Below are 56,820 nucleotides of genomic sequence, written 5' to 3' on the forward strand. Positions count from 1 at the left end.
CCCGCGGCCAGGCGGGTCAGGCGGGTCAGGCGGTGTTGTCCGGCGTCCGGACCAGGGGTCGGGCCTCCGAGGTCACGCGCCCTTGCAGCTCGTCCCACACCAGGTCGATCTTGCCGCAGAGCCATCGGGCCACCCGGCCCGCGACGCCGGTATGGGGCAGGTGTGGGTGCGGGCGGGTCTGCGAGGACCCGACCGTGCTGGTGAAGCGATGACGCAGGCGGGCCTCGGTCTCGCTGTCCAGGTGCTCACCGAGCGTCGCCACGAGCCGTCGTTCGGCCCGGGCCGTCTGCGCCAGCTGGTCGCCCACCGTGGACCACACGGAACTCCACGGTTCCGACGTGCACTGGGCCTGGCCGTACAACTTGGCGTGGGCCGTCACCAGGGTCCGCTCGAGCCGCTTGCATCGACGCGCGAAGTCACGGACCTCACCGCCGCCGCCGGCCAGGTGGTCCTTCACGGCAGGGAGCAGCACCCCGGTGCTGGCGGCGAGGTGCCGGCTGGTCGCTGCCAGGAACCGGTCCGCGTTGACCCGCATCTCTCCGGGCTGATCCGCGCCGGAGTCGCGGTTCGCTGCGCGCTCGAGGAGGCCCAGCAGGGCTGTCTGGCGGGCCTCGACTTCGTGCAAGAGGGTCGGCATCGGTGCACCTTTCGAAGGCGAGAGCAAGGTGCTCCGAGTGTTGGACCCCCTTCACAAGCGCACAAGGATGAAATCCGCCTCACCCGCCCACTCACCCGCCCGGGCAGGGCGGTGCACTCACCCTGGTGGGTGGGGCCACGGGTGAGATTCCCCTGGGACGGCGGGATGTCGTGATGACCCGCACTACCGTTGGCCGCATGCCGGTCCCGCCCAAGCGCCCCCTGCGTCTCGTCCCGGTGGACGACCACGAGATGGTGCTGCACGGGCTGGACGCGATGCTCGGACACTTTCCCGACGAGGTGCAGATCGTCGGGCAGGCGACGACGGCCGCTGCCGCGCTGACGCTGGTGGCCGAGGAGTCCCCTGACGTGGTCCTGTGCGACGTCCGGATCGGGAAGGAGAGCGGCCTCGACCTCTGCAAGCAGATCACGACGCAGTACCCGGACACCAAGGTCGTTCTACTCACGGTGTACGACGACGAGCACTACCTCTTCCAGGGACTTCGTGTCGGGGCCTCCGGCTACATCCTCAAGCGCATCGACGGGCAGGAGCTCGTCGGACACCTGCGTCGCGTCCGCGAGGGTGAGACGGTCGTCGACCATGCGCTGGCCGGACGCGTGGCCCTCTCGGCGGCGCGGCTCAGCTCCGGTGAGTTCTGGCCGGGAGCGCACCTGGGCCTCACCCAGCGCGAGTCGGAGGTGCTGGAGCTGCTGGTGTCGGGCCACTCGAACAAGGGCGTCGCGAGCAAGCTGGTCGTCAGCGAAGACACCGTCAAGACACACATCCGCGGCCTGTACCGCAAGCTCGGGGTCTCCGACCGCAGCGGCGCGATCTCGGTGGCGCTGCGTGAGGGACTCTTCCGTTGAGCCCCGCAGCCGGGGCGGCCCTCGGCGCCGAGGACCTCGCGCGGCTCCTCGACGCCGAGGGCGTGCTGCTCTTCGCCAGCGACGGCCAGGACCTCACGATCGCGGACATGTGGCCGACGCATCCGTCCGCCGGGTCGCTGAGGCTGCCGGTCGGCTTCGGGGTCACCGGCTTGGTTGCGCGCAACGGCTCACCCGTCCTGCTCGTGGAGGACTCCCCGCGCAACGCCCTGCACCGGCAGCTGCTCCGGCTCGAGCCGCACCAGACCGTTGCCCGGATGTGTGTGCCGCTTCGGGGGCTCGAGGAGTGCGTCGTCGGCGTCCTGGCCGCACACCGGAGCACCGAGCGCCCCTTCGTCGAGGACGACGTGGCTCGAGTGGAGCCGTACGCGTCGGTGATCGGCCTGCGGCTGCACGCGGAGAGGCTGTGGCGGGCCGTCAACCAGCACCGCACGGAACGCGACCGGCTGATCAAGCAGGCGATCTCGGCACAGGAGGCGGAGCGTCGCCGCATCGCGTTCGATCTCCACGACGGCGTGACCACCGCCTTGGCCTCGATGTCGTTCCACCTCTCCGCGGCCGACCTCACGGTGTCCGAGCTGGCAGCGGCCTCGGACATGACGACACCCGTGCTGGAGCGCGCCCGTGCCGAGCTCGTGAGCGCCCGCGAGCTGGCCGACCTGGCGTACAACCAGACGCGCGCCGCCATCTCCGGTCTGCACAGCCTCGTGCTCGACGACCTCGGTCTCGTCGCCGCGTTGGAGTCGCTCGTCCAGACCGCGACGGCTGGGCAGGACGGGTCCGCCATCGAGCTGCTCGTGGATCCGGCAGCTGCGCTCGACGGCATCCCCGACCACGCCGCCGCGGCGCTGTACCGCATCGCCCAGGAGGCCCTGGCCAACGCGGTCAAGCATGCGGAGGCGGACCGGGTCGTGCTCTCGGTGCGCCGGGTCGGAGACTCGATCGTGCTCGGCTGTGCCGACGACGGGAAGGGCTTCGACCCGGCGGATCGCCGTACCGCCCGGGCCCTGGACGCCGACGGGACGCAACACTTCGGGCTGAGTTCGATCGCCGAGCGGTGCGCGCTCATCGAGGCCTCGCTGAGGATCGAGTCCGTCCCGGGTCGGGGCACGACCCTTCTTGTCGAGCTGCCGCTCTGAGGAGCGGCCAGGCTCGGTCGGACCGATCTCAGGCCCGCTGGAGGCCGGTGACCTTCCCGCCCGGCGAGAACGCCACCACCATCATCACCTCGGGATCGCTCGCCGTCCGGGCGCAGAAGCGGTACGTCGAGCCGAGTCGCTCGTAGGGCTGCCCGACCGCCTCCATCACCTGCTTCGTGGTCATCCCGCGGTGCAGCAGCGCGCCGATCCGCGAGACCGGCTTGCGGAGCTCGGGGTTGCGGCACGAGTCGGGCGCGATGCCCTCGGCCCGCTCCCACATCTGGAGGTAGGCCTCGGCGCCCCGCGCCATGTCGTCGGCGATCTTCGCGCCGTCGCCGGCGTGCTCGGCGTCGGCGACCTTCGTGAGGTCCTGGATCCAGTCCGGGTAGAGGCCGTACTGGGCGACGCCGTCGACGTTGATGTCGTAGACGCGCTCGCCCGCGTGCTGCTGGCCGATCGTCACGCCGCCGAGGCCCTGGAACGGGTAGGTCACCGGGTTGGGCACGTCGGCGCCGCGCGGGTCGCCCTGCGCGCCGAGGCCGTTCATGTCCGCGCCGTACCCGATGCCCCAGTAGTAGCGCGGGTCCGCCCAGCCGACGTGCGTCCGCCACTTCTCCACGAAGCCGGTCGAGTCGCCGGCGTACGGCGTGATGAAGCCGCCGTCGGCGTAGATCCGCGGGTAGGCGTCCGGCGTCGACCACGAGTGGCTGGAGACGATGCCGTGGTAGCCCATCTCGTCGACCTGGTCGAGCGCGGCCGTCCGCGCCTTCACGCTCATGTGGTCGGGGTCGAAGATCATGTGCTCCTGCGCGAGCTTGCGGATCGTGTACTCGCCCAGGGTCGTCAGGCCGCGCTCGTTGCAGTGGTCCGGCGGCGGGTAGACCGGCGCGGCCGGCAGGTTCAGCGGGCCGAACAGCTCGGCGACCGCGCCGAACAGCGCGTCCTGCTGGCCGGCGCTGATGTCCGGCGCCGCGAGCTGGTTGTGGTCGTGCGCGCCGGGAACGTCGGGGTCGCAGTGCCGCATGTCCCAGTAGGTGCCGGTCTCGAGGAAGTTCGCGGAGTTCACCGCGACGCCGACCTCGCCCTCGTCGCCGGCGATGCCGGACAGCGCGTTGTCGAACTTGTTGACGAGCTCCATCTGCCGGACGCCCATCCTCTTGACCTGCTCGACCTGGCGCGCGATGTCGTCGACGTCACAGGCGGGCTGGTCGCCGCCGGGCATCGCCTTGAACGTGCAGCCGAACGGCACGCTGGTCTCGATGCCCATGATCACGGCCATCTTCCCGGCGTTGATCACCTTCCGGGCCTGCCACGGGTTGACGACGATCCGGTAGAAGCCTTTGCCCGGCCCCCCGAACTGGGCGTCGATGTAGTCCTGCATCGCGTACATGTCCTTCGCCTGGAGGCGGATGGAGTCCATGTCGTCGCAGGAGTTGTGCTTGATCGGGTAGATCTGGCACAGCTGGTTGTTCTCGACCAGCAGGTTCACGAAGATCCGCTGGCCGCCGCGCCAGGACCGCTCCAGCCAGCGGTAGTAGGTGCCCTCGTGGGTGAGCGAGTCCGGCGCCGGCCAGTCCTTGAACGTCGGCCAGCCGACCGGGTCGTGGTGCGGCTTCCCGGACAGCACCGACTCGAGCACCCCGCCGTACCCGCCGGTGGTGGTGTGGTCGGGGCAGTCGACCAGCGCGTACGGCGCGCCGAACCGGTCCCAGGGCTTGCCGCAGTGGGCGTCGCCGCCGAGGAACTCGAAGGCCATGCCGTGGGTGTGCGCGTCGACGTACCCGCGGACCTCCTGGAACGGCGTGACGCCCGCGTGCGGCCGGCCGCGCACGCCGATCTGCGACTCCGGGTACGCCGTGCAGCCGGTGGTGCGGGTCGGGCGGAAGCTGGTGGCGCCGTCGACCTCGAGGGCGGCGCCGCCGTTGCGGAAGGAGTAGCGGCCCGGGCCGGAGCGGACGATCCGCCAGACCGTCGCGTCGCCCGGCTGGTCCGGCCGGTCGCCGCCGGCGACCACGAAGCGCCGGTCGGCGTCGTAGAGGAGGTAGCTGCCGAGGTCGGTCGGCTTGAAGAACAGCGGCTCGCCGCCGGGCGTCAGCTGGTAGCAGCCGTTGGCGAGCGCGTAGCGGTTCTGCGGGTGCAGGCGGTGCTTCGCCAGCACCGGCGCGGTGGTCAGCGGCGGGTCCGGGAGCGCGCGCTCCCGCTCGACGTACGCCGCGGCCGCCCGCTTGTCTGCTGCCGTGGTCGGGTCCCGGGTGAGGTCGCCGAACTCGCCGGCCCGCGAGATCGCGTTCTTGTCGGCCTTGACCTGGCCGAGCGCGTTCTGCGCGTAGGCGTAGCGCTGGTTCAGCCCGCCGGGCCGCAGGCCGCTGGCGCCGCCGAGCGAGATCGCTACGGCCACCGCGGTCGTGCCGGCCAGGACGGCCCAGACCAGGCGGCGGGAGGTGGGTCGGTCGGTCACCGGCGGACTCCTTCGCGGACGAGTGCCGGTCCAACGACCGGACCGTGACCCGGTGATGGTTCCCGGCGCACGAGCCGCGCGAACGGAGGTCTAGCCCGGCGGGACGACCGGCTTCCGGCCGAGCCCCGCGACCGCGGCCAGGATCAGCACCCCGCCGAGGATGCCGGCGGCGCCGAGCCGCTCGCCGAGGACGGCAGCGGCGAGGACCGCGGCGGTCAGCGGCTCGAGGAGCGTGGCGATGACCGCGGAGCTGCCCGGCGCCGTCCGCAGCCCCGCGTAGAAGAGCAGGTACGCGATCGCCATCGTCAGCACGCCGAGGTAGACCAGCGTGCCGCTCACCACCGGATCGGCGAGTGCGGACCCGCCGACGCCGGTCACGAGCGTGAGCGGCGCCAGCGCGACCGCCCCGACGGCGGTGCTCGCCGTGGCCAGGCTCAACGGCTGCGTCGAGCCCACGAGCCGCTGGCCGACCAGCGTCGTCAGGGCGTACGCCGTCCCGGACCCGACCGAGGCGAGCACGCCGAGGACGGGGTGCGGTCCCCCCGCCGACCCGGCCGCGACGCTCACCAGGACCAGGCCGGCCAGGGCGGCGGCCAGGACGAGCAGGTGGCCGGCGTCCGGGGACCGGCGCCGGCGCACGCTCTCGACCACGGTGACGATCACCGGCGCGAGCCCCAGGCTGACGACCGTCGAGACGGTCACCCCGACCGCCACCACGCCGGCGAAGTACAGCGCCTGGTACGCCGCCGTCGCGACACCGACCGCTGCGACGCGCGCCGGCTGGTGGCGCAGCAGGTCGCGCAGTGTCCCGGCCTGCCGGGCGAGCGCGACGACGGCCAGCAGGAACACCGCGCCGATCAGCATCCGCCAGGCGCTGATCGTCACGATCGAGAGCGGCTCGGCGTCCCGGAGCACGCGGACCGCCAGCCCGCCGGTGCCCCACAGGACACCCGCCAGGCAGATCTGGGCCAGGCCGAGGCGCGCGCTCACCGGGTGCCGCTGATCCGGCGGGTGAGCTGGGCGGCGGTGTCCGCGACCGCGTCCGGCAGGTCCGTGGCGTCGTCGGCGTCGTCGGGGTAGGTGACCGCCACGGCGGCCACCGGGTGCCGGTTGTGGTCCAGCACGGCCACCGCGACGCTGGCCAGGCCGGGCGTGACCTCGCCGTCCTCGACGGCGTACCCGCGCTGCCGGGTGTCGGACAGCAGCGTGCGCAGGGCGCTCGGCGTGGCCGGGCCCCGGCCGTGCCGGTCGACGAAGTGCGCGGCCGACGGGTACAGCGCCCGCACCTGCCCGGCCGGCAGTCGGGCCAGGATCGCGCGGCCGCTGGCGGTGAGGTGCGCGGGCAGCCGCACGCCGACGTCGGTCACCAGCGGCGGCCGCCCGGGCGCGCGCTCCTCGATCACGTACAGGACCTCGCGGCCGTGCAGGATCGCCAGGTGCGCCGACTGCGCGGTGCGGTCGACGAGGTCGGCGAGCGGGCGGCGGGCGATGCGCTGCAGCGGCTCCTGCCGCGCGTACCCGCTGCCGAGCTCGAACGCCGCCGGCCCGAGCCCGAACCGGTGCTCGTCGGCGAGGTGCACCACGAAGCCCTCCGCCTCCATCGCGTGGAGCAGGTGGTACGTCGTGCTGCGCGGCAGCTCGCACGCGCGCATGATCCGGTCGAGCGGGACCGGATCCGGCTGGCCGGCCAGGAACCTCAGCACCCGCAGCGCTCTGGTCGCGGCGGGCACCTGACTCATGGCGCAAACACTAGGGCGCCCGGTGCCTGCCCTGCGGGTCGATCTCGTCGGCCGCGCGCAGGGCGTCCTCCTGGCGGGCCTCCTCGTGCAGCATGCCCTGGCGGGCCTCGGCGGCCTGCTGCTCGGCGCGCTCCGCCTCCGCCCGGGCGACCTCCGCGCGGGCCTCGGCCGCGGCGGCCTCGTCGCGTGCCGCATCGATCTCGGGCTCGCGGGCGGCGGCCTGCGTCCGCAGCTGCTGGGCCTGCGCCTGCTGGCGGCGCCGCTCGTCGCGCCGCTTGGTCCGCATCGTCGCGGCGGCGGCGATCACGATCGCCAGCACCACGAGCACGGCCAGCACGATGAGCAGCAGGGAGAGTTCCATACGCCGGGCGTACCCGCCCTCAGGCGAGTTCACGCTCCTCGCGGACCGGCACGAGCGGCACGGCCACCAGGGGGAAGAGCGCGGCGAGCGCGAACGTCGCGGCGTACCCGGCGTGGGTGACCGCCAGGCCGGCGACCGGCGGTACGGCGGACGCCGCGAGGAACTGCGCGGTGTTCTGGACGCCGAGGGCACGTCCCGACCAGAACGGCCCGGCCCGCTCGGCGACCGCGGTGAACGCGAGGCCGTTGTCCGCGACCGTCACCAGGGTCGCGACCACCACGAGCAGGACGGCGATCGCGAGGTCCGCGGCCGCGGCCAGGCCGAGGAGCGCCATCGTGATCGCGGCGGCGACCGACACCCAGCGCAGCGGGCGCATCCGCCCGCCGACGACGTCGGAGAGGTGCCCGACCGCGATCCGGCCGAGCGCCCCGGCCACCTGCGCGACGGCGACGACCGCGCCGGCCGCGGCAGGTGACCAGTCGCGCTCCTGCACCAGCCAGACGAGCGCGAACGTCCAGACGAGGAACTGCGGCACGACCAGGAGCACGGAGACGCCGTGGATGCGGGCGAGGTAGGAGTCCCGCCGGTAGGGGTTCGCGGTCGCCGCCGGATCCGTCCGCGCCGGCCGCGGCGGGTCGACGACCACCAGGGCGACGACGACGGCCGCCAGCGCGCAGGCGATCGTCGGCACCCAGATCGCCGCGTGCGGGCCGGACCGGTCGGCGACCACGGCGATGGAGATCGCCGCGATCCCGACGCCGGCGGGCTGCGCCATCTGCCGGATGCCCATCGCCAGGCCGCGCCGGCCGGCCGGGAACCAGCCCACCACGACGCGACCGCCCGCGGCGTTGGTGCTGGCGGCGGCCGCGCCGGCGAGGAAGAGGGTGACCGCGAGCAGCGCGGTGCCGTCGGAGAGCGCCGCGCCGAGCCCGGCGGCCGCGGTGGCGGCCAGCCCGGTGAGCAGCGCGAACCGCTCACCGCGCCGGTCCGCGACCGCACCCCAGGCGACCAGCGTGAGCATCACGCCGACGGTCGGCGCGGCGGCCACCAGGCCGGCCTCGGCGAGGCTCAGGCCGGTCGCGTGCAGCGCCGGGATGAGGAACGCGGGCCCGTGGATCATCACCGCGGTCGCGGCCTGGGCCAGCGTGCTCGCGGCGAGCATCGCCCAACGACGAGCGGCGCCGACGTCGTACGCGGGAGCGAGGGCCTGGGTCACCCGACCCAGTCAACTCGCCCCGGTACGACGCGCGGCGCCGCGTCTCGTGGAGTGGTGTGTGAGAAAGCCGTCAGCGGATCCGGGCCTGGGCGACGCCCAGGTCGATGACCGCGGCCCGGCCGTCGAGCAGGGTGATCCGCAGCGAGATCACCGAGATGCCGAACTTGGTCTTGTCGACGATGTTGCGCTCGAGCTTGGCGACGCCCGGGATCTCGATCACGTCCGAGTCGGGGAACGACTGGGGCTCGCCGTTGGCGGTGATGGTGCCGAGCGTGGTGCCCTTGATGTCCGAGGTGACGCCGCCGGAGCCGCTGCGCGTGACGTTGGCCTGGCCGATGATGCCGTCGACGACGAGCTGGCCGTCCCCGAGGTTGATGCTGGCGACGGTGCCGCGCTCCATGGCGACGCTCTTGCCCGGGAACTGCGAGGCCTTCTGCTGGCTGCGCAGGCCCTGGACGACGATCTGGTCACCGAGGTTGACGTCGGCGATCGCCTTGGTGCGCAGCTTGCCGTTCGTGCCCTGGCAGGGCAGCAGCGACAGCGGCGTCCGCCCGCTGGTGATGCTGTCGTCGGCGGCCGTGGAGCGGGTGCCGGTGGAGAACCCGTGGAAGGTGCCGTGCTTGATCCCGTCGAGCGCCTGGGCCGCGGAGTGACCGACGGTGAGCCGGGTCGCGGAGGGCAGGAACGTCACGCGGAGCGCGTTGGCCTCCGCGGTCGCCCCGGCGCTGGTGACGGACTTCTTGGACTGCCCGACGGTGATCTTGGCCAGGCCCGGGATCTCGATGGGCTGGCCCGGCGTCGGGATCTCGAAGTGCTGCGGGTCGCCGCTCGGCGGGACGAACTCGATGTCGCCGACGGTGACCTTGGTCTCGGCGTGGAACCCCTGGCCGTCGTGCCACGCGTGGGAGAGCGAGGTGACGGCGGAGATCTGGACCTCGCCGAGCCCGCTCTGCGCGAGGACGATCTTCGCGGTGCGGTTGCGCGAGTACGAGTGGACGCCGCCGTCCTTGCTGCGGACGGTCCACAGGTCGGTGCGGATGGCGCTGGCGGTGCCCGCGCCGCCCGGCAGGGTGGCCTCGGCCTCGTGGTTCTCCCGCTCCATCCCGACCTTGGTGCCGCAGCCGATCGCCATGAAGGCGGTGTCGCGCGAGCCGGCGGGCACCTGGCCGCCGCTGGCGCGGGTTCCGTAGCCGGCCGCCTTGAGGGCGAAGCCGGCGTCGCGGCCGGCCGCGCGCTCGACGCTGCCGGCGCTGCCGGTCGTCGCGGCCTGCGCTGCTCCCAGGCCGGCGATCGAGAGGGCGGATGTCGTGGCAAGTGCTACCACCGTTGTGGTCACGCGTCGCATTGGTTCAGCTCCCTGATGTCCGTTGGCGGCGTCCCCTGGTGATAGGCCCCCGACGCCGAGTCGTCTTAGTGCCTTTTGTTCCCCAACGTCCCCCTCGATACTCGCGTTATGGCGGCGTGACTTATGTCTCGGATGCGAGACACCGGGTCGGTGCGCGGATCTGGTGACCGGCCGGGGCCGCGGTGAGGATGACAGGCATGAGTGAGGACGTGGTCGTCGGCACCGGCCCGGTGTCGTTCGCGGAGCTGGTCGCGGTCGCCCGGGAGGCCGCCCCGGTGGTGCTGGGGGAGGACGCCGTCGCGGCGATCGCGCGGGCCCGGGCGGTCGTCGAGGAGCTCGCCGCGGCCGAGACCCCGGTGTACGGCGTGTCGACGGGCTTCGGCGCGCTCGCGACCCGGCACATCCCCCCGGGGATGCGGGCGCAGCTGCAGCGCTCGCTGGTCCGCTCGCACGCGGCCGGCTCCGGCCCCGAGGTCGAGCGCGAGGTGGTCCGCGCGCTGATGCTGCTGCGGCTGTCGACGCTGGCGACCGGCCACACCGGCGTCCGCCTCGAGACCGCCCGGCTCCTCGCGGGACTGCTCGCGCACGGCATCACGCCGGTGGTGCGCGAGTACGGCTCGCTGGGCTGCTCCGGCGACCTGGCGCCGCTGTCGCACTGCGCGCTCGCGCTGATGGGCGAGGGCGAGGTGCGGGACGCCGCCGGCGCGCTGGTGCCGGCGGCCGAGGCGCTCGCCGCCGCGGGTCTCGCGCCGGTGGAGCTCGCCGCGAAGGAGGGCCTCGCGCTGATCAACGGCACCGACGGCATGCTCGGCATGCTGGTGCTGGCGATCGAGGACCTGCGGATGCTGCTGCGGACCGCCGACGTCGCGGCCGCGATGTCGGTCGAGGCGCAGCTCGGCACCGACCGGGTGTTCGCCCCGGAGCTGCAGGCGATCCGGCCACACCCCGGTCAGGCGCGGTCCGCCGCCAACCTGGTCGCGCTGCTCGCGGACTCGGGCGTCGTCGCCTCGCACCGCGGCACCCCAGGAAGTCCGACAGAGTGCAACCGCGTGCAGGACGCCTACTCGCTGCGCTGCTCCCCGCAGGTGCACGGCGCCGCCCGCGACACCGTCGAGCACGCCGCGGCGGTCGCGGGGCGCGAGCTCGCGTCGGCGATCGACAACCCCGTGGTGCTCGGGGACCGGGTCGAGAGCAACGGCAACTTCCACGGCGCGCCCGTGGCGTACGTGCTCGACTTCCTCGCGATCGTCGCCGCGGACGTGGCGTCGATCAGCGAGCGGCGTACCGACCGCTTCCTCGACAAGGCCCGCAACCACGGGCTCCCGCCGTTCCTCGCCGACGACCCGGGCGTGGACAGCGGCCACATGATCGCCCAGTACACGCAGGCCGCGATCGTCTCCGAGCTCAAGCGGCTCGCGGTGCCGGCGTCGGTCGACTCGATCCCCTCCAGCGCCATGCAGGAGGACCACGTGTCGATGGGCTGGTCGGCCGCCCGCAAGCTGCGGCGCGCCGTCGACGGGCTCACCCGGGTGGTCGCGATCGAGGTCCTCACCGCCGCGCGGGCCCTCGACCTGCGCGCGCCCCTGCAGCCGTCGCCGGCCACCGGTGCGGTGGTCCGGCTGCTCCGCTCCTCCGGCATCGAGGGCCCCGGCCCCGACCGCCACCTCTCGCCCGAGATCGAGACCGCCGTCGGGCTGGTCGCGTCGGGCGCCGTCGTATCCGCCGCCGAGTCCGTGATCGGAGACCTCTCATGACTACTGGTTCCAGGAACGTGCGTGCCCCCCGGGGCACCGAGCTGACCGCCCGGTCGTGGCAGACCGAGGCGCCGCTGCGGATGCTCATGAACAACCTCGACCCCGAGGTCGCCGAGCGCCCGGAGGACCTCGTCGTCTACGGCGGCACCGGCAAGGCCGCCCGCAGCTGGGAGGCGTACGACGCGCTGGTGCGCACCCTCACCACGCTCGGTGACGACGAGACGATGCTGGTGCAGTCCGGCAAGCCGGTCGGCGTGATGAAGACCCACGAGTGGGCGCCCCGCGTGCTGATCGCGAACTCCAACCTGGTCGGCGACTGGGCGAACTGGGAGGAGTTCCGCCGGCTCGAGGAGCTCGGCCTGACCATGTACGGCCAGATGACGGCCGGCTCCTGGATCTACATCGGCACCCAGGGCATCCTGCAGGGCACCTTCGAGACGTTCGCGGCGGTCGCCGACAAGCTCGCGGCCTCTGGCCGGATCAAGGGGAGCGGGGGCACGCTCGCGGGCACGATCACGGTGACCGCCGGGCTCGGCGGCATGGGCGGCGCGCAGCCGCTGGCCGTGACCATGAACGACGGCGTCGCGATCTGCATCGAGTGCGACGACTCGCGGATCCAGCGACGCATCGACCACCGCTACCTCGACGTCCGCGCGTCGTCGCTCGAGGAGGCCGTGGAGATGGCGGTCGCCGCCCGGGACGAGCGCCGGCCGCTGTCGATCGGCGTGCTGGGCAACGCCGCCGAGCTGTTGCCCCGGCTGCTGGAGATGGACGCACCGGTCGACATCGTCACCGACCAGACCTCGGCGCACGACCCGCTGTTCTACCTCCCGGTGGGCGTGCCGTTCGAGGAGTGGGCTGCGCGCCGCGAGGCCGACCCGGAGGGCTTCACCAAGGAGGCGCGGGCCTCGATGGCCGTGCACGTGCGGGCGATGGTCGAGTTCCAGGACAAGGGCGCCGAGGTCTTCGACTACGGCAACTCGATCCGCGACGAGGCGCGCAAGGGCGGCTACGACCGCGCGTTCGAGTTCCCGGGCTTCGTGCCGGCGTACATCCGGCCGCTGTTCTGCGAGGGGAAGGGCCCGTTCCGCTGGGCCGCGCTGTCCGGCGACCCGGCCGACATCGCCGCGACGGACCGCGCGATCCTCGAGCTGTTCCCCGACAACGAGCGGCTGCGGACGTGGATCACGATGGCCGGCGAGCGGGTGCACTTCCAGGGCCTGCCGGCGCGGATCTGCTGGCTCGGGTACGGCGAGCGCCACCTCGCGGGGCTGAAGTTCAACGAGATGGTCGCGTCGGGCGAGCTCAAGGCCCCGATCGTGATCGGCCGCGACCACCTCGACTGCGGTTCGGTCGCCTCGCCGTACCGCGAGACCGAGGGCATGCTCGACGGCTCGGACGCCATCGCCGACTGGGCGATCCTCAACGCGCTGGTGAACACGGCCTCCGGCGCCACCTGGGTGTCCTTCCACCACGGCGGCGGCGTCGGCATGGGCCGCTCGCTGCACGCCGGCCAGGTGACGGTCGCCGACGGCACCGCGCTGGCGGCCGAGAAGATCGAGCGGGTGCTCACCAACGACCCGGGCATGGGCGTGATCCGGCACGTCGACGCCGGCTACGAGCGGGCGGCCGAGGTGGCAAAGGCCCGCGGCGTGCGGGTTCCGACCCTAGAGTGAGCCCGTGACCACCCAGCCGGCTCGGTCCCGCGCCACGCTCACCGACATCAGCTCCCGCGCCTGGGAGCACCCCGCCGACCGCGGCGCCCTGGTGGCGCTGCGCAAGCTCAAGGGCTTCGACACGATCCTCAAGGCGATGTCCGGGCTCTTCAACGAGCGCGCCGTGCGCCTGGTGTTCCTGGGCTCGGCGGTGCGCGCCGACGAGCGGCAGTTCAGCCGCCTGCACCGGATCCTCGGCGAGGTCGGCCGGACGCTGGACGCGCCGGAGCTGCCCGAGCTGTACGTCGTCGCCAACCCGGCGTTCGGCGCCCTGACGATCGGCATGAACAAGCCGTTCATCGTGCTCAACTCCGGCGTCGTCGACCTGCTCGACGAGGAGGAGCTGCGGTTCGTCATCGCGCACGAGCTCGGCCACGCGATGAGCGGGCACGCGGTCTACCAGACCCTGCTGCATCGGATGATCCAGCTCAGCGGCGTGCTCTCCGCGATCCCGGCCGGCGGCCTCGGGCTGCGCGCGATCATGGCGGCGCTGTACGAGTGGTCGCGCAAGGCGGAGCTGTCCGCCGACCGGGCCGGCCTGCTGGCGACCCAGGACCCGGCGACGGCGTTCCGCGTGCACATGCAGCTGGCCAGCGGCGGCCACCTCGACGACCTCGACACGACGTCGTTCTTCGCCCAGGGCGCGGAGTACGACGACGCCGACCTGCGCGACTCGGTGTTGAAGCTGCTGCTGGTCGAGAACCGCTCGCACCCGTTCGCGGTCGTGCGCGCGACCGAGCTGCGCAAGTGGGTCGACTCCGGCGAGTACACGCGGATCCTCGCGGGCGAGTACCCGCGCCGGCAGGACGACGACCAGGCGAAGGTCAGCGAGGCCGCGGCCGAGGCGGCGCGCAGCTACTCCGACGCGTTCCGCCAGAGCCAGGACGCGCTGGGCAGGATGGTGCACGACGTCGCCGGAGTGCTCGGGAGCGTGAAGCTGTGGCTCGACGAGCAGCTCCGGCGAGGTCAGGACTAGCCGGCTAGTAGACCCTCCGCCGGGTGCCGCCCATCGGCACCAGGTTCAGGATCAGGCCGACGATCAGCAGGATCACGCCGATGGTGGTGAGCACCGGAATGTGCGCCACCAGGCCGATGATCAACAGGATCAGACCGAGAATCACCATGGTTTGCTACCTCCCTGTCAGAGTCTCGGGAGGTCCGTACCCCGCCCCATCGACGGGGCAAACCTGCGGTGGTCAGCCCAGCGCGCGGATCGCCTCGTCGATGGCCAGCGTGCGGCGGGCGGACTCGACGTGGAGGTTCTCGACCATCCGGCCCTGGTAGGTGACCACGCCGGCGCCGCGGCCGTCCTCCCACGCCTGGATCAGGCCGCGCGCGTCCTCGACCGCCTGGGCGCTGGGCGCGAACGCCTCGTTGGCGCCCTCGACCTGGCCGGGGTGGATGAGGGTCTTGCCGTCGAAGCCCATCTCCCGGCCCTGGCGGCACTCGGCGAGGAAGCCGTCGGTGTCCTTCACGTCGTTGTAGACGCCGTCGAGGATCGCGATGCCCGCGGCGCGCGCGGCCAGCAGGGCGGTGTGCAGGCTGGGCAGGATCGGGGCGCGGCCGGGCACGTGCTCGGCGTACAGCTCCTTGACCAGGTCGTTGGTGCCCATCACCAGCGTGCTCAGCCGCTCGCTGGCGCGGGCGATGGCGAGCGCGTCGAGGATGGCGACCGGCGTCTCCACCATCGCCCACAGGGTCGTGTGGTCCGGGGCGCCGTACCGCTCGAGGGCGTCGACCAGCTGGCGCACCTCGGCGGCGCTGTTGACCTTCGGGACGACGACCGCGTCCGGGCCGGCCGCCGCCGCGGCCTCGAGGTCGGCGTCGTGCCACTCGGTGCCGATGCCGTTGACGCGGATGGTGACGGTACGCCGGCCGTACTCGCCGCTCGCGGCGGCGGCGCACGCGGCCTCGCGGGCCGCGGGCTTCGCGTCCGGCGCGACGGCGTCCTCGAGGTCGAGGATCAGGCCGTCGCACGCGATGGACTTGGCCTTCTCCAGCGCGCGCTCGTTGGAGCTCGGCATGTAGAGGACGCTGCGGAGGGGGACGAACTCGGTCACGCGGTGATCCCCTCGTAGGCCTGCTTGAGCTCGGGGTCGATCGCCGCCAGCTGCTCGGCGAGCTCCACCATCACCAGGCACTGCTTGAGGGAGGCGTCGTCCTCCATCTTGCCGTCCAGCATCACCGCGCCGGTGCCGTCGCCCATCGCGGCGACCACCCGGCGCGCGTGCGCGACGTCCTCGACGCTGGGGCTGAAGACCTTGTTGGCGATGGCGATCTGCTTGGGGTGCAGGCTCCACGCGCCGACGCAGCCGAGCAGGTAGGCGTTGCGGAACTGGTCCTCGCAGGCAATGACGTCAGCGATGTCGCCGAACGGGCCGTAGTACGGGTAGATGCCGTGCATCGCGCAGGCGTCGACCATCCGGGCGATCGTGTAGTGCCAGAGGTCCTGCTGGAACGTCGCGCGCGTGGCCTCGATGTTCGCGACGCCGTTCTCGCTGGGCGGGTCCTCGCGGACCAGGTAGCCGGGGTGGCCGCCGCCGACGCGGGTGGTCTTCATCCGCCGGTCGGCCGCCAGGTCGGCGGGGCCGAGCGAGACACCCTGCATGCGCGGGCTGGCGCCGCAGATCTCCTCGACGTTCGCCATGCCGCGGGCGGTCTCGAGGATCGCGTGGACCAGGATCGGCCGGTCCAGCCCGGCCTTCGCCTCGAGCTGCGCGAGCAGCCGGTCGACGTAGTGGATGTCCTCGGCGCCCTGCACCTTCGGCACCATCACCACGTCGAGCTTGTCGCCGATCGCGGGGACCAGGGTGGTCAGGTCGTCGAGCGCCCACGGGCTGTCCAGGGCGTTGATGCGGGTCCACAGCTGCGTGGCACCGAACTCTGTCTTCTTCGCGATCTCCACGAGCCCCTCGCGGGCGGCGACCTTGTTGTCGGCCTTGATCGCGTCCTCGAGGTTGCCGAGGAGGACGTCGACGGTGCCGACCATGTCCGGCACCTTCGCGGCCATCTTCGGGTTGCTCGGGTCGAAGAAGTGGATCGCCCGGCTGGGCCGCGCCGGGATCTCGGTGAGAGGCGTGGGCGCCCCCACCGCCAGGGGTCGGAAGAAGTCCTTCGCGCTGCGGGATCCGCTCATGGGGCGGAACGTAACAGCAGATCGCTACCCGTCGGTATGACGGATCTGACAGTCAGGCGTAGGTGTAGAACCCGCGCCCGGTCTTGCGGCCCAGCAGCCCGGCGTCGACCATCCGCTGCAGCAGCGGCGGCGCGGCGTACAGCGGCTCCTTGAATTCCTCGTACAGCGACTCGGCGACGGCCTTGGTGGTGTCCAGGCCGATCAGGTCGGCGAGCGCGAGCGGCCCCTGGGGGTGGGCGGCGCCGAGCACCAGGCCCCGGTCGATGTCCTCGGCGGAGGCGAAGCCGGACTCGAACATGCGGATCGCGGAGAGGATGAACGGGATCAGCAGCGCGTTGACGACGAACCCGGCCCGGTCCTGGCAGTCGATCGCCTGCTTGCCGAGGCCCTGCTCGACCCAGGCCCGGGACCGCTCGGTGGTCTCGCGGGAGGTGAGCAGCGACGGCACCAGCTCGACCAGCTGCAGCACCGGCACCGGGTTGAAGAAGTGGATGCCGACCACCTGCGTGGGCCGCGAGGTCACCACGCCGAGCTTCATGATCGGGATCGACGAGGTGTTCGAGGCCAGGATCGCGTCGGGGTCGGTCACGACGGCGTCCAGCTGGCGGAAGAGCGCGACCTTCGCGGCCTCGTCCTCGACGATCGCCTCGACGACGACCTCGCGGTCGGCGACGGCGTCCAGGTCGGTGACCACCCGGATCCGGTCGAGGACCTCGGCGGCCGATGCGACCTTGCCCTTCGCCTCGGCCCGCTCCAGGGACCGCTCCAGCCGGCCGAGCGCGGCCTTGGCGGCCTCCTCGGACGACTCGACGACCACCACGTCCTGCCCGGCCCGCGCGCTGACCTCGGCGATGCCGGACCCCATCAGCCCGCCACCGACCACACCGACGTTCTTCATGACCCTCCCTCGGGACGACTCCTACGACGATTCCACCAGTGCCGCTTGGGCGGCGGTGCGGCGGGTTCGCGCCGGGGCGTACGCCGGGCGTCGCGCCGCTCCCGCCAGGCGGCGACCGTCGCGTCGACGTCGCGGGGCATCGTGATCAGCGGCGGGCCGGGGTGCAGCGAGTAGCGGGCGCGGATCACCCGCTCGTTGAAGTCCTCGACGTGCGCGCGGACCTCCCGCTCGGAGAACAGCCGGTCGAGCGTCGCGTCGAGCTCGGCGTCCTCCTTGCGCAGCGCGACGCTCGGCGGGAGCACGGTGATCCGCTCCCGCTCGACCAGCTTCTTCAGCCACCAGTCGGGGTCGTGGTGCTCGCCCAGCCCCTCGATCGGCTTGCCGGCGCCGGGCAGGTTGTCGAAGTCGCCGCGGTCCATGGCCTGGCGGATCTGCAGGTCCACCCACGTCTGCTGCTGCTGGATCCGCGCTCGCGCCGCCGCACGGCTGGCATCCCGGTCCTCCTCGGGCCGCTCCTCGCGCTCGGGCACCCTTCGACGATAACCGCCTACCGGAGGACCGGGGTCGGCTCCTCGGCGACGTGCCGGGGGAGCATGAGGAGGGCGAGGCCGGCGAGCAGGGCGGCGGCCGCGCAGACGGCCCAGACGGTGAGGTAGCCGGACAGCGGGGCGTGGCCCTTCTCGGGGTCCGCGATCGAGCCGGTCGCCGACAGCGCGATCGCGAAGATCGCCGAGGCCAGCGCGCCGCCGACGGTCTTGGTCGCGTTGGTCATGCCGGTGGCGAAGCCGGTGCGCTCGGGCGGGGCGGCCGCGGCGGCGGTCGCGGGCAGTGCGGCGACCAGGGCGCCGGAGCCCACCCCGGCGATCGCCATGTTCACCAGCGCCTGCCAGGTGTGGTCGTGGAACGGCAGCCACAACGCGTAGCCGAGCGCGACCAGCAGCGACGACGTCACCAGCGCGCCGCGCGGGCCGAGCCAGCGTGTCGTCAGCGGCAGCGTGAACGCGCCGAGGGCCAGGAAGATCACGTAGACGCCGATCAGCGTCGACACGAACCCGGCGGTCGCGCCGAGCCCGTAGCCGGCGACGGCCGGGTCGGTACGGGCGAACGTCGACAGCGGGATCTGCGCGCCGAGCACCGACATGCCGAACAGGAACGCCGTCAGCTGCACCGGCCACTGGCCGGGCGCGCGCAGCAGCCCGATGTCGACGACCGGCTGCTCCTGGGCCTCCTCGTACCGGACGAACGGAACCAGCACGGCCAGGCCGAGCACGACGAGCGCCCAGGCCAGGACGCTGCCCGGGCCGTCCAGCCGGATCACGATGAGGCCGCCCATCACCAGGCCGAGCGCGGCCGTCAGCAGCGCGAGGCCACCGAGGTCGAGCCCGCCGGTCGACGTACCGGGCAGGTCCTCGATGCCGAACCAGATCACCACCAGCACCGCCGTCACGACGATCGCGGGCAGCATCAGCAGGAAGGTCATCGACGTCGCCTCGACCAGCGCCCCGCTGGTGACCGCGCCGATGATCACCGCGAGCTCGAGCGCGCCGACCAGGACGCCGGCGGCGCGGCGGGTGAGCAGGTTCTGCCGGCCGGTGCCCGCCGTCCGCCGGTGGATGATCGCGACCTCGAGCGGCAGCCACACGACGTACGCGCCCTGGACGGCGAACCCGATGAGGAACGTCGTGAACGACGGCGCGAACGCCAGGATCCACGAGCCGAGCGCCGTCACCGCGGTGGAGAGCAGCAGCACCTTCTTGTGGCCGACCAGGTCGCCGAGCCGGGCGAGCGGCGGCACGACGAGCGCGGACACGATCAGCTGCGCCGCCTCGAACCAGTTGACGTCGGCGTCCTTGACGTCGAGGTGGTCGGCGATGTCGCTGTAGATCGGCGTGTAGAAGCCCTGCAGCACGCCGCTCGCGAGCTCCACGCAGACCAGGAACCCGACGATCGCGGCCAGGCCACGCACCCGCGGGTCGGACGTGACGCTCATCCGGGGATCCTCTCGATCAGGCGGCGGTACCACCGCACGCCGTCGAGGAAGGCCTCGATCCCGAGGTGCTCGTCGTACGAGTGGATCGACTCGCGCTGCGCCTTGGTCATCCGGAACGGGGCGAACCGGTAGACGCGGGAGCAGATCCGGGTGAAGAACCGCGAGTCGGTGGCGGCCATCATGACGTACGGCGTGGGCACCGCGTCGGGGAACACCTCGGCGATCGTGGACTCGATCAGCTCGAAGGCGTCGTCCCTCGGGGAGATCGGCGAGGGCTCGCTCGACTCGACCACGGTGACCTGCACCTCGTCGTCGTCGACGACCTTCCGGACGTGGTCGAGCACGGTCGCGACCGTGTCGCCGACCATGATCCGGATGTTCACGCCGGCCCGCGCGGTGCTGGCGATCACGTTGAGCGCGGGCGACCCGGACAGCGTCGTCACGGCGAACGTCGTCCGCGTCATCGCCGCCGGCTCGGGGCCGGCCGCGACCAGCACCCGGGTGAGCAGCGGCCGGAGCCGGCCGGCGTTGGCCATCAGCGGGCGCAGGGCCGTGGACGCGTGCGGCGCCATCCGGCGCAGCAGCTCGACGGTCGGGTCCGGGACGCTCGCCGCCATCGGGTGGCGGTCGAGCCGGGTGATGGCGCGGGCGAGCCGGGCGGTCGGGCCGTTGCGGGCCGGCGTCGAGGCGTGCCCGCCGCGGCCGTCGACGCGCAGCTCGAGCGAGGTGACGCCCTTCTCGGTCACGCCGACCACGCCGAGCGGCGCGGCCACGCCGGGGAACGCCTCGGCCGCGATCGCACCGCCCTCGTCGACGACGAACCACGGCCGGACCCCCCGCCGTTCCAGCTCGGCGACGGCGAGCGGCGCCGACTCGCCGGAGACCTCCTCGGTGCAGCCGAAGGACAGCCAGACGTCCTGCGCGGGGGTGACGTCCTGCTCGAGCAGCGTCTCGACCGCCTCGCAGATCGCCACCAGTGCACCCTTGTCGTCGAGCGTGCCGCGGCCCCAGACCGCGTCGTCGTGGATCTCGGCGCCGAAGGGCGGGTGCCGCCACGGCGCGTCCTCCTCGACCGGTACGACGTCGAGGTGGGCCATCAGCACGACCGGCCGGTCGGCGCGCCGGCCGGGCCAGCGGAACAGCAGCCCGTGGCTGTCGACGCGGGTCAGCTCGAGCCGCTCGTGGAGCAGCGGGAACTGGCGCGCGAGCTCGGCCACGAACGCGTCGAACGCGGCGGTGTCGACCAGGCCCCGGTCGCGGTGGGACACGGTCGGGATGCGGACCAGGGCCTGCAGCTTCGCGACTGCGCGATCGGTCGTCACGGCGAGAGGCTAGTCGTCCCCGACCGTCTCGGATGCGAGACCCGCGGTGCCGTGCGGTCGTTGACCGCGCGCGGTCGCGCCGCTGGACTGGGGTCGTGTCACCAGGTCCCGCGATGCACCAGCTCGGCCATCGGCGTCCGCGGCCGGCGGGCCGGCGAGCCGGCGGCGCCGGTCGTCTCCGCGGCGTGGCCGAGGGTGACCACGCCGACCGGGTCGTAGTCGGGGTCGATGCCGAACTCCGCGCGTACGGCGTCCTGCCGGTCGGTCGGGACGCCGATGAAGCACGAGCCCAGGCCGTGGTCGGTCGCGGTCTGGAGGATCAGCAGCGCGGCCATCGCGGCGTCCATGTCCCAGAACGGCTTCGGCCAGCGCGCCTCGTCCTGGTCGGTCCAGCCCTTGTCGGGCTCGGCGTAGCGGCGCAGGTACGCCGCCTTGCTCGAGCACGGCAGGATCACGACCGGGGCCTTCATCATCCCGGCCAGCCAGGCGTCGGGGCGCTCGACGTCGTCCGCGGTCGCGGCCCAGTAGCGGCGGGTGTCCTCGGGCGTGTCCAGGACGAGGAACGCCCAGCCCTGGCTGAAGCCGGCGTTCGGAGCCCGGGTCGCGTTGCGCAGCGCCAGGTCGACCACCGCCGGGTCGACCGGCTCCGTGGTGTAGTTGCGGACCATCTTGCGGCGGCGGACGACGTCCTGGAACTCCATGGGAGGCACTGTGCCCGATGACTTCGAGCGGATGTGGAGCGACCTCGCGCCGATCGGCCGGTCCGCGGCGTCCGGGGGCTACTTCCGGCAGCCGTTCACCGCGCCCGAGGAGGAGCTGCGGTCCTGGTTCGTCGAGCAGTGCTCGGCCCGCGGGCTGCGGGTCGAGACGGACGGGTTCGGGAACGTCGCCGCCTGGTGGGACGCCGGAGCCGGCGACGGTGTCCTGACCGGGTCGCACCTGGACTCCGTCCTCGACGGCGGTGCGTACGACGGACCGCTCGGCGTCGTCTCCGCGCTGGCCGCGGCCGACCTGCTGCGGTCCCGGGGGTTCGTGCCCGCCCGCCCGATCGGGGTGTCGGTCTTCGTCGAGGAGGAGGGGTCGCGGTTCGGCCTGGCCTGCCTGGGCTCGCGGCTCGCGACCGGCGCGGTCGCGTGGGAGCGGGCGCGCGAGCTGACCGACCGCGACGGCGTCGCGCTCGGCGATCTGGTGGGCGACGTGGTGGCCGGTGGGACGTCGGCGCTGCTGGACGGCGTGGGCACCTTCGTCGAGCTGCACGTCGAGCAGGGCCGCGACCTGGTCGACCGCGGTGCGGCGGTCGGGGTGGCGAGCGGGATCTGGCCGCACGGGCGGTACCGGTTCGAGTTCGCGGGCGCGGCCAACCACGCCGGCACCACGCGGATGGAGGACCGGGTCGACCCGATGCTCACCTACGCGTTCACGGCCCTGGGGGCGAACAAGCAGGCGCGGCTGGCCGGGCAGCGCGCGACGTTCGGGCGCGTGGAGGTCACGCCGAACGGCACCAACGCCGTCCCGTCCCTGGTCCGGGCCTGGCTGGACGCGCGGTGCGCGACCGAGGCGGGCCTCGACGAGCTGGTCGCCGCGATCGCGGCGCAGTCGTCGGACCGGGCGGCCCGCGACGGGACGACGCTGACCGTGACGGCCGAGTCGGTGTCGCCGGCGGTGGCGTTCGACCCGGCCCTGGCCGCGGCCGTGGCCGCCGACCACGAGGGCGGTGACTGGCCGGTCATCCCGACCCAGGCCGGCCACGACGCCGGCATCCTCTCCGCCGCCGGCATCCCGACCGCGATGCTGTTCGTGCGCAACCCCACCGGCGTCTCGCACTCGCCGGCCGAGCACGCCGAGATCGCCGACTGCCTGGTGGGCGTCTCCGCCCTCGCCGACACCCTCGAACGGCTCGCCCGGTGAGCTCCTGGCTGCTCGAGCGCGCCTGGGTCGACGGCGCCGTCCGCGACGACGTGCTGGTCGAGGTCGCCGACGGGAGGTTCGCGTCGGTGACCGCCGGGGCCTCCGGCGGGACGCCGCTCCCCGGCCTCACGATCCCCGGCCTGGTCAACGACCACAGCCACGCGTTCCACCGGGCGCTGCGCGGGAGGACCCAGCGGGGGCGCGGGACGTTCTGGACCTGGCGCGAGCAGATGTACGCCGTGGCCGAGCGGCTCACCCCGGACGGCTACTTCGTGCTGGCGAGGGCGGCGTACCGCGAGATGCTGGCGGCCGGCTACACGTCGGTGACCGAGTTCCACTACCTCCACGACCCCGAGCCCGCCATGGGCGACGCGCTGCGGTCGGCCGCGGCCGAGGCCGGCATCCGGATCACGCTGCTCGACACCTGCTACGTCAGCAGCGGCTTCGGCTTGCCGCCCGAGGGCGTCCAGGTCCGCTACAGCGACGGCACCGCCGAGCAGTGGGCCGCGCGGGTCGGCGACGGGCCGGCCGCGATCCACTCGGTGCGGGCGGTGCCACGCGACCAGCTGCACGTCTTCCGCGGCCGCGCACCACTCCACGTGCACCTGTCCGAGCAGGTCGCGGAGAACGACGCCTGCGTTGCGGCGTACGGCGTGACGCCGACCCGGCTGCTGCACGACGAGGGCCTGCTCGGCCCGGGCACCACGGTCGTGCACGCGACGCACCTCACCGACGAGGACGTCGCGCTGCTCGGCGGCACGCGCACGAACGTCTGCGTCACGCCGACGACCGAGCGCGACCTCGCCGACGGGATCGGCCCGGCCCGGCGGCTGGCCGAGGCGGGCTGCCGGCTCAGCATCGGCAGCGACAGCCACGCGGTCGTCGACCCGTTCGAGGAGCTGCGCGGCCTGGAGATGGACGAGCGGCTGGCGACGCAGGAGCGCGGCCACTGGTCGGCGGCCGAGCTGCTGACGATCGGGACCGGCGGCGGGCGGATCGCGGTGGGCGAGCCGGCCGACCTGGTCACGATCGACACGAGGAGCCCGCGCACCGCCGGCACCGGCGCCGACGAGAACACCGCCGTGTTCGCGGCCACCGCCGCCGACGTCACCCACGTGGTCGTCGACGGCCGGGTCGTGGACACCGACGGCGTCGGGCGCGAGCTCGACGAGGCGATGGAGGTCCTGTGGCCAGCACGCTGATCACGAACATCGGGGAGCTGGTCACCAACGACCCCGACGCGGCCCGGGACGGCCGGGGCCTGCTCGGCGCGATCGAGGACGCCGCGCTGGTCGTCGAGGGCGCGCACGTCGCCTGGACCGGCCGCGCCGCCGACGCGCCGCCCGCCGACGAGCGGGTCGACGCCGGCGGCCGCGCCGTGCTCCCCGGGTTCGTCGACTCCCACTCGCACCTGGTGTTCGCCGGCGACCGCGCCCAGGAGTTCGCGGCCCGGATGGCCGGGACGCCGTACGCCGCCGGCGGCATCCGCACCACGGTCGCGGCCACCCGCGCCGCCACCGACGAGCAGCTCACCAGCCACGTCGCGCACCTGGTCGAGGAGATGCGGCGGCAGGGCACGACCACCGTCGAGATCAAGAGCGGCTACGGCCTCACGGTCCGCGACGAGGCGCGGTCGCTCGCGATCGCGCGGCAGTTCACCGAGGAGACGACGTTCCTCGGCGCGCACGTCGTGCCCGACGGCGACCCGGCGGCGTACGTCGACCTCGTCACCGGGCCGATGCTCGAGGCGGCCCGGCCGCACGCCCGGTGGATCGACGTCTTCTGCGAGCGCGGCGCGTTCGACGGCGACCAGGCTCGGGCGATCCTGCGCGCGGGCGCGGACGCGGGTCTGCGCGGCCGGTTGCACGCCAACCAGCTCACCTACGGTCCCGGGGTCCGGCTCGCCGCGGAGCTCGGCCTCGCCGCCGTCGACCACTGCACGTTCCTCAGCGACGACGACGTCGCCGCGCTGCGCGACTCCGGCACCATCGCCACCCTGCTGCCCGGCGTCGAGTTCTCGACCCGCCAGCCCTACCCCGACGCGCGCCGGCTGATCGACGCCGGCGTCCGCGTCGCCCTCGCGAGCGACTGCAACCCGGGCTCGTGCTTCACCAGCTCGGTCCCGCTGTGCATCGCGCTCGCCGTCCGCGAGATGGGCATGACGCCCGCCGAGGCGGTCCACGCGGCGACGTACCGCGGCGCCGAGGCGCTCGACCGCGACGACGTGGGCGCGCTCGTGCCCGGCCGGCGGGCAGACTTCATGGTCCTCGACGCGCCGTCCCACGTGCACCTCGCCTACCGCCCCGGGGTCCCGCTGGTGGCGCAGACCTGGATCGGCGGGCGGCCCGCCTAAGGCGCCCCGGGGAGCCGGACGGGAGGAGATAAGGCACCTTCCCGATGTGCGGGCCTACCTCAGCCGACGAACCTCGGGGTCACCACCGAGGAGCTGAGGAGCCCGACATGTACGACAACACCGTCCACCGCGACTACGTGAAGTCCGAGATGGAGTACCGCCTGGACCGCATCCGCGACGAGTTCGCGGGCCGCCGACGCCGCCGGCAGCTGCGCCGGGGAGGCGGGGGCGAGACCGGTTGGACCACGGTGCGCTGACCGGAGCGCGCCGAAATGGCCCAGCACACGTCCACCGGACACGAGACAATCACCGGCGTGGCACACACCAGCCGGACCCTGGTCGGACGAGACGCCGAGCTGGCGGAGGTCGCCTCGCTGCTCGGCGTCCGTCCGTCCGCGCCGTCCGGAGGGCTCGGCGACACGACCGCCGTACTGCTCTCCGGCGACGCCGGCGTCGGCAAGACCCGGCTGCTGACCGAGCTGCGCGACCTCGCGTTCACCGAGGGGTGGCAGGTGTTCGCCGGCCACTGCCTGGACTTCGGCGACTCCGCGCTGCCGTACCTGCCGTTCTCGGAGGTGCTCGGCCGGGTCGCCGCCGACCTCCCCGACGTCGTCGACGAGGTCGCCGCCGCGCACCCGGCGCTGGCGCGCCTGCAGCCCGGCCGCCGGATGATGGGCCGGGAGGAGCGCGACAGCCACGCGCTCGACCGCGGCGACCTGTTCGAGGCCGTGCACGCGCTCCTCGAGACGGCGGCCGCCAAGGCGCCGCTGCTCCTCGTCATCGAGGACACCCACTGGGCCGACCAGTCGACCCGCGACATGCTCAGCTTCCTCTTCTCCCGCCCCTTCGGCGGCCCGGTCGCGCTGGTCGCGTCGTACCGCTCCGACGACCTGCACCGCCGCCACCCGCTGCGCCGCCAGGTGGCCGAGTGGTCCCGCCTGCGGGGCGTGCACCGGGTCGCGCTGTCCCCCCTCTCCGACGACGCCGTGCGCGCCCTCATCGCCGAGCTCGTGCCCGAGGGCCTCGCCGAGAAGGAGCTCGCCGACATCGTCAGCCGCGCCGAGGGCAACGCGTTCTTCGTCGAGGAGCTCACCAGCGCCGCCGCCGGGCCGGGCCGCTGGGTGCCGGCCGACCTCGCCGACGTCCTCCTCGTCCGGCTCGACCGGCTCGACGACACCGCGCGGCAGGTGGTCCGCGCGGCGAGCGTCTCCGGGCGGAAGGTCGCGCACGAGATGCTCGCCGCGGTCTCCGGGCTCGGGGACGGCGACCTCGACGACGGCGTCCGCAAGGCCGTCGAGATGAACATCCTGGTCGCCAGCGAGGGCCGCTACTCCTTCCGGCACGCCCTGCTGGGCGAGGCGGTGTACGACGACCTGCTGCCCGGCGAGCGCGTCCGTCTGCACGAGCGGTACGCCGCCGCGCTCCAGGCCGGTGACGCGCGCGGCACGGCCGCGGAGCTCGCGCGGCACGCGCGGCTCGCGATGGACCTCGACACCGCGCTGACCGCGAGCATCCAGGCCGGCAACGAGGCCACCCAGGTCGGCGGCCCGGGCGAGGCGGCGTACCACTACCAGCAGGCGCTCGAGCTGCTGGTCGACCCGCGCCGCTCCGCCCAGGTCGACCTCGACCTCTCCAAGCTCGTGGTCAGCGCGGCCGAGGCGCTGTCGGCCAGCGGCGACCCGGAGCGCGCGGTCAAGGTGATCGCCGAGCAGGTCGACCGGCTGCCCGCCGACGCCCCGACGACCTGGCGCGCGCGGATGCTCTCCACGCAGGCGCACCTGATGACGATGCTCGAGGGCACCGACCCGGTGCCGATGTCGGAGGACGCCGTCGCCCTGGTGCCCGACGGCGAGAGCGGGCTGCGCACCCGGGTGCTCGCCAACCACGCCCGCGTGCTGGCGAACATGGGCCGCTACGAGGAGGCGCAGGGCGTCGGCATGGAGGCGCTCACCCTCGCCGAGAAGCTGGACCTCAGCGAGCTCGCCGCCGACGTCATCACCACGCTGTCCGGGCTCAAGAAGGCCGGGCCCCGCGAGGGCCTCCGCGCGGCGCTGCGCGACGCCGTCGCCCGCGCCGAGGAGTCCGGCGCCCTGGGGCCCGAGCTGCGGGCCCGCTACCTGCTCGGCCGGTCCTACGAGGACTGGGCGGAGTTCGACGACACCGAGGCGTGGTTCCGCAGCACCATCGACCGCGGCGTCGCGGCCGGCATCCCGTTCGCGCCGTACGCCTTCGAGGCCCGCTGGCAGCTCGCCTGGGTGTACGACGTCCAGGGCCGCTGGGACGAGGCGATGGCGCTCACCGACGTCGCCGCCGACAGCCCGCCGCCGATCCCGCGGGCGCTGATCGAGCCGCTGCGGCTCCAGATCCGGCTGGCCCGCGGCGAGGACGTGACCGCCGAGGCCCGAGCGCTGCGGATGTTCTGGGCCCGGGAGGGCGGCGTCGCGATCAACGCCAGCGCGGTCGAGATCGACGCGGCCGGCTACCGGGGCGACCCCGCCGGCGCCGTCGAGGCCTACCACGAGGTGGTCGCCGTCCTGAGCCGGATCTGGCACGAGTGGTTCAGCGCGCGCATCCGGCTCGGCGCGCTCACCATCGCGGCGATCACCCGGGCCGTGCCGCACCTGTCGGCGGCCGAGCGCGCGGCGTACGCCGAGACGGTGGACCGCATCCACGCCGACGGCCACGTGGTGCTGGACCGCTACTCCGACCCCTCCGGCCACTGGGGCCCCGAGGGCCGGGCGTGGATGAAGCGGCTGGACGCCGAGACCCTGCGGTTCCGCTGGCTGGCCGGCATCGACGCGCCGCCGCAGCAGGCGCTGATCGACTGCTGGCACGACGCGATCGCGCTGTACGAGGACTTCGGCCACGTGCACGAGCTGGCCCGGGTGCGCACCGCGCTCGCCGGGATCCTGCGGGCCGGCGGCGACGTCGCGGCCGCGCGGGAGTACGGCGACCCGGCGCGCGAGGCCGCGCACCGGCTCGGCGCCGTCCGCCTCCTCGAGGACCTGCGCGCGATCGGCAGCGCCCCGGTCCGGGCCGAGGCGGTGCCCGACGCGCTCACCCCGCGGGAGACCGAGATCCTCGCGCTGGTCGCCGAGGGCCGGTCGAACGGCGAGATCGCCAAGCAGCTGTTCATCAGCGCGAAGACCGTGTCCGTGCACGTCTCCAACATCCTCGGCAAGCTCGACGCGGCCGGCCGCACGGAGGCGGCCGCGATCGCGCGCCGGCGGGGGCTGCTCAGCTAGGCACGTAGAGGCAGGTCGGGTCCGAGCCGAGCACGTCGCCGGTGACGGCGTACGCGTGCGAGCGGGAGCCGCCGCACACGTCGCGGAACTCGCAGGTCCCGCACTTGCCGTGGAACCCGGCCGGGTCGCGCAGCGCGCGCAGCAGCGGGTCGGTCCGGTAGATCTCCCGGAACCCGCGCTCGGTGACGTTGCCGCAGTGGTGCGGCAGGAAGCCGGACGGGTAGACGTCGCCGAGGTGGTCGACGAAGGCGAACCCGCGGCCGGAGTTGACGTCGATGGGCGGGCGCGGCGGGCGGTGCCGGTCGCCCCGCTCGGCGCGCAGCGCCGCGGTCGCCGCCGTCAGCTCCTCGTGCAGCGCGCCGAGCTCCGCCACCTCGCCGCGCGCCCGCTGGATCGCGACCCGCCGGTAGTGCGGGGCCTCGGTGGCCTTGACCGCGACCAGGTCGGAGACGTCGTGCAGCCAGTGCAGCACGTCCTCCACCTCCGGGGCCGAGAGCGGCGTCAGCGCCGACCCGCGGCCGGTGGGGACCAGGAAGAACACGCTCCACAGCGCGGCGCCCAGGTCGATCACGGTGCGCAGCACGTCGGGCAGCTCGTCGACGTTGCCCTGGGTGACGGTGGTGTTGACCTGGAGCCGGAAGCCCGCGTCCTTGACCCAGCGGGCCGCGCGCAGGGTGTCGTCGAAGACCCCCGGCACGCCGCGGAACGAGTCGTGGGTGCCGGCGACCGCGCCGTCCAGCGACAGGGACAGCGCGACGGCGCCGGCGGCGCGGAGCTCGGCGAGCACCTCGGGCGTGAGCCGCGGCGTCACGGACGGCGACAGCGCGACGTGCAGGCCGAGCGAGGTGCCGTACCGGACCAGCTCGGCCAGGTCGGGCCGCTCGAACGGGTCGCCGCCGGTGAGCACCACGATCGGGTAGGGCTTCCCGAACCCGGCGATGTCGTCCAGCAGGGCCTCGCCCTGCGCGGTCGTCAGCTGCCGCGGGTGCGGGCGGGTCTGGGCGTCGGCGCGGCAGTGCCGGCAGACCAGGGCGCACGCGCGGGTGACCTCCCAGATCGTGACCAGCGGGCGCTCCGCCGGGTCGTGGTGCAGGCGCCGGACGGCGGTCATCGTGCCTCCTGTGCGGAGAGCGCGGCGGCCGCCGCCTCCCCGGATCGGATCGCGGCCGCGAGCCCCAGGCCGTCGTACGACGCGCCGGCCAGGACCACGCCCCGGGGCAGTGCCGCCCGGGCGGCGGCCACGCGCGCGGGGTGGCCGACCGTGAGCTGCGGCAGCGCCGCCGGCCAGCGGCGGACGACGGCCGCGGCGGGCGACGCCGCGAACCCGGTCAGGTCGCGCAGGTCGGCAACGAGGACCTCGACGAGCTCGTCGTCGGCCAGGTCCCGCAGGCGACGGTCCCCGGCGCGGCCGGCGGAGAGCCGCAGCCAGCAGGTCTCGTCGTCGGCGAGGTGCGGCCACTTGTGGCCGAGATAGGTGGCGGCCTTGAGCAGCCGGCCGGTGCCGGCGGGCACGAGCAGTCCGGTGCCGGGCAGCGTGCCGGCGGCCCGGGCGGGCACGCCGACGACGACCGTCGCGACGTCGGCCGTCTCGACCGTGACCAGCGTGGCGGCCGCCACCGGTGCGAGGTGCCCGAGCAGCCCGGCGGCGGTGCGTGCCGGGACGGCCAGCACGAGGCCGTCGACGTGGTCGGGCAGCCAGGTCACCGCGACCCCGGTGCGCACGGTGACCCGGGGCTGGTCCGCGACCAGTGCGGAGGTGAGCGCGGACAGGCCCCGCGGCCAGGTGGCGAACGCCGGGCCCGAGTCCGCCGGGCGGCGCCGCAGCACCAGCGAGCTGCCCCCGGTGGCCGCGGGCACGAGCGCGGGGGCGCAGCCGCGGAGGCTCAGCCGGGACACGTCGCCGGCGTGCAGGGTGCCGAGCAGCGGGTCGACGAACGCGCGGGTCACGGCCCGGCCGAACCTGCGGTCCACGAACTCGCCCACCGACATGTCGGCGCCGTCGGCCAGGGGACGCATCCGCCGGGCCACGGCCGGCTCGAGGCCGGCGCGGGCCAGGCCGGACCACGTCAGGGTGCGGCTGCGGACCCCCGGACCGAGCCGGCTCGGTCCGGCGGGGCCGACCCCGGCCGGCAGCGGCCGCAGGCCGCGCGGGGTGACCAGGCGGGTGGCAGCGGGCGCCGCCGCGACGAGGGTGTCGCCGAGGCCGAGCTCGGCCACCAGCGCCGCCGCGCCGGGATCCGCCAGGTGCAGCGCCTCGGCGCCGAGGTCGAGGTGCGTGCCGGGGGCCACCTCGACGGTGTGCACCTGCCCGCCGACCCGGTCCTCGGCCTCCCAGACGGTCACGTCGGCGCCGGCCTGGGCCAGCCGCCGGGCGGCGACCAGCCCGGCCACGCCGGCTCCGATCACCGCCACCCTGCTCGCCGGCCGATCACGCACGGATCGACCCTGGCGCGGGTCCGCGGTGCGGGACGAGAGCCGTTGTGCGCCCGCCCGGGGGACCAAGGTCCCGATGGACTGTTCCGCGGGGGAGCCGGGTACCGCTTGTCCGCCGGTCGGCGCCACAGCAGACTGGCGAGAGCACCCCCACCCGACCGACCGCAGGAGGACGCATGACCCCGGAAGAGCCCCTGAGTGACGACGACATGACCACCGGCCCCGTGGTCGACCAGAGCGCCGGCGGCGGCGACGCCGACGGCACCGACGGTGACGGCTCCGACAGCGACGGCACCGACGGTGACGGCGCGGACGGTGACGGCTCCGACAGCGACGGCACGGACGGCGACGCCACGGACACCACCGACGGCGACGGCAGCGACAGCGACGGCACCGACGGCTGAGTGAGCGCACTCGACCTGCTGAGCGGTGACGCCCAGACCTTCCTGACGAAGGTCTGGGCGTCCCGCACACACCTCCACCGCACCGACCCGGACCTCCTGGTCGGCCTGCTGTCGCTCGACGATGCCGACCAGCTGCTGACCTCGACGGCGATCCGCACCCCGTCGATCCGCCTCGCCAAGGACGGCGCGGTGCTGCCGGAGTCGGCGTACACCCGCGGCGCCACGCTCGCGGGCAAGCCGCTCACCGGCCTGGTCGACGGCCGCAAGGCGCTCGACCTGTTCGCGGACGGCGCCACCGTGGTGTTCCAGGGCCTGCACCGGTACTGGCCGCCGCTGACCCGGCTGATCGCCGAGCTGGAGCTCGAGCTCGGCCACCCCTGCCAGGCAAACGCCTACCTCACTCCGCCCGGGTCGCAGGGCTTCGCCGTCCACTCCGACTCCCACGACGTGTTCGTGTTCCAGACCGCCGGCTCGAAGCTGTGGGAGGTGCACGGCGAGGACGGCGCCGACGAGGTCCTCCTCGAGCCCGGGCTCTCCCTGTACCTGCCGACCGGCACCCCGCACGCCGCCCGCGCGCAGGACACCGTCTCGCTGCACGTGACGCTGGGCATCAACCAGCTCACCTGGCGCGGCCTGGTCGAGCGCACGCTGGAGGACGTCGTCCGCAGCGTGCCGAACGAGCACCTGCCGGCCGGCTACCTGGACGAGCCGGCGCTGCTCGCCGCCCCGCTCGCGGACCATCTGGCCGCGCTGGCCGACGCCGTCCGCCGACTCGACGCGCCGGCCGCCGTCGAGGCCGAGATCCGCCGGTTCCTGACCTCGCGGCCGCCGCGGCTGGCCGGCGGGCTGCACGACGTCCTCGGCGAGGTCACCGAGACCACCGTGCTCCGCCGCCGCCCGGGCCACCCGTGCGTGCTGCTGGACCGCGGCGAGCGGATCGAGGTGCTGCTCGGCGACCGCGCGATGACCGTGCCCGCCTGGATCCGGCCCGCCCTCGACGAGGTCCGCGCCCGCACCGAGCTCACCCCGGCCGACCTGCCGCTCGACCCGCGGAGCAACCTGGTCCTGTGCCGCCGCCTGGTGCGCGAAGGGCTGCTGGCGATCGCGTGACGAGCTCCACGAACCGGGCCGAGCGCTGCGCGGCCCAGAGCCTGCTGCGGGACGAGTCGGTCGCCGGCACCGCCACCCACGTGCGCACCTGGCTGCTCCTGGAGCACGTCGGGCCCTGGGGCGAGGACGCGCTCCTCGACGCCCGGCTGCCCGACGGGCTCGGGCCCGCCCTCAAGCGGCGGGCGCGCGACCTGCGCGCCAAGATCCTGCTGATCCGCCGGTTCAGCTCGAAGCCGGACGGCCCCGGGGTGCGGGTGTTCGCGGCGCACGCCGACCCGGCCGCGCCGCGGCTCGAGAGCGGGGTGCTGGCCGACGAGCGCGAGGTGCTCGACCTCGACCTCGCGGCGTTCCGGGAGGGCGGCACGACCGGGCTCGCGCCGTACGACGGCTCGCTGTTCTGCGTCTGCACCAACGGCCGCCACGACGCGTGCTGCGCCGAGCGCGGCCGCCCGGTCGCGAAGGCCCTGGACGCCGCGCACCCGGACGAGACCTGGGAGGTCTCGCACGTCGGCGGCGATCGGTTCGCCGCGAACATGGTCGTGCTCCCGCACGGCCTCTACTTCGCGCGGCTCGACCCGGCCTCGTCGATCGCGGTGGCGGGTGCGCACCTGGCCGGCGAGCTGGACCTCGACCACCTGCGCGGCCGGTCGTCGTACCCGATGGCCGTCCAGGCCGCCGAGATCGCGCTGCGCCGCGAGCTCGGCGCGACCCGGGAGCGCGACGTCGTCCTGCTCCGCCAGGCCCGCGACGGCGACCTGACCACCACGAGCTGGCGGGTCGGCGGCGCGACGTACGACGTGGTCGTGCGCACCACCACCGACCCCGCGACCGCGACCCGGCTGACCTGCAAGGCGCTTCGGGACAACCCGGTCCCGACGCACGACCTGGTCAGCGTGGTCCGGCGAGCCTGACGACGCCGAGGATGCCCGAGCCGCCGTCCCACGTGGCGGTGAGGATCGCGTCACCGCTCTGGTGGTCGCGCATCGGCCCCAGCTCGCGGACGATGGAGATGTCGACGTTCGTCTGCTTCCCCAGCTGGTAGGCGCCGGCCGGCGCCCCACTGCCCTGGACCCGCACGCGCGGCTCCCGGACGACCTTCTCGCCGTCGATCTCGAAGTACTCCTCGGCCCCGGGCTTCCCGGCGACCGCCGTGGCGGCGAGCACGTTGACGAACACCGGGTCGGCCGCCCCGTCGTACACCCAGCGCGTGCCGAGCACCGAGTGCTCGGTCGTGCCGACCAGGTGGTCGTCGGCGCCGGCGAGCGGGGCGCCTCGGTAGGTCAGCGGCACGTGCAGCACCCGGGCGCCGTCCGCCGTTCGGAGCAGGATGCCCTCCAGCCCGACCTCGCCGTCCGGGTCGTCGAGCCGGTAGGAGCCGAACGCGGTGAGCTCCACGCCCTTGATCGACCAGGGCTGGTGGGGCAGCCACTCCTCGAGCAGCTCCTTCTTGGTCGGGGTCAGCGTTGCCTCGTGCAGAAGAGCCATGCGGCGAGCCTACGGGTCTCACCCGCATGGCGGCCGGTCACGGTGGGCACCGCCCGGGGGACCCACACCGTCCCCCAGGGAGCCGCCATGCCCACGTCGACCCGCCACGCCGTCGCCGCGCCCTTCGCCGCCCACGACGACTGGCGCCTGGATGCGCGGTGCGCCACCGAGCCGCCCGACGACTTCTTCCCGATCGGCGAGGGGCCCGCGGCGCAGCAGCAGGCGCGGCGGGCGAAGGGCGTCTGCCAGGAGTGCCCCGTCCGCGAGCAGTGCCTGGAGTGGGCGCTGGCGGCCGACGTCCGGCACGGCGTCTTCGGCGGCCTGGACGAGGGCGAGCGGATGGCACTGCGCATGCCACGTCCGCGTGGCGGCGGATGACGCGTCTGCGCGGCAGGTACGGCGCGGCCGTCGCCATCGCGCTCCTCGGCCTGGTGCCGAACGTCGCGCTGCAGACCGGCTTCCCGGCCGTCGCCCCGCTCGTCACCGGCGCGCTGGGCGCCGGTTCGACGGCCGTCCAGGTGGTGGAGGGCCTCGCGAGCGCGGCGTACGCCATCGGTGCGGTCGGCGCCGCCCAGCTCGCGCAGCGGTATGGCCGGCTTCCCCGCGTCCCGGCTGCCGGTCACGGCGGTCGTGGTGAACGTGGGGATCTTCGGCGCGAGCACGGTCGGCCCGATCGTCGGCGGGTACGCCGCCGACGCGGGCAGCTGGCGCGCCCTGTTCGTGGCCAGCGCGGTGCTCGGCGGGATCGGCTGGGTCGTGGCGCTGACGGGGTACGCCGACCGCGGCCCCGCCGACCCCGACCAACCCTTCGACGTGCCCGTGCTCGTGCTGACGGTGGTGGCGACCGTGGCGACCTTCGTCGGCGCGTCGCTGCTCACCGGCCGCACCATCTACTCGCCGTCGGTCTGGCTCCCGCTTCTCGCCGGCATCGCCGCGCTCGTGGTGCTGCTCGCCGTCGAGAACCGGAAGGACGACGCGCTCATCCCGGTGCGTGAGCTGGCGACGCAGGTCCCGGTGACCGGGGTCATCGCGGCCTCGATCGGCGGCGCGGTCTTCGTCGCCGCGGTCGGCCTGCTCCAGCAGACCCTGGCCGCGGCCGGGGAGTCGCCCGCCGCGATCGCCGCGCTGTGCTGGCCGATGCCGGTCGGTGTCGTGGTCAGCGCGATCGCGTTCGGCGCGCTGCTGCGGACCCGGCTGGTCCCGGTGCTCGTCGACGTCGGCCTCGCCCTGCTCATGGCGGGTGCCGCGCTCCAGCTCGTCGGCGGAGCCACGCCGTCGGACGGGCTGGTCCTCGTCGTCGGGTTCCTGCTCGGCGCCGGCGCGGGCGCCACCGTGTCGCCCGGGCTCTTCGTCACCGGCTGGGCGCTGCCGTCCTCGTCGCTGGGCAAGGCCTTCGCCCTGGTCCAGCTGGTCCGCTCGACCGTCACGTACGCCGTCGCGCCGGTGCTCCTCTACGTGGCGGCGCGCAGCGGGCTGTCGTCGGCCCTGGTCGCGACCACGGTCCTGGCCGCGGCGGGCCTGGTCGCGGCGCTGGGCATCCCCGCGCTCTCCGGCGCCCGGCTGTGGAAGCCCGACCTCGAGGGCTGGCTGGACGGCGGCCGCGCGCTGCCGTCGCCGTCGTTGACGCGTGTCAACTCCCGACACTAGCGTCGCCGGGGTGCCCCCCACCACCGCCGTCATCGGTGCCGGCATCAGCGGTCTCACGGCCAGCAAGATGCTCGACGACTACGGCATCCCGTACACGACCTTCGAGACCTCCGACCGGGTCGGCGGCAACTGGGCGTTCGGCAACCCGAACGGCCACAGCTCGGCGTACCGCTCGCTGCACATCGACACCTCGAAGCACCAGCTGTCGTTCCGCGACTACCCGATGCCCGACGACTACCCGGACTTCCCGCACCACACCCAGATCAAGGCCTACCTCGACGGGTACGCCGACGCGTTCGGGCTGCGCGAGCACATCGAGTTCGAGAACGGCGTGGCGCACGCCGAGCGGCGGCCCGGCGGCGGGTGGGATGTCCTGGACCAGCGCGGCGAGCACCGGCGCTTCGACCTGCTGGTCGTCGCCAACGGGCACCACTGGGACCCCCGCTTCGCGGACTTCCCGGGTGAGTTCACCGGCGTCACGCTGCACTCGCACCACTACGTCGACCCGCGCACCCCGATGGACTTCACCGGGCAGCGGATCCTGATCGTCGGCATCGGCAACAGCGCCGCGGACATCGCGGTCGAGCTGTCCAGCAAGGCACTGCAGAACGAGGTCGTGCTCTCGACCCGCTCCAGCGCGTGGATCGTGCCCAAGTACTTCGCCGGCAAGCCGGCCGACAAGTACTACCGGACCTCGCCGTACGTGCCGCTGAAGTGGCAGCGCAAGCTGGTCCAGGCGCTGCAGCCGGTGACCGCCGGCCGGCCCCAGGACTACGGGCTCCCCGCGCCGAACCACAAGTTCTTCGAGGCCCACCCGACCCAGTCGGTCGAGCTGCCGCTGCGGCTCGGCTCGGGCGACGTGGTCGCGAAGGGCAACGTCGCGCGCCTCGACGGGGAGACCGTGTACTTCGAGGACGGCACCAGCCGGGACGTCGACGTGATCATCTACGCGACCGGCTACAACATCACGTTCCCGTTCTTCGACCCGTCGTTCCTCAGTGCGCCGGACAACCGGATCGACCTGTACAAGCGCATGTTCGTGCCCGGCCTCGACGACCTGGCGTTCGCGGGCTTCGCCCAGGCGGTCCCGACGCTGTTCCCGTTCGTGGAGTGCCAGGCGCGGCTGCTCGCGGCGTACGCCGCCGGCCACTACGCGCTGCCGCCGGTCGCGGAGATGCGGCGGGTGATCGCCGCCGAGACCGAGAAGTACACCGGCCACATGGTCCCCAGCGCCCGGCACACCCAGCAGGTCGACTACTTCCTCTACGAGCACGACCTGCGCACCCGGGAGCTGCCGGCGGGCCGCAAGCGGGCGGAGGCCGCCCGGTGACCGCGACCAAGGGCGACGCCCGCCGCAGCGCCCTGCTCACCGCGCTCGAGGAGCACCTCGAGCGCGCCGGCCTCGACGACATCAACGTCGCCGACATCTCCCGGCGGGCCGGCGTCACGCGCTCGGCGTTCTACTTCTACTTCGAGAACAAGGCGGCCGCGGTCGCCGCGCTCTACGAGGAGATGTACGCCGACGGCTTCGACGCCGCCGACGTGCTGGGCGGCGCGGGCAGCCTCCACGACCGGATCTCGACGGCGATCCGCGCGATCTTCGTCGGCTGGGGCCGCCGCACGCACCTCTACCGGGCGATCCTCGACGCCCGCGCGCAGAGCCCCGCCGTCCGCGACCAGTGGGACGCCTTCCAGCAGTCGTACGTCGACCTGGTCGCCGAGCTGATCCGCGAGGAGCGCGCCAGCGGCGCGGCGCCCGCCGGGCCGGACCCGCACGGGATCGCGACCGCGCTGCTCGACCTCAACGACCGCACGCTGGAGCGGCTGGTGCGCGCGCCCGGCGGCTTCGACTGGGAGACGCACCTGGAGTCGGTCGTGCACGTGTGGCTGGCGAGCATCTACGGGAGGGACGCATGAAGGCTCCGTCGATGAAGCGGGGAGAGCTCACGTTCCCCTCCGGCGCCGCCGAGTGCCACGCCTGGCACTTCACCGGCGAGGGCGACGACCTGGCCACCGACGCCGGGCGGCCGGTCGTGGTGATGGCGCACGGCCTCGCCGGCACCAAGGACTCCGGCCTCCAGCCGTTCGCCGAGGCGCTGGCCGGGGCCGGGCTCGACGTCCTCGCCTTCGACTACCGCGGCTTCGGCGCCAGCGGCGGCGAGCCGCGGCAGACCGTGTCGATGTCCGGCCAGTTCGACGACTACCGCGCCGCGATGGCGGCCGCCGCGCGCCTCCCGGGGGTGGACCCGGCGCGGCTGGTGCTGTGGGGCGTCTCGCTCGCCGGCGGCCACGTGCTCGCCGCGGCCGCGCACCGCGACGACGTCGCGGCGGTCGTCGCGTTGACGCCGCTGGTCGACGGGCTGGCCGCGGGCCGGCACGCGCTGGCGCACCACCAGCCCACCGCGATGCTGCGCTCCACGGTCCTCGGGCTCGGCAGCCGGCTGGGCTCCCGGCGGATGATGCCCGTCGTCGCGCGGCCGGGCGAGCTCGGCGCGCTCACCCTCGACGGGTGCCTGGAGGACTACCTCGCGATCGCCGGCCCGACCTGGCGCAACGAGGTCGACGCGGCGGTCGGCCTCGAGCTCGGCAACCACCGGCCCGGCAAGCAGGCCAAGCACGTCCGTGCCCCGCTGCTCGTGCAGATCGCCGACCTGGACCGCTCGGCGCCACCGCAGGCGGCCGCCAAGGCGGCGTTCGCCGGCCGCGCCGAGGTCCGCCACTACCCCTGCGACCACTTCGACGTCTGGCCGGGCAAGGCGTGGCACGACCCCGCCGTACGACACCAGGTCGCCTTCCTGCGCCGCCACCTCGCGCCCCGCTGACAACCTATTGACGCATGTTCAATAGCGGGCGTACCGTCGGTCGGGTGACGACCCTGGACGACGTCAGCAGGCTGACCAGCGAGCGGTTCCGGCGGATGAGCCCGGGCAACCAGGAGAAGCTCCCGCCGGTCCAGGACCGCGGCCTGCCGCCGGGTCCGCGGTGGCCGGTGCTCGTCCAGACCGCGGCGCTGCTGCGGTTCCGGCACCGGCTGCACCCGTACCTGCGCCGGCGGTACGGCGACGTGTTCACCCTCCGGATCGCCCCCGGCGGCCGGCCGCTGGTGATGTTCACCCGCCCCGAGCACGCCAAGGAGATCTTCGCCGGTGACCCGGAGGTCTTCCACGCCGGCAAGGCCAACGGCATCCTCGGCCCGATCATGGGCGAGCACTCGCTGCTGCTCCAGGACTCCGGCGAGCACAAGCGGGCTCGCAAGCTGCTGATGCCGGCGTTCAACGGCCACGCGCTGCGTGAGTACCAGTCGCTGGTCACCGAGGTGGCGCGCGCCGAGATCGCCACGTGGCGCTCGGGCGAGGAGTTCCGCTCGCTGGACCGGATGAACCGGCTCACGCTCGAGGTGATCCTGCGGGTGGTCTTCGGCGTCACCGACGAGCGGCGGCTGGCCGAGCTGCGGCCGCGCGTCAACGCGACCGTCAACATCAGCCCCGCCGTGCTGCTCGGGTGGGGCTACCCGCGGCTGCAGAAGTTCAGCATCTGGAAGGACACCATCGACAACCAGCTCGAGCTGGACCGGCTGATGTACGCCGAGATCCGCGAGCGCCGTACCGCCCCCGACCTCCACGAGCGCACCGACGTGCTGTCCCGGCTGATCGTGCAGGGCGAGGACGGCGACCAGTTGAGCGACACCGAGCTGCGCGACCAGCTCGTGACCCTGCTGCTCGCCGGCCACGAGACCACGGCCTCGGCGCTGGCCTGGGCGCTGTACGAGGCCGGCCGCGACCCGGAGTTGCTGGCCCGCTGCCGGACGGCCGCCGACGAGGGCGACGACGAGTACCTCGAGGCGGTCCTGAAGGAGTCGATGCGCCTGCACCCGATCATCCCGATGGTCGTGCGGACGCTGATGAAGCCGGCCACGATCGGGGGCTGGGACCTTCCGGCCGGCACCACGGTCGGGCCGTCGATCATCGTGGCCCACCAGCGCGAGGACAACCACCCGGACCCGTGGTCGTTCAAGCCGGAGCGCTTCATCGGTCACAACCCGCCCACGAACACGTGGATCCCGTTCGGTGGCGGCGTCCGCCGCTGCATCGGCGCCGGCTTCGCCCAGATGGAGGGCGTGGCCGTGCTGCGCGAGGTGTTCGCGGCGTACGACGTCGCGGCGGCCGGTGACGACGAGCCGAAGGTCCGCAACATCACCAGCGTGCCGCGCCGCGGGGCGCGGATCCGGGTCACGGCTCGGTAAATCGGTTCCCGCCGCGGGCGGCGCCCTGCGACGATCACCCCTCGTGATCGAACGCCTGCGCGCGCTGCGGATGGACACCACGCCGCTGCGCACCTCCCGTGACTTCCGGCTGCTGTTCCTCGCCGGCACGGTCTTCTACTTCGGCGCGATGGTCAGCTACGTGGCGGTGCCGTACCAGGTCTACACGCTGACCGGCTCCAACTTCGCGGTGGGCGCGATCGGCCTGGTCGAGCTGGCGCCGATCCTGGTGTTCGGCCTGTACGGCGGCGCGCTCGCCGACCACGTCGACCGGCGCAAGCTGCTGATCGCCACCGGACTCGGGCAGGCGGTGTTCACCGCGATCCTCGCCGTGAACGCGTTCCGCGACGAGCCGGACGTGTGGCTGATCTTCGTGGTCGCGGTCGCCCTCACCTCGTGCGGCGCGCTGCAGCGGCCGTCGCGCGAGGCGCTGCTGCCGCGCACCGTCGCGCACGACCAGTTGCCGGCGGCGAACGCCCTGTCCAGCCTGGGCATCCAGGTCGGCCTGCTCGCCGGACCGGCGGTCGGCGGCCTGCTGGTCGCGTACGTCGGCATCGGCTGGTGCTTCCTCGTCGACGTGTGCGGCCTGTTCGTCGCGTCGTACCTCTACCTGCGGATGCGCTCCTACCCGCACCGCGAGGAGACCACGCCGCCCAGCCTGGCCGGCATCAAGGAGGGCATGGTCTACGCGTTCCGCCGCCGGGACCTGCTCGGCACCTACTTCGTCGACATCGTGGCGATGATGTTCGCCGCCCCGGTGGTGCTGTTCCCGGCGCTCGCCGAGGAGGTCTTCGGCCGGCCCGAGCTGCTCGGCATGCTCTACACCGCCGAGGTGATCGGCGCGATGGTCGCGACCGCCCTCTCCGGCTGGACCGCCCGCGTCCACCACCACGGCCGCGCGATCGTGCTCGCCGCCGCGGCGTACGGCGCGATGATCGCCCTCGCCGGCGTGATGCCCTCGATCTGGCTGGTCGCGCTGTTCCTCGCGCTCGCCGGCGCCGCCGACATGATCTCCGGCATCTTCCGCTCCACCGTCTGGAGCCAGACGATCCCCGAGTCCATGCGCGGCCGCCTCGCCGGCATCGAGATGCTCTCCTACTCGATCGGCCCACTCTCCGGCCAGGTCCGCGCCGGCGTCACCGCCGACCTCTGGTCGGTCCGCGGCGCCATCACCTCCGGCGGTCTCGCATGCGTCGCCGGCGTCGGCGCCACCGCCCTGTGGCTCCGGGACTTCTGGACCTACGACGCGCGCACCGACGAGCACGCGGTTGCCGAGCGGGCCGTGCGCGAGGCGGCCGGAGAGAGCTGAGCGAGCTCCTGCTCTCCCCGGCTCGAGAAGTTCGTCGGGTCGGAGGGCGCCGGACGCGCCGGGCCGGACTCACGGTCGCCGCGCACCCGGTCACAGTCACGGTCGTGCGCTTCGCGGCGGCGGGCGGGTCCGCGCCGTCTCCGACGACGGTGGCGCGACGCTCGCCCACGAGGCTCCGGTCGCCGGATCGCCGGCCAGCGACTGGTAGACGATCGGCGGCGGCGTCCTGGTCTACGTGACGTCGAGCGAGTCCGGCGACCCAAAGACGTGGCACTTCGGCGCTTCGTTCGCCCGCCCCGAAGGTCGGTTGTCAGCGCTTACGAGTTGCTGGCCAGACGGACCGAGGGCGCTGCCTCGCAAGCCGGCAGCTCTTCGACGCCGACGATGCCGCGCTGGTGCACGACCAGCGGGTGAGTCCCCGGCGCCGAGCACTAGCCCGGCCAAGGCTCGCGGCCAAGACTCTATCGAGTGCGGTCGCATCTCTTCCCGCCGCACGACGCGATCACGAGGGTGCGCTCGGTTGGTCCGACTCCGTATCTGAAGACGTCTCTGCATTCTGGCTCTTCGCTACGTACTGGTCGCGTAGGTACTGCTCGAAAGGTTCGTGTTCGCCCGCCATTGAAGCCCGAGCTGTGGACCCGTACGGCGGCGCGGGTGAGGGCCGAATCGGCAGGAGTGGTGCGATTCCATGCCGGGCCAGGATCCAGAGAACGATGAGTCGCGCTGTACGCCCATTGCCGTTCACGAAGGGATGGATCCGGACCCACTCACCGTGCGCGTAGGAGGCGATCCGAAGTACGGCCATGTCCCGAGCAAGCGGCGGCAGGTCGTATGTGCCGAGCTCTTCGATGTCGTCTCTGACCCGCGCTAGCAGCGCCTCAACTTGACCGAAGACGAGGTACGACCGGACCCCTCGGATTCCACCTACATGGTTCTCGGCGTCAAGAAGCTCGGAATGGGTCGAGTCCCCCCGGAAGTTGCCAAGATATGCGTCGCAAGGGACGGGTATGCAGTCGTACATCCGACGATGCCAAGCCTTGATAAGCTCAGCCGTTATCGGGTCGCCGCTAAAGGCATCCAGAACCACGTCCTGAGCAACTTTATCGAGGTTGCTCTGCAACGCCGGAGTGTCTGGATCATCACTCCATTGGGGGCCAACCATCGGTGCTCTCGTCCTTTCGACGAGACCCCGCGGCTACCACCCTTCTTGGTTAGCTCTGCTGATCTCGTCTTCGTCCAGGAGGTGTGCTCCACCGACCGTGTGGCTACTCGTTGCCCGCTCGTCGACGTCGCGCACTCGTTGAAGGTACTCGACCGGGTCCGAGATTTGGGGCAGGGCCGTTGAAGCGGCGACCGCCCCCAGCCGAGCGATCTCGGAAACAGTGTTGTCCCATTCGATGTCGTGAGCCTCTCGCAACCGATCCTCTAGCGAAGGAGCACCCGCCGACACTAGGCGGCGGACATCATCGATACCGAGGCGTGAAATCGCCACCTCCAGGGACGCCCGAAGCTTCAATGCGCGGCGCGCACCCGAAGAGCGAACGGACGACGAAGGGTTGTTCTGCCAAACGTAGAACGTGGCCTCTGGCACGCCGGCGATCGAGCAGGCATCGCGCTGACTGACGCCAAAGAACTCCTTGAGCCACAGCACGGCACGATGGCCGGCGTTCCCTGTCTCTTCTGAAGCCTCGGGACCTCGCGTCGTCGGCGCTGCTATCAGCGTGGGTGGACGGTCATAGTCGAAAGTTGAGACCCACTCCGAATTGTGCGCAGTGAATGTCTCGATCGAACCGGGGCGCTCGTAGAGGTCGGCGGTAACGGAGCAATGGATCGTTGAATAGCTAACGATCCCATCATCGGTGGAGGTCCAGTAGTTGACCAAGGGCACGTGGTGGTGGCCAGGTACGCGCCGCAGGGAGTAGTCGGGCGTTGACCAGACCTCACTGACCGAGTGATCGGTCGACTGAATCGGAGACCGTAAAGTACCGTTCTTCCCGAGGCCGAAGGTCACGCCGTAATCCTTGTGGCCAGTGTTCACTTAGCGTCACCCCCATCTATCGGCCCCAGCGCGAGCCATCCGTCTTTGGTCAGGACCTGCTGAAACAGAGCGAGCTCCAGGTCGTGGAGTTCATCAGAAACCTCGAGCAACTCCTCGGCGTCAAAGGCCTTGGTCGCTTCTCGGTAGGTATCGATGTCGATCAAGATGCCGTACTCCCCAGATTCCTGGTTGATCAGCGCGCTGCTGACCGCTGCGTTCAGATCTTCCACCACGAGGACGTGCCGCGACTGTGTCATGCCGACCTTTGTGTCAATCCCCTGGGGATCGAAACCCAGGAACCGGTCGCTTATGAACGGAGTCAGGTCTGTCGGATTCTGAAATGGCTCGGCCTCGAACGCTGCGGCGAATGCGGTGTTTACGAATCGTAGCCCGACCCTGGTCGTGACCCCCGGAGACATGACCTTGTCCACCGCCGAGAGGAGGGCGGCGATCCAGTCCCGGAAGTTCCCCTTCCACGCTCCGTAACTCTGCGTCTCGAATGTGACAACGTCACGGCCTAGCGTCACAGTCGCTCTGCCGTCCGGCGACACCAGGCGCCAAACGTCTTCCCCAGCTTGCGGTCCCCCGGCAATCGGTTGCACGGAACCGATCGACATTTGAAACAGGGTCTCATTGCGGATCCGGGTCAGCTTCAAGTCTGGGCCAAGGCTGGCTTGAAACTCAAACGCGGCTCGGCCGTCATCAAGCTTCACGTCGCTAGCGAAACGGACTTGCCAGATCACATTTGCGAGCGGAGCTCGCTCTACCTGCCGATCGTCAAACGGCAGGTCGGCGAAGCGGTTGCTCATACCACAGATCCTCCGTCTACACAACCTAGAGCGTTATTAGAGTGTAGCGTCTCCGGCTCCAAACCCCACCTCGAAATCGCCACCTGTGGACTCTGCGTGTCTTGACCGCTCTGAGCGCGACGGTTCGTTGTGGCCTGCCGCCACGGGCACGCGATCCGGCGGTGCGCCCCCCTCGACGCGCTGCGGCCCGCTTCGAAACGCTGCCGGGTCGGGTGGTTAGCGCGCTTCCAGCACCCGCGCCAGGAACCGCCGGGTCCGCTCCTCGCGCGGGTTGGCGAGGACCTCGGCGCCGCCGCGCTCGGCGATGACACCCTCGTCGAGGAAGAGCACCTGGTCGGCGACGTGCTGGGCGAAGCGGACCTCGTGCGTGACGATCACGAGGGTCCAGTTCTGCGCGGCGAGATCGCGGATGACGGCGAGCACCTCGCCGACGAGCTCGGGGTCGAGGGCGGAGGTGGGCTCGTCGAGCAGCAGCACCTCGGGCTCGAGCGCGAGGGCGCGGGCGATGCCGACGCGCTGCTGCTGGCCGCCGGAGAGCTGCGAGGGGTAGGCGTCCTGGCGGCCGGCGAGGCCGACCTGCTCCAGCAGGGCGCGGGCGTCGGCGACCGCCTCGTCGACGGGGCGCTTCTGCACCTGCACCGGGCCCTCGATGAGGTTGCCGAGCACGGTCTTGTGGGGGAACAGGTTGTGCGCCTGGAAGACCATGCCGCTGCGGGCGCGCAGCGCCTTGACCGCCCTGCGGTCGGGCCGGGACGAGAAGTCGATGGCCGCGTCGCCGATGCGGACCAGGCCGGCGTCCGGGGTCTCGAGGACGTTCATCGAGCGCAGCACGGTCGTCTTGCCGGACCCGGACGGCCCCAGCAGCACGGTGACGGTCCCGGCGGCGACGGTGAAGTCGACGCCCTTCAGCACCTGCTGGTCGCCGAAGGACTTGGTGAGGCCGCGGACCTCGATCAGGTCGCTCATGTCGCGTACCTGCTCAGCCGTCGTTCGAGCGGCCCCTGCGCCAGGCTCACGAGGTAGCAGACCACCCAGAAGTACAGCGCCGCCATCGTGTAGAGCGGCAGGTAGTCGGTGGTCGCCGCCGCGGTGATCTGCGCCTCGCGGAACAGCTCGGGCACCAGCACCAGCGAGGCGAGCGCGGAGTCCTTGATCAGGGCGAGGAGCGTGTTCCCGAGCGGGGGTACGGCGATGCGGGCTGCCTGCGGCAGGATGATCCGCCGCATCGATTGCCAGTAGTCCATGCCGATCACCGTGGCCGCCTCGTACTGTCCGCGCGGCACCGACAGGATCGAGCCGCGCACGACCTCCGCGGCGTACCCGCCCACGTTCAGGCTGAGCGCGATGATCGCGGCCGGGTAGGGGTCGAACTCGATCCCGATCTGGGGCAGCCCGTAGAACACGATGAACAGCTGCACCACCAGCGGGGTGCCACGGATGATCGAGATGTAGGCACGGGCGATCCAGTCGAGCACCCGGATCGACGACAGCCGCGCGAGCGCGGCAGCGATGGCGAGCACCATGCCGAACAGGAAGCTGAAGATCGTCAGCGGGATGTTGCCCTTCAGCAGCCCGGCGAACATCGGCCCGGCGGTGTCCTTGACGACCTCCCAGGTGGTCCGGGAGTCCGACGCCTTGACCGACACCTCCTCCGTGCTGCCCGGCACGGTCACGTCCGCGCCGAAGTAGCGTTCGGAGATCCTCGCGAGCGTGCCGTCGGCGGTGAGGGTCGCGATCGCGGTGTCCGCCTCCGCCTGGAGCTCCGGGTCGCTCTTGCGGAAGGCGAGCGCCTGCTTCAGCTCCTCGTCGCCGGCGTCGCCGGCGATCTTGACCTGCTGGTTGCCGGACGTCGCCAGGTAGTCGAGCACCGCGATGTTGTCGTTGACGATGGCGTCGACCCGCCCCTGGATGAGCAGCTGCACGCCGGGGCCGAAGTCCTGGACGTAGGCGATCTTCGCGCCCGCCTCCTTGGCGACCTGCGCCCAGTTGCTGCTGGCCGTCTCCGCGACCGTCTTGCCCTTCAGGTCCGCCAGCGAGGTGATGTCGTTGGTGTCCCTGCGGGTGACGATGACGCCCCGCGAGTACGTGTACGGCGTGCTGAACAGGTACCTCGCCTCGCGCTCCGGGGTGATCGTCACCTGGTTGGCGATCACGTCGATCCGGCGGGAGTCGAGCGCGGGGAAGAGGGAGTCGAACGGCGCCTCGACGAACTGCAGGTCCCAGCCGGCCTCGCGGGCGATCGCCTTGGTCACGTCGATGTCGAAGCCGGTGAGCTCGTTGGTGTCCTGGTCGCGGTAGGTGAACGGCGGGTACACGCCCTCGGTCCCGACCCGTACGACGCGGTGGTCGTCCGCGTTCGCCGGCCCGCCGATGGCGAGCAGCCCGCCGAGCAGGGCGAGCAGGACGAGGAGACGGGGCACTCGCTCCCGTTACCCATTTCCGGGCAGGATCAGGCGGCCTGGACCCAGCGGCCCGGCTCGACCTCGGTCCAGTCGGCACGTGCGCGGGGCTGGGCGGGCGCCCGGGAGCGGTGGACGTGCCCGGTCGGCGTGACCACCTCGACCTCGTGCGGCTCGAGCGGTCCGGAGCGCACCGTGTGGTGCCAGCCGGGCGTCTCCTTGGTGAGGTTGCAGTCCTCGCAGAGCCCCTGTCCGTTGAGGCCGGTGGTCGGGCCGCCGTCGGCGACGCGGCGGACGTGGTCACCGGCGCGGATCCGGGCGCCGCACCACGGGGTCCGGCAGACCTGGTCGCGCAGCGTGATGAAGTCGCGCAGCAGTCCGTCGAAGACGCGGGCCGTCGACTCCATCGCCACGAGGTGGTCGGTGTCGTCGATGCGGAACAGCCGCCGGATGCGCGTGGCCTGCTCGGGTGAGGCGTGGGCCATGGCCCGGGCGACGGAGGCGGGGATCGGGCCGAAGCCGGCGACCTCGGCGGGCTCGTCGTCGCCGGCGAGGAGGGCCTCGGCGCTCAGGACGAGGTCGATGCGGACCGGCGTGCGCTCCGCGGTCACCTGGCCGGTGAGGCGGGCGACGAAGTGGTCGGCGACCAGCTGCTCGACCGAGCGCTCGTCACCCCGGGCCCGGTCCGTCTCCGCTGCCTGCCGCAGCGAGGCCATGATCGCCGCGTAGTGGACGTCGGAGACGACAGCGCTGATCAGCCCGGTGCCGTCGCCCAGCCAGCGCCCGGAGACGCGCCGACGGGTGATCGCGTCCTCGCGGCGGCGGGTGGCGCCCGCGGGATCGACCCGCATCACCTCGCGGGCCGTCGCCAGCGACACCTCGCGGTCGCCCAGCGTGGCCAGCCGGTCGGCGAGCGCGGCGTCGACCGTACGGCGGTCCGCGGCGGCCAGGTCGCGGGTGCCGTCGGCGATCAGCTGGGCGCGGTGCTCGTTGATGTCGCCGCGCTCGAGCGCGGCCAGCGTGTGCGGGAGGTCGTCGACGAGCGCGACCGCCAGGGTGGTGAGGCGCCGGCCGCGGTGCGGGCTCTCGTGCCGGGCCAGCCCGACCTGCGCGCCGACGCTGCGCACGGGCTGCCCGGTGTCGGCGATCTCGGCGGCGATCCGCGCCTGCGCGGCGCAGGCCGCCGACTTGAGCCGCTCGAGCGCCTCGAGCCGGTCGATGCAGGCGGCGCCCTCCGGCACCGGAGCCCCGGCGAGCAGCGCCGCGACGGCACCGAGGTCGGTGTCGTCGAGGTAGTCCGCCGAGTCGAACATGTGTTCGATTGTACGCCGACTGAAGGGAGATTGCAAGGGCCAAGAAGGGACTGAATCTAGGCTCGCGACATGGAGCTGACGCCCGACGGGCGCTACCTGCTCGTCGACGGCCGACGGTGGCGCGCGACCGACTCGGCCATCCCGGAGAGCCGCCGCGAGGAGCTGACGAAGGCGCTGATGGCCTGGCGCCGCGAGGTGCGGCGGACCCGCGGGACCCCCGAGGAGCGGGCCGCCCGCGACGGGGTGCAGGCGGCCAAGGTCGCGCTCGGCGAGCGCGGCACGCCCTGGTGGGAGCAGTCCGACGACGAGCGGCGGGCCCGGTGGAGCGCCGACGTTCCCCTGCCGGGCGTCAGCGGCTGACCCGCCGCTGGACCGGGTCCAGGAACCCGCCGGCGAGGGTGCGGACCCACCACGCGCCGGACTCCCGCCGTTCCTGCCGCGTCGTGAACCGGTAGCGATAGAGCCGCGCGCGCACCCAGCGCGGCGGGTCGCCGGCGAACGGGTCGCGGCGCAGCAGCCCGGTGACCGCGGGCTCGCCCTCGAGCAGCCGCTGGGCGAGGGTCGGGAACCACGACCGCGCGTAGCCCGGGTTCAGGGCGGCGAACCACATCAGCCAGTCCAGCCGCAGGTGGTACGGCGCGACCTGCGGCGGGCGCCGGCGCACGTCGCCGGGCTTGCCGCGGAACTCGTACTCCTCCCAGGCCGCGTCGTCGTCGGGCCGCTCGGCCCGGGTCCCCTCGACCACGACCTCGTAGCGGATCCGCGTGATGCTGCCGAACGCGCCGTACGCGTTGACCAGGTGCCAGCGGTTGAAGGAGGCGTTCATCCGCTGTTGCCGCGAGAGCAGGTTCGCCGCGGGCCACCAGCTGAGCACCAGGACCACGACCGTGGCGGCGACCACCACGGCGACGTACGCCGCGGGCGCGTCGCCCGGCTGGGCGTCGCCGAGCGGGAGCGCGGACAGCGCGATCACGATCGTCAGCCAGTTGAGCCAGGCGAAGTTGCCGCTCAGCACCAGCCAGAGCTGGGTCACGATCATGATCGCCGCGGCGACGCCGGCGACCGGCTGGGGGAGGAACAGCAGGAACGGCACCGCGAGCTGGGTCACGTGGTTGCCCACCACCTCGACCCGGTGCACCGGCCGCGGGAGCCGGTGGAACCACCAGCTCAGCGGGCCCGGCATCGGCTGGGTCTCGTGGTGGTAGTCGAGCGCGGTGAGATCGCGCCAGACCCGGTCGCCGCGCATCTTGATCAGCCCGGCGCCGAACTCGAGGCGGAACAGCAGCCAGCGCAACAGCACCAGGACGAGCAGGGGCGGGCCGACGTCGTCGTTGCCGAGGAAGACCGCCAGGAACCCGGCCTCGAGGAGCAGCGACTCCCACCCGAAGCCGTACCAGACCTGGCCGACGTTGACGATCGAGAGGTACAGCAGCCACAGCACCACCCAGACCAGCATCGCGAGCGGCCAGGGCACGGCGTCGGTGAGCCCGGCCGCGGTCGCCAGCGACAGCGCCGCGCCGGCCCACGCGACGCCGGTGAAGAACCGGTCCGAGTGGTGGAGGTGGAAGAGGCTCGGCGCCTCCCGGAACGTCGTGTGCTCCAGGTAGCGGCCGACGGGCGTCAGCCCGCGCTCGCCGAGCAGCCCGGCGTACTGCCGGGCGGCCACCACGAACGCGACCAGGTAGATGACCGCCAGCCCCCGCTGGAACAGCTCGCGTCCCAGCCAGGCCTGCTCGGCGACGAACCACTCGGTCACGCAGGGCCGGTACCCATCGGCTACCTGATCGTGCCCACCCCGGGGACCAGCGGCAGGTCCAGCGCGGTGACCCACCCGGCCGGCAGGTCGTTGACGTACGGCACCGCGTTGAGCGCCCGCAGCCCGGTCGCGAGGCAGCCGGCGACGGCGGGGGCGCGTCCGGAGCCGTCGGTGAGACGGAACGCCGTCTCCTGGCTGATCGACGGCGAGCCGGTGATGTCGACGCGGTAGACGTCGTCGGCGGAGCCGGCCGGCCAGTCGGGTGCGGCGTCCAGGCCGATCCGGTTGACGTGCTCGAGGGTGATCACCTCGCGCCCGCCGTACACGCCGTTGATCGTGAAGCGGATCGCGGCGACGTTGCCGGCCTCGATGACGCCCTTGGCGGTCTTGCGGTCGGTCGGCGTCACCCACTTCTCCCACGTGGTGGTGATGTCGTCGAGCTCGATGCCGGCGGCGTGCGCGATCATCGGGACGGTCGCGCCCCACGCCATGATCAGCAGGTCCGGGATCTCCAGCAGGGGCGTGTACGCCGGCGGGCGGCCGATGCCCATCTCGTCCTCGTAGTCGCCCTCGTAGTCGGTGTAGTCGAGCAGCTCCGACGCGCGCACCGAGTCGACCCGGCCGCACAGGCCCATCAGCGTCAGCGGGAACAGGTCGTTGGCGAAGCCCGGGTCGATCCCGGTCGTGAAGCACGAGGCGCCGCCGTCCGCGCAGGCCTCGGTGATCGGGTCGCGCCAGTTGTCCGGGAGCTGCTTCATCCCCGGCCACACCCACGGCGTCATCGCGGTGGAGCAGACGTCGATGCCGGCGCGGAGGAACGCCGAGATGACGCGGATGTTCTCGTCGGCGTACTGCGCGGTGGGTCCGTAGTGCACGAGCGCGTCGGGCCGCAGCGCGATCAGCTCGTCGACCGAGGTGGTGGTGACGACGCCCGTCTCGCCCAGTCCAAGCAGCGTCCCGACGTCCTGTCCGGCCCGCGAGGACCGGGTGACCCCGACGCCGACCAGCTCGAACACCGGGTGGTCGAGGATCTCGGCGATCACCATCGAGCCCACGACGCCGGTGCCCCACACCACGACCCGCTTGCGTGTCATCGGTCGAACGCCTCTCGCACCTGGGCCTCGGTGAGGCCGTAGTCGTCGAGGGAGTAGCGGTGCGACGGCGCCGCCTTGCCCTCCTTCGCCTCGCGGTCGATCTCCTCGATCGCCGCCTGCACCTCGGGCGTCCAGTCGAGGCCGAATCGGTCGTAGACGCGGCGCGTCACGGCGACCGGGTCGCTGACCAGGTCCTGGAACGCGACGTCGACGAACTGGCTCTGGTCGTACTTCGGCCGCGCGTCGTGGAAGGCGTGGTAGGCCCGGGACCAGAGGTCGAGCTGGGTGCGGCCGATCACCTCGCCGACGTACGTCGTGCTGTGCCCGGCCGTGGTCTCCGCCGACAGGGAGCAGGACGACGCGATGCAGGTGACCGGGTCCCGGTGCGTGTAGACGATCAGCGCGTCGGGGTAGACCGCCATCAGGGCGTCCAGCGCGGTCAGGTGCGACGGGTTCTTGAGCACCCACCGCTTCTCCTGGTCGTTGAGCCCGACCAGCTGGAGGTTCTCCTTGTGCCGCGCGTAGGCGTCGGTCCAGTCCTGCTGCTGCAGCCAGGCCGAGTAGCGCGGCACGTTCGCGAGCGCCTCGTAGGAGCTGGACTTCCCGGTCTGCCGCAGCAGCCGCCAGCACTCCTCGACGGTGGTGGCGTCCATGTAGTGGATCCCCATGAACTCGGGGTTCTCGCCGTGGTGCGCGGCGAAGCCGGACTGCATCGCCGAGAAGATGGGGTCGGCCTCCCACGTCGAGCGCGGCGGCCGCGGCTGCGGGTACTGCGTCAGCCACATCTCCAGGCCCTGCGCCATCGGGTCCGCGTGCAGGTAGCGGTGCAGCGCGGTCGTGCCGGTGCGCGGCAGCCCCATCAGGAAGACCGGCCGCTCGATCGGCACGTCCGCGTGCCCCGGGTGCGCCGCGAACTGCGCCTGGGTGAGCAGGACGCCGACCAGCGCGCTCTTGACCTCCGAGCGCTGGAAGTAGTTGCCGCGCGGGGTGAGCCCGGCCTCGGGGGACGCGAGGTCCTCGGTGAGGACGCGCAGGCCCTCCTCGTGCAGGCCCGCCCCGAAGTCGGAGAGCCCGGTGGTGCGGACGGCGGCGGCCACGATGTCCTCGTAGCTGCCGACGTCCGCCCGCTCCCGGGTCATCACGTTGTCGCTCATCGGCCGGCCATGCTCAGTCGTGGAACTCGCCGCAGTCGACCGTGAGCATCTGGCCGGTGACCGCCGACGCCAGGTCGGAGGCGAGGAACAGCGCCGCCCGCGCGACCTCCTGCGGCGACGCGAGCCGCTTGAGGTCGGTCGGCGCGGCCTTCTCGGCGTACACGTCCTCGTGCGTCTTGCCCTCCACCGCCGCGAGGAAGTCGAAGTAGCCGCGGTTGACGTCCTCGTAGATGTACGACGGCGCCACGCTGTTGACCCGGATCCCGCGCGGGCCGAGCTCGGTGGCCAGCGAGGACGCGAGGTGCTCGAGGGTGCCCTTGGAGAGCTTGTAGCCGGCGTACTCGGGCTGCGAGGAGAACACCACGCACGAGTTGAGCATGATGATCGAGCCCTTCGACTCCGCGAGCGCGTCGGCGAACAGCGCCGACAGCCGCAGCGGCGCGAACACGTTGGTCTCGTTGACCTTCGCCAGCTTGCGCGGCTCGATCTGGGTGATCGGGTCCATCGGCGGGATGGTGAACGCGTTGTTGATGACGCAGTCGACGCGGCCGAACGCCTCCAGCGTCCGGTCGCGCAGGTTCACCCGGGAGTCCTCGTCGGTCACGTCGGCGACCACGCTCAGGACCTTGCCGCCGTGCCCCTCGAGCTCGGCCTGGAGCTCGAGCAGCCGGGACTCGGTGCGGCTGGCGATCACCAGGTCCGCGCCCATCCTCGCGGCCTCCTCGGCGAGCGCGCGGCCCAGGCCGGGGCCGATGCCGGAGACCACCAGGACCTTGTCCTTCAGCAGGGGTACGGCAATGTAGCGGTCCTCGATCGAGGTGTCGTGGGCCTCTGCATATCCGAGGTCGGTCATCAGCTCAGCATCCTTCGGGCAACGGAGCGCTGCCGGGCGGCGATCCGCGCGGCGTACTCCTCGGTGGAGACGGGGGTGAAGTAGGGGAGCCGGTCCGGCACGTCGGCGACCGGGACCTTCTCGACGACCGGTCCGTCCTCGGGGCCGAGGTCGCGCTCGAGGCGCTGCCAGCGCAGCATCAGCGACCCGGTGCGGTGCCCGAGGCACTCGAGCCAGTTCGCGATCGCCCGGCCCTCACCAGCGGGTGAGCGCTCCGAGATCACGAACCGCATCTTCCCGTCCGGGTCGGTGACCGCCTGCGCCTTCGTGAGCGAGGTCTGGTGGGTCTCGTAGTCGGTCGAGATGTACCAGTCCGAGCCGATCTGGATCGCCTGGTAGGCGCAGTCGGTGCACTCCGGGACGGTGACGATCAGCGCCTCGTCGTCGGCGAGCTCGTAGTGCCCGATCGAGGAGCGCTGTGACGACAGGCCGCCCGGCGTCGACTGCGGCGGCGTCGGCTGGTTGACCGGCTCCTTGTACTGGAAGAAGTGGGGGAACGCGAACCACGTCTGGATGGAGCCGGTCAGCAGCTTGGCGGCCACCTCGTACCTCTTCGCCAGGCGCTCCCGCGTCAGCGGCTTCGCCGGTACGCCGAGCGTGTCGGTGCGCTCGATCCAGAGCTGTCCGCGCTGCTCGGTGTCCCAGTCGTTGAAGACCTCGCGGACGATCATCGTCTTGGCGCCGGGCTCGGCGACGTAGGTGAACTCGAACGCCCCGTCGTCGGCGATGTCCAGCTCGCGGTCGTCGAACGCCAGCATCGAGGTGGCGGCGGAGTCGGCCGAGTAGGCACCGCCCATCACCTGGAACGACAGGTCGGCGCTGGTGCCGCGCACGCCGCGCACGACGTACTCGACGCCCTCCTGGAGGTAGGCGTTGAAGTAGATGGCGTCCGGGTTGTCCAGGCCCTGGCGCGAGTACTGGTGGGTGGGGTTGATGAACACCGGGCGGTCGAGGTCGTGGTCGAAGGCCATCTGCATGGCCATCCGGATCCGACCGGCCAGGTAGTCGTAGCCCTCCAGCAGGTCCTGCTCGGTCCTGATGAACGGGGCGCCCTCGATCAGCCGCTCGGCCTCGGCGATGGCGTCCTGGAAGGGCCGGGTGATCTGCGTCAGGTCGCTCATAGCTTGTGGATGATGTTCTCGGCGTACTTCTCGAGGTGCTCGACCTTCTTCTCGAGCGGCTCGGTGTCGGGGCCCTTGATGTAGGGCATCCGGAAGCCGACGATGCAGTCGGTGACGCCCTTGTCCTCCAGGCGCTTGATGCCGTCGAGGGTGTAGGCGTCGTACGAGATCACGTGCACCTCGAAGTCGTCGCGGGTGTCGCCCTCCTCCGCGCGGATCTCCGCGAGGCGGGTCAGCAGCCGGTCCAGCTCCTCGCCGTCGCCGCCGGCGTGCATCCACCCGTCGCCCTTGCGTACGGCGCGGCGCAGCGCCGCGTCCGCGTGGCCGCCCACCAGCAGGGGGATCTTCGCCGGCGCGGCCGGGCACTGCTTCAGGGCGTCGACGTCGTAGAACTCGCCGTGGTACTCGAAGAACTCGCCGCTCGTCAGGCCGCGCAGGATGTCCATGCACTCGTCCATGCGCTTGCCGCGCTTCGCCCAGTCGACGCCCAGGGCGGCGAAGTCCTCCGGCCACGGGGAGATGCCGACGCCCAGGCCGAGCCGGTTGCCGGAGAGGAACGCCAGCGACGAGGCCTGCTTGGCGACCAGCACCGGCGGCCGGATCGGCAGCTTGAGCACGAACGGCGTCAGCCGCAGCGTGGTGGTGTGCGCGAACAGGTGCGCGCACAGGACCATCGTCTCGATGAACTCCTTGCCCTCCAGGAACTCCCGGTCCCCGGTGTCGGTGTAGGGGTACTTCGAGTCGGAGTCCTTCGGGTAGATCAGGCTGTCGGCCACGGTCATGCTCGTGTAGCCCGCCGCCTCGGCCGCCTGCGCCAGCGGTGCGTAGTACGTCGCCTGCGTCATCGCCTCGGCGTAGCTGAATCGCATCTCACGCCTTTCGGTTATTGAGCCTGTCGAAATATAGAACGTGTTTCAGTTTTGTGCCAGAGTCCCCCTGTGGACCTCCAGGAGATCAGCGACCGCCTCGAGATCGAGGGGGCGATCGTGCGCTACACGCGCGGCATCGACGCCGGCGAGTGGGACCTGCTCGACACCGTCTTCACGCCGGACGCCGAGATCGACTACACCGAGTCCGGCGGCATCGCCGACACCTTCCCCGCCGTGAAGGCGTGGCTGGCCGAGGTGCTGCCGGCGTTCTTCCCGAAGCGGATGCACTCGCTGCACCAGGTCGACATCAGGATCGACGGGGACCAGGCCACCGCGACGGCGTACTTCCACAACCCGATGCCCATTCCCGACACGCAGGGTGCCGACGGCGCCGGCGGGGAGAAGGTCGTCGAGTTCGGCGGGCTGTACCACCACACGTTCGTGCGGACGCCCGACGGCTGGCGCAGCCGGAGGCTGCACGAGGAGATCGTGTGGAAGCGGGGGCTGTGACCCACCCGCCGCGCCGGGTCTTGCGGTCACCCTGACAATGGGGGCATGTCCGAGCAGCTGCCCGAGGGCCCCGGCGAGCACCCGATCATCGCGGGCGTCGGGGCGCTGGTCGGCGTGGCCATCGCGGTGGGGCTGATCCTGGGCCTCGTGGTGCTCGCCGGCACGCGCGTGCTCGGCCTCGACGGCGGCTCCGGCGAGGGCAGCTCCGGCGGTGGCCGGTCCATGTACCTGCCCCGGCCGGAGAAGACGCCGACCGAGACCAGCCCCCAGATCACGCTCGCACCGGGCGACGAGTCCTCGCCCACGGCCGACAGCAGGCCGTCGGACAAGCCGACGGAGTCGGCCTCGCCGCGCAAGGAGATCTCGCTCTCGGCGTCCACGACCCAGGCCGCCCCGATGGAGCAGTTCAACCTGACCGGCGTCTACCCGGGTGGCGAGGGCGCGATCCTCACCGTGCAGCGGTTCCAGGACGGGTCGTGGCAGGACTTCCCGGCCACCGGCTCCGTGAGCGGCGAGGTGTTCCAGATCCCCGTGCAGACCAGCCAGCCCGGCGTGAACCGGTTCCGCGTCATCGACTCCGACAGCGAGCTCCAGTCCAACGAGATCCGGGTCACGATCGGCTGACACCGCCACCCGGAGGGTGATGCAGGTCACGCCGGACCGTGCGATGGCCTCTCCACCTGCGCGCCCGCGGCGCCGATGAGTCCTCCGGCGGGTAGCCTCCCGGACCCGTGCGCCCCGAGGAAGAGAGCAGATGAGGGACCCCATGCGCGCTCGCGCACTGTCCCGGACGGTCGTCGCGACCGGCCTGGCGCTGGCGACGGCCACCACGATCGCCGCGACCACGAGCGCCAGTGCCGAGGATGCCTCGGGCCGCGGGGGCGTGCGGTACTACGACCGGCCGGTCGCCCCCCTGCTCCCGCAGCGTGGGCTCGAGCCGGTCCGTCCGGTGGGCCCGGCCGACTACACGTTCCTGTCCGCCCCGGACTTCATGAACGCCGACGTCGCCGATGTCTCCGGGCTGCCGACGTGGCACCGGGGGCTGCCGAACTCCTGGAACTCCTCGTACGCGCAGATGGTCGACACCGTCCTCGACACGTTCCAGGCCGAAGGCCCCGACGACGTGTTCGTCGCCGGAGACCTGGTCGAGGGTCACTGGGGGGAGGACGCCGACCGCACCGGCATCTTCGGGCCGGCCCGGACCAACGCGCAGCGGAAGGCCGCGCTGAAGCGCACCGCGAGCTTCTACTTCTCGCAGTGGCGCCAGCGGTTCGAGGCCCGCGGCCTGCCGGTCCTCGCCGCCCTCGGCGACCACGACATCGGCGACAACCCGTGGGCGGGTGGCCGGCACGCGGCCGACAACCGCTTCAAGCTGCACCAGGTCCAGACCTTCAAGAGGGCGTTCTTCGAGAAGGTCATGGCGGCCGCCCGGCTCGGGAACCGTCCGCCCGGTCCGGCGCACGGCACCGCCTTCGCCACCTACGTCGCCCCGGAGGTGCTGCTGGTCACCGTCGACGTGTTCAGGAGCACCCGGCGCGACGTCGTCACCGAGCTCGACCCCCAGCAGCTGCGCTGGCTCGGCCGGGTGCTCGCCGCCGCGAACCGGCGCGGCACCGACTGGATCATCGTGCAGGGCCACACGCCGGTGATCACGCCGGTCCGCACGTACGGGTCCTCGGCGATGTCGTACACCGGCGGCACCAGGTCGGCGTTCTGGAAGGTCATGGTCAAGAACCGGGTCGACCTCTACCTCAACGGCGAGGTCCACGACATCTCGGTCCGGCGGGCCGACGGCATCACCCAGGTCAGCCACGGGGGGACCCTGCAGATGGCGACCCCCAACGGCAGGGGCGCCACCAACTACGCCCTCGGCCAGATCTACGGCGACCGCCTGTGGCTGCGCGACAACCGCTTCGCCCCGCGGATGGTCGACACCTCCGCCGAGCTCTGGCAGGTCGGCCGTACCCACCGTCCGGTCGTCCGCAAGGAGATCTGGGACGAGCCGCCGGCGCAGGGCCACCTGGTCCTGACCAGCGACAACCAGCTGCTCTACAGCGACGGCGCCTTCATCCCGTACGCGGGCTGACGCGGCGGGACCTGGGGTCGGAGCCGCGCG

Annotated in this window: 55 protein-coding genes (1 of these 55 running past the window's edge); 24 read left to right on the plus strand and 31 right to left on the minus strand. The window is 72.7% G+C overall.

What is annotated here, in order from left to right:
* Positions 1-25: 25 nt before the first annotated feature.
* Entirely contained in the window at positions 26-637 is a 612-nt protein-coding gene (locus tag ABD086_RS01900; RefSeq protein WP_343905134.1) for a hypothetical protein, read from the minus strand.
* Positions 638-834: 197 nt separating this feature from the next.
* Between ABD086_RS01900 and ABD086_RS01905 the strand changes: the two genes are divergently transcribed.
* Both ABD086_RS01905 and ABD086_RS01910 read left to right on the plus strand, forming a co-directional pair.
* Positions 835-1,503: a response regulator gene (locus ABD086_RS01905; RefSeq protein ID WP_343905135.1), complete on the plus strand. Its 669-nt coding sequence runs from the start codon at positions 835-837 to the stop codon at positions 1,501-1,503.
* Entirely contained in the window at positions 1,500-2,660 is a 1,161-nt protein-coding gene (locus ABD086_RS01910; protein ID WP_343905136.1) for a GAF domain-containing sensor histidine kinase, read from the plus strand. Before ABD086_RS01905 ends, ABD086_RS01910 begins: the two co-directional genes overlap by 4 nt.
* A 28-nt stretch (positions 2,661-2,688) precedes the next feature.
* Here the strand turns inward: ABD086_RS01910 and ABD086_RS01915 are convergent, their stop codons facing one another.
* From ABD086_RS01915 to ABD086_RS01940, 6 genes are all read right to left on the minus strand, one after another.
* Entirely contained in the window at positions 2,689-5,118 is a 2,430-nt protein-coding gene (locus tag ABD086_RS01915) for a hypothetical protein (RefSeq protein WP_343905137.1), read from the minus strand.
* Between the two features lie 90 nt (positions 5,119-5,208).
* Entirely contained in the window at positions 5,209-6,108 is a 900-nt protein-coding gene (locus ABD086_RS01920; RefSeq protein WP_343905138.1) for a DMT family transporter, read from the minus strand.
* On the minus strand, positions 6,105-6,857 hold the full coding sequence (locus ABD086_RS01925) for an IclR family transcriptional regulator (RefSeq protein WP_343905139.1): 753 nt from the start codon (positions 6,855-6,857) through the stop codon (positions 6,105-6,107). The genes ABD086_RS01920 and ABD086_RS01925 overlap by 4 nt, the downstream gene beginning before the upstream one ends.
* A gap of 10 nt (positions 6,858-6,867) precedes the next feature.
* Positions 6,868-7,218 carry a hypothetical protein gene (locus ABD086_RS01930; RefSeq protein WP_343905140.1) on the minus strand — a complete coding sequence of 117 codons (351 nt, stop codon included), beginning with the start codon at positions 7,216-7,218 and terminating at the stop codon, positions 6,868-6,870.
* A 19-nt stretch (positions 7,219-7,237) separates the two neighbouring features.
* Complete coding sequence (locus ABD086_RS01935; protein WP_343905141.1) at positions 7,238-8,434, minus strand: MFS transporter; 1,197 nt, start codon at positions 8,432-8,434, stop codon at positions 7,238-7,240.
* Positions 8,435-8,504: 70 nt separating this feature from the next.
* Positions 8,505-9,770 (minus strand): choice-of-anchor P family protein, encoded by a 1,266-nt coding sequence (locus ABD086_RS01940; RefSeq protein WP_343905142.1) that lies wholly within the window; start codon positions 9,768-9,770, stop codon positions 8,505-8,507.
* Positions 9,771-9,976: 206 nt separating this feature from the next.
* Here ABD086_RS01940 and hutH point away from each other — a divergent pair, with 206 nt between their 5' ends.
* The 3 genes from hutH to ABD086_RS01955 are packed head-to-tail and all read left to right on the plus strand — an operon-like array spanning position 9,977 to position 14,224.
* On the plus strand, positions 9,977-11,533 hold the full coding sequence (gene hutH / locus ABD086_RS01945) for a histidine ammonia-lyase (protein ID WP_343905143.1): 1,557 nt from the start codon (positions 9,977-9,979) through the stop codon (positions 11,531-11,533).
* Positions 11,530-13,209, plus strand: a complete 1,680-nt coding sequence (gene hutU, locus ABD086_RS01950; RefSeq protein ID WP_343905144.1) for a urocanate hydratase — start codon at positions 11,530-11,532, stop codon at positions 13,207-13,209. The genes hutH and hutU overlap by 4 nt, the downstream gene beginning before the upstream one ends.
* Positions 13,210-13,213: 4 nt before the next feature.
* Complete coding sequence (locus ABD086_RS01955; RefSeq protein WP_343905145.1) at positions 13,214-14,224, plus strand: M48 family metallopeptidase; 1,011 nt, start codon at positions 13,214-13,216, stop codon at positions 14,222-14,224.
* A gap of 4 nt (positions 14,225-14,228) precedes the next feature.
* Here ABD086_RS01955 and ABD086_RS01960 read toward each other — a convergent pair whose 3' ends face one another.
* From ABD086_RS01960 to ABD086_RS01995, 8 genes are all read right to left on the minus strand, one after another.
* Positions 14,229-14,372, minus strand: a complete 144-nt coding sequence (locus ABD086_RS01960; RefSeq protein WP_343905147.1) for a hypothetical protein — start codon at positions 14,370-14,372, stop codon at positions 14,229-14,231.
* Positions 14,373-14,444: 72 nt separating this feature from the next.
* Positions 14,445-15,308, minus strand: coding sequence for an HpcH/HpaI aldolase/citrate lyase family protein (locus tag ABD086_RS01965; RefSeq protein WP_343905149.1), 864 nt, complete (start codon positions 15,306-15,308; stop codon positions 14,445-14,447).
* Positions 15,305-16,384, minus strand: a complete 1,080-nt coding sequence (locus ABD086_RS01970; protein WP_343905151.1) for an HpcH/HpaI aldolase/citrate lyase family protein — start codon at positions 16,382-16,384, stop codon at positions 15,305-15,307. The genes ABD086_RS01965 and ABD086_RS01970 overlap by 4 nt, the downstream gene beginning before the upstream one ends.
* A 52-nt stretch (positions 16,385-16,436) precedes the next feature.
* A complete protein-coding gene (locus tag ABD086_RS01975) occupies positions 16,437-17,282 on the minus strand; it encodes a 3-hydroxybutyryl-CoA dehydrogenase (RefSeq protein WP_343905153.1) in 846 nt (281 codons plus the stop codon).
* A complete protein-coding gene (locus tag ABD086_RS01980) occupies positions 17,279-17,812 on the minus strand; it encodes a DnaJ family domain-containing protein (protein WP_343905155.1) in 534 nt (177 codons plus the stop codon). Before ABD086_RS01980 ends, ABD086_RS01975 begins: the two co-directional genes overlap by 4 nt.
* Positions 17,813-17,829: 17 nt before the next feature.
* On the minus strand, positions 17,830-19,272 hold the full coding sequence (locus tag ABD086_RS01985; RefSeq protein ID WP_343905157.1) for an MFS transporter: 1,443 nt from the start codon (positions 19,270-19,272) through the stop codon (positions 17,830-17,832).
* Positions 19,269-20,594 (minus strand): M20 family peptidase, encoded by a 1,326-nt coding sequence (locus tag ABD086_RS01990; RefSeq protein ID WP_343905159.1) that lies wholly within the window; start codon positions 20,592-20,594, stop codon positions 19,269-19,271. Before ABD086_RS01990 ends, ABD086_RS01985 begins: the two co-directional genes overlap by 4 nt.
* A 98-nt stretch (positions 20,595-20,692) precedes the next feature.
* Positions 20,693-21,295 (minus strand): nitroreductase family protein, encoded by a 603-nt coding sequence (locus tag ABD086_RS01995; RefSeq protein ID WP_343905161.1) that lies wholly within the window; start codon positions 21,293-21,295, stop codon positions 20,693-20,695.
* A gap of 10 nt (positions 21,296-21,305) precedes the next feature.
* On the opposite strand from ABD086_RS01995, the gene ABD086_RS02000 reads away from it, so the two are divergent.
* From ABD086_RS02000 to ABD086_RS02020, 5 genes are all read left to right on the plus strand, one after another.
* Complete coding sequence (locus ABD086_RS02000; RefSeq protein WP_343905163.1) at positions 21,306-22,502, plus strand: allantoate amidohydrolase; 1,197 nt, start codon at positions 21,306-21,308, stop codon at positions 22,500-22,502.
* Positions 22,499-23,704, plus strand: a complete 1,206-nt coding sequence (locus ABD086_RS02005) for a formimidoylglutamate deiminase (RefSeq protein ID WP_343905165.1) — start codon at positions 22,499-22,501, stop codon at positions 23,702-23,704. The genes ABD086_RS02000 and ABD086_RS02005 overlap by 4 nt, the downstream gene beginning before the upstream one ends.
* The gene (hutI, locus tag ABD086_RS02010) at positions 23,689-24,855 is read left to right on the plus strand and encodes an imidazolonepropionase (RefSeq protein WP_343905167.1); all 1,167 of its coding nucleotides are present in this window, start codon (positions 23,689-23,691) and stop codon (positions 24,853-24,855) included. Before ABD086_RS02005 ends, hutI begins: the two co-directional genes overlap by 16 nt.
* A 107-nt stretch (positions 24,856-24,962) precedes the next feature.
* Positions 24,963-25,112, plus strand: a complete 150-nt coding sequence (locus tag ABD086_RS02015; protein ID WP_343905169.1) for a hypothetical protein — start codon at positions 24,963-24,965, stop codon at positions 25,110-25,112.
* 57 nt (positions 25,113-25,169) lie between these two features.
* Complete coding sequence (locus tag ABD086_RS02020) at positions 25,170-28,100, plus strand: helix-turn-helix transcriptional regulator (RefSeq protein WP_343905171.1); 2,931 nt, start codon at positions 25,170-25,172, stop codon at positions 28,098-28,100.
* On the opposite strand, the gene ABD086_RS02025 is transcribed toward ABD086_RS02020, so the two are convergent.
* The gene (locus ABD086_RS02025; protein WP_343905173.1) at positions 28,093-29,211 is read right to left on the minus strand and encodes a TIGR04053 family radical SAM/SPASM domain-containing protein; all 1,119 of its coding nucleotides are present in this window, start codon (positions 29,209-29,211) and stop codon (positions 28,093-28,095) included. The genes ABD086_RS02020 and ABD086_RS02025 overlap by 8 nt on opposite strands.
* Positions 29,208-30,536, minus strand: coding sequence for a protoporphyrinogen/coproporphyrinogen oxidase (locus tag ABD086_RS02030; RefSeq protein WP_343905175.1), 1,329 nt, complete (start codon positions 30,534-30,536; stop codon positions 29,208-29,210). Before ABD086_RS02030 ends, ABD086_RS02025 begins: the two co-directional genes overlap by 4 nt.
* Positions 30,537-30,709: 173 nt before the next feature.
* Between ABD086_RS02030 and ABD086_RS02035 the strand changes: the two genes are divergently transcribed.
* Genes ABD086_RS02035 through ABD086_RS02045 form a run of 3 tightly spaced genes read left to right on the plus strand, consistent with a single transcriptional unit; the run spans position 30,710 to position 32,958 of the window.
* Positions 30,710-30,937, plus strand: coding sequence for a hypothetical protein (locus ABD086_RS02035; protein WP_343905177.1), 228 nt, complete (start codon positions 30,710-30,712; stop codon positions 30,935-30,937).
* Positions 30,938-32,047, plus strand: coding sequence for a cupin domain-containing protein (locus ABD086_RS02040; protein ID WP_343905179.1), 1,110 nt, complete (start codon positions 30,938-30,940; stop codon positions 32,045-32,047). It begins immediately after the preceding gene.
* Complete coding sequence (locus ABD086_RS02045) at positions 32,044-32,958, plus strand: ferredoxin family protein (RefSeq protein WP_343905181.1); 915 nt, start codon at positions 32,044-32,046, stop codon at positions 32,956-32,958. The genes ABD086_RS02040 and ABD086_RS02045 overlap by 4 nt, the downstream gene beginning before the upstream one ends.
* On the opposite strand, the gene ABD086_RS02050 is transcribed toward ABD086_RS02045, so the two are convergent.
* A complete protein-coding gene (locus ABD086_RS02050) occupies positions 32,936-33,532 on the minus strand; it encodes a CG0192-related protein (protein WP_343905183.1) in 597 nt (198 codons plus the stop codon). The genes ABD086_RS02045 and ABD086_RS02050 overlap by 23 nt on opposite strands.
* Before the next feature lie 87 nt (positions 33,533-33,619).
* Between ABD086_RS02050 and ABD086_RS02055 the strand changes: the two genes are divergently transcribed.
* The 7 genes from ABD086_RS02055 (at position 33,620) to ABD086_RS02085 (ending at position 40,749) form a co-directional block, all read left to right on the plus strand.
* On the plus strand, positions 33,620-33,910 hold the full coding sequence (locus ABD086_RS02055) for a WhiB family transcriptional regulator (RefSeq protein ID WP_343905185.1): 291 nt from the start codon (positions 33,620-33,622) through the stop codon (positions 33,908-33,910).
* A gap of 210 nt (positions 33,911-34,120) precedes the next feature.
* On the plus strand, positions 34,121-35,179 hold the full coding sequence (locus tag ABD086_RS02060; protein ID WP_343905187.1) for an MFS transporter: 1,059 nt from the start codon (positions 34,121-34,123) through the stop codon (positions 35,177-35,179).
* A 10-nt stretch (positions 35,180-35,189) separates the two neighbouring features.
* A complete protein-coding gene (locus tag ABD086_RS02065) occupies positions 35,190-36,509 on the plus strand; it encodes a flavin-containing monooxygenase (protein ID WP_343905189.1) in 1,320 nt (439 codons plus the stop codon).
* Positions 36,506-37,096: a TetR/AcrR family transcriptional regulator gene (locus ABD086_RS02070; protein ID WP_343905190.1), complete on the plus strand. Its 591-nt coding sequence runs from the start codon at positions 36,506-36,508 to the stop codon at positions 37,094-37,096. The genes ABD086_RS02065 and ABD086_RS02070 overlap by 4 nt, the downstream gene beginning before the upstream one ends.
* An 11-nt stretch (positions 37,097-37,107) precedes the next feature.
* The gene (locus ABD086_RS02075; protein WP_343905192.1) at positions 37,108-38,001 is read left to right on the plus strand and encodes an alpha/beta hydrolase; all 894 of its coding nucleotides are present in this window, start codon (positions 37,108-37,110) and stop codon (positions 37,999-38,001) included.
* Between the two features lie 44 nt (positions 38,002-38,045).
* Entirely contained in the window at positions 38,046-39,422 is a 1,377-nt protein-coding gene (locus ABD086_RS02080) for a cytochrome P450 (protein WP_343905193.1), read from the plus strand.
* Positions 39,423-39,465: 43 nt separating this feature from the next.
* Entirely contained in the window at positions 39,466-40,749 is a 1,284-nt protein-coding gene (locus ABD086_RS02085) for an MFS transporter (RefSeq protein WP_343905195.1), read from the plus strand.
* A gap of 502 nt (positions 40,750-41,251) precedes the next feature.
* On the opposite strand, the gene ABD086_RS02090 is transcribed toward ABD086_RS02085, so the two are convergent.
* From ABD086_RS02090 to ABD086_RS02115, 6 genes are all read right to left on the minus strand, one after another.
* Positions 41,252-41,869 (minus strand): Fic family protein, encoded by a 618-nt coding sequence (locus tag ABD086_RS02090; RefSeq protein ID WP_343905196.1) that lies wholly within the window; start codon positions 41,867-41,869, stop codon positions 41,252-41,254.
* 75 nt (positions 41,870-41,944) lie between these two features.
* Entirely contained in the window at positions 41,945-42,760 is an 816-nt protein-coding gene (locus ABD086_RS02095; RefSeq protein WP_343905197.1) for a hypothetical protein, read from the minus strand.
* A gap of 23 nt (positions 42,761-42,783) precedes the next feature.
* Positions 42,784-43,596, minus strand: coding sequence for a TIGR04255 family protein (locus ABD086_RS02100; RefSeq protein ID WP_343905199.1), 813 nt, complete (start codon positions 43,594-43,596; stop codon positions 42,784-42,786).
* Between the two features lie 216 nt (positions 43,597-43,812).
* Positions 43,813-44,562, minus strand: a complete 750-nt coding sequence (locus ABD086_RS02105; protein ID WP_343905201.1) for an amino acid ABC transporter ATP-binding protein — start codon at positions 44,560-44,562, stop codon at positions 43,813-43,815.
* Complete coding sequence (locus tag ABD086_RS02110; protein WP_343905202.1) at positions 44,559-46,016, minus strand: ABC transporter substrate-binding protein/permease; 1,458 nt, start codon at positions 46,014-46,016, stop codon at positions 44,559-44,561. Before ABD086_RS02110 ends, ABD086_RS02105 begins: the two co-directional genes overlap by 4 nt.
* 29 nt (positions 46,017-46,045) lie before the next feature.
* Complete coding sequence (locus ABD086_RS02115; RefSeq protein WP_343905204.1) at positions 46,046-47,308, minus strand: HNH endonuclease; 1,263 nt, start codon at positions 47,306-47,308, stop codon at positions 46,046-46,048.
* A 69-nt stretch (positions 47,309-47,377) separates the two neighbouring features.
* Here ABD086_RS02115 and ABD086_RS02120 point away from each other — a divergent pair, with 69 nt between their 5' ends.
* Positions 47,378-47,668: a hypothetical protein gene (locus tag ABD086_RS02120; RefSeq protein WP_343905205.1), complete on the plus strand. Its 291-nt coding sequence runs from the start codon at positions 47,378-47,380 to the stop codon at positions 47,666-47,668.
* Here ABD086_RS02120 and ABD086_RS02125 read toward each other — a convergent pair.
* From ABD086_RS02125 to ABD086_RS02150, 6 genes are read right to left on the minus strand one after another with little or no spacing between them, the layout of a single operon-like run.
* Positions 47,658-49,064, minus strand: coding sequence for a lipase maturation factor family protein (locus ABD086_RS02125; RefSeq protein WP_343905207.1), 1,407 nt, complete (start codon positions 49,062-49,064; stop codon positions 47,658-47,660). The two genes, ABD086_RS02120 and ABD086_RS02125, sit on opposite strands and share 11 nt — an antisense overlap.
* A 20-nt stretch (positions 49,065-49,084) precedes the next feature.
* Entirely contained in the window at positions 49,085-50,158 is a 1,074-nt protein-coding gene (locus ABD086_RS02130) for an NAD(P)H-dependent amine dehydrogenase family protein (protein ID WP_343905209.1), read from the minus strand.
* Positions 50,155-51,312 (minus strand): sulfotransferase family protein, encoded by a 1,158-nt coding sequence (locus ABD086_RS02135; protein ID WP_343905210.1) that lies wholly within the window; start codon positions 51,310-51,312, stop codon positions 50,155-50,157. Before ABD086_RS02135 ends, ABD086_RS02130 begins: the two co-directional genes overlap by 4 nt.
* Positions 51,313-51,325: 13 nt before the next feature.
* The gene (locus ABD086_RS02140; RefSeq protein ID WP_343905212.1) at positions 51,326-52,165 is read right to left on the minus strand and encodes an SDR family oxidoreductase; all 840 of its coding nucleotides are present in this window, start codon (positions 52,163-52,165) and stop codon (positions 51,326-51,328) included.
* The gene (locus tag ABD086_RS02145) at positions 52,165-53,325 is read right to left on the minus strand and encodes a hypothetical protein (RefSeq protein ID WP_343905214.1); all 1,161 of its coding nucleotides are present in this window, start codon (positions 53,323-53,325) and stop codon (positions 52,165-52,167) included. The genes ABD086_RS02140 and ABD086_RS02145 overlap by 1 nt, the downstream gene beginning before the upstream one ends.
* Positions 53,322-54,194: a TIGR03619 family F420-dependent LLM class oxidoreductase gene (locus ABD086_RS02150; protein WP_343905216.1), complete on the minus strand. Its 873-nt coding sequence runs from the start codon at positions 54,192-54,194 to the stop codon at positions 53,322-53,324. The genes ABD086_RS02145 and ABD086_RS02150 overlap by 4 nt, the downstream gene beginning before the upstream one ends.
* A gap of 69 nt (positions 54,195-54,263) precedes the next feature.
* Between ABD086_RS02150 and ABD086_RS02155 the strand changes: the two genes are divergently transcribed.
* The 3 genes from ABD086_RS02155 (at position 54,264) to ABD086_RS02165 (ending at position 56,790) form a co-directional block, all read left to right on the plus strand.
* Positions 54,264-54,704 (plus strand): nuclear transport factor 2 family protein, encoded by a 441-nt coding sequence (locus ABD086_RS02155; protein ID WP_343905217.1) that lies wholly within the window; start codon positions 54,264-54,266, stop codon positions 54,702-54,704.
* A 45-nt stretch (positions 54,705-54,749) separates the two neighbouring features.
* Positions 54,750-55,328 (plus strand): hypothetical protein, encoded by a 579-nt coding sequence (locus ABD086_RS02160; protein ID WP_343905218.1) that lies wholly within the window; start codon positions 54,750-54,752, stop codon positions 55,326-55,328.
* 142 nt (positions 55,329-55,470) lie between these two features.
* Positions 55,471-56,790 carry a metallophosphoesterase family protein gene (locus ABD086_RS02165; protein ID WP_343905220.1) on the plus strand — a complete coding sequence of 440 codons (1,320 nt, stop codon included), beginning with the start codon at positions 55,471-55,473 and terminating at the stop codon, positions 56,788-56,790.
* Here the strand turns inward: ABD086_RS02165 and ABD086_RS02170 are convergent.
* Positions 56,754-56,820, minus strand: partial view of a DMT family transporter gene (locus ABD086_RS02170; RefSeq protein WP_343905221.1) — the final stretch only. It continues 863 nt past the right edge of the window; 67 of the gene's 930 nt are visible here — the last part of the coding sequence; the start codon falls outside the window, past its right edge — the gene reads right to left on this strand; it ends in the stop codon at positions 56,754-56,756. The genes ABD086_RS02165 and ABD086_RS02170 overlap by 37 nt on opposite strands.

This window comes from Nocardioides aquiterrae (assembly GCF_039526625.1).
Classification (GTDB): domain Bacteria; phylum Actinomycetota; class Actinomycetes; order Propionibacteriales; family Nocardioidaceae; genus Nocardioides; species Nocardioides aquiterrae.

What these genes read in the sequence shown, in the direction of transcription:
- ABD086_RS02115 (WP_343905204.1), bottom strand. Translation starts at nt 47,308, where the DNA reads ATGTTCGACTCGGCGGACTACCTCGACGACACCGACCTCGGTGCCGTC.
- ABD086_RS01930 (WP_343905140.1), bottom strand. Translation starts at nt 7,218, where the DNA reads ATGGAACTCTCCCTGCTGCTCATCGTGCTGGCCGTGCTCGTGGTGCTG.
- ABD086_RS02035 (WP_343905177.1), top strand. Translation starts at nt 30,710, where the DNA reads ATGACCCCGGAAGAGCCCCTGAGTGACGACGACATGACCACCGGCCCC.
- ABD086_RS02135 (WP_343905210.1), bottom strand. Translation starts at nt 51,312, where the DNA reads ATGAGCGACAACGTGATGACCCGGGAGCGGGCGGACGTCGGCAGCTAC.
- ABD086_RS01960 (WP_343905147.1), bottom strand. Translation starts at nt 14,372, where the DNA reads ATGGTGATTCTCGGTCTGATCCTGTTGATCATCGGCCTGGTGGCGCAC.
- ABD086_RS02145 (WP_343905214.1), bottom strand. Translation starts at nt 53,325, where the DNA reads ATGAGCGACCTGACGCAGATCACCCGGCCCTTCCAGGACGCCATCGCC.
- ABD086_RS01970 (WP_343905151.1), bottom strand. Translation starts at nt 16,384, where the DNA reads ATGAGCGGATCCCGCAGCGCGAAGGACTTCTTCCGACCCCTGGCGGTG.
- ABD086_RS01975 (WP_343905153.1), bottom strand. Translation starts at nt 17,282, where the DNA reads ATGAAGAACGTCGGTGTGGTCGGTGGCGGGCTGATGGGGTCCGGCATC.
- ABD086_RS02055 (WP_343905185.1), top strand. Translation starts at nt 33,620, where the DNA reads ATGCCCACGTCGACCCGCCACGCCGTCGCCGCGCCCTTCGCCGCCCAC.
- ABD086_RS02140 (WP_343905212.1), bottom strand. Translation starts at nt 52,165, where the DNA reads ATGACCGACCTCGGATATGCAGAGGCCCACGACACCTCGATCGAGGAC.
- hutU (WP_343905144.1), top strand. Translation starts at nt 11,530, where the DNA reads ATGACTACTGGTTCCAGGAACGTGCGTGCCCCCCGGGGCACCGAGCTG.
- ABD086_RS02060 (WP_343905187.1), top strand. Translation starts at nt 34,121, where the DNA reads ATGGCCGGCTTCCCCGCGTCCCGGCTGCCGGTCACGGCGGTCGTGGTG.
- ABD086_RS01925 (WP_343905139.1), bottom strand. Translation starts at nt 6,857, where the DNA reads ATGAGTCAGGTGCCCGCCGCGACCAGAGCGCTGCGGGTGCTGAGGTTC.
- ABD086_RS02160 (WP_343905218.1), top strand. Translation starts at nt 54,750, where the DNA reads ATGTCCGAGCAGCTGCCCGAGGGCCCCGGCGAGCACCCGATCATCGCG.
- ABD086_RS02120 (WP_343905205.1), top strand. Translation starts at nt 47,378, where the DNA reads ATGGAGCTGACGCCCGACGGGCGCTACCTGCTCGTCGACGGCCGACGG.
- ABD086_RS02100 (WP_343905199.1), bottom strand. Translation starts at nt 43,596, where the DNA reads ATGAGCAACCGCTTCGCCGACCTGCCGTTTGACGATCGGCAGGTAGAG.
- ABD086_RS02105 (WP_343905201.1), bottom strand. Translation starts at nt 44,562, where the DNA reads ATGAGCGACCTGATCGAGGTCCGCGGCCTCACCAAGTCCTTCGGCGAC.
- ABD086_RS02075 (WP_343905192.1), top strand. Translation starts at nt 37,108, where the DNA reads ATGAAGCGGGGAGAGCTCACGTTCCCCTCCGGCGCCGCCGAGTGCCAC.
- ABD086_RS02150 (WP_343905216.1), bottom strand. Translation starts at nt 54,194, where the DNA reads ATGCGATTCAGCTACGCCGAGGCGATGACGCAGGCGACGTACTACGCA.
- ABD086_RS02015 (WP_343905169.1), top strand. Translation starts at nt 24,963, where the DNA reads ATGTACGACAACACCGTCCACCGCGACTACGTGAAGTCCGAGATGGAG.
- ABD086_RS01900 (WP_343905134.1), bottom strand. Translation starts at nt 637, where the DNA reads ATGCCGACCCTCTTGCACGAAGTCGAGGCCCGCCAGACAGCCCTGCTG.
- ABD086_RS01905 (WP_343905135.1), top strand. Translation starts at nt 835, where the DNA reads ATGCCGGTCCCGCCCAAGCGCCCCCTGCGTCTCGTCCCGGTGGACGAC.
- ABD086_RS02050 (WP_343905183.1), bottom strand. Translation starts at nt 33,532, where the DNA reads ATGGCTCTTCTGCACGAGGCAACGCTGACCCCGACCAAGAAGGAGCTG.
- ABD086_RS02130 (WP_343905209.1), bottom strand. Translation starts at nt 50,158, where the DNA reads ATGACACGCAAGCGGGTCGTGGTGTGGGGCACCGGCGTCGTGGGCTCG.
- ABD086_RS02025 (WP_343905173.1), bottom strand. Translation starts at nt 29,211, where the DNA reads ATGACCGCCGTCCGGCGCCTGCACCACGACCCGGCGGAGCGCCCGCTG.
- ABD086_RS02165 (WP_343905220.1), top strand. Translation starts at nt 55,471, where the DNA reads ATGCGCGCTCGCGCACTGTCCCGGACGGTCGTCGCGACCGGCCTGGCG.
- ABD086_RS01985 (WP_343905157.1), bottom strand. Translation starts at nt 19,272, where the DNA reads ATGAGCGTCACGTCCGACCCGCGGGTGCGTGGCCTGGCCGCGATCGTC.
- ABD086_RS01995 (WP_343905161.1), bottom strand. Translation starts at nt 21,295, where the DNA reads ATGGAGTTCCAGGACGTCGTCCGCCGCCGCAAGATGGTCCGCAACTAC.
- hutH (WP_343905143.1), top strand. Translation starts at nt 9,977, where the DNA reads ATGAGTGAGGACGTGGTCGTCGGCACCGGCCCGGTGTCGTTCGCGGAG.